This is a genomic window from Deltaproteobacteria bacterium HGW-Deltaproteobacteria-18 (genome assembly GCA_002841885.1).
Classification (GTDB): Bacteria; Desulfobacterota; Desulfovibrionia; order Desulfovibrionales; family Desulfomicrobiaceae; genus Desulfomicrobium.
In genome coordinates, this window is the sequence record PHBE01000005.1 from 115,343 (window position 1) to 166,511 (window position 51,169).

42 protein-coding genes and 2 pseudogenes (1 of these 44 only partly in view) are annotated in these 51,169 nt (G+C 58.1%); 21 read left to right on the top strand and 23 right to left on the bottom strand.

Annotated features, from left to right (window positions below):
• The 3 genes in view from CVU60_06045 to CVU60_06055 are tightly spaced (at most 10 nt apart) and all read left to right on the top strand, a layout consistent with a single transcriptional unit that may run on beyond the window.
• Positions 1-502: the 3' portion of a branched-chain amino acid ABC transporter permease gene (locus tag CVU60_06045; GenBank protein PKN42548.1), read on the top strand. Its footprint begins 458 nt before the window's first position; only the last 502 of its 960 coding nucleotides appear in the window; its start codon lies off the left edge, out of view; the stop codon is at positions 500-502.
• Positions 499-1,266 carry an ABC transporter ATP-binding protein gene (locus tag CVU60_06050; protein ID PKN42549.1) on the top strand — a complete coding sequence of 256 codons (768 nt, stop codon included), beginning with the start codon at positions 499-501 and terminating at the stop codon, positions 1,264-1,266. The genes CVU60_06045 and CVU60_06050 overlap by 4 nt, the downstream gene beginning before the upstream one ends.
• 10 nt (positions 1,267-1,276) lie before the next feature.
• On the top strand, positions 1,277-1,990 hold the full coding sequence (locus tag CVU60_06055; protein ID PKN42550.1) for an ABC transporter ATP-binding protein: 714 nt from the start codon (positions 1,277-1,279) through the stop codon (positions 1,988-1,990).
• Positions 1,991-2,120: 130 nt separating this feature from the next.
• Here CVU60_06055 and CVU60_06060 read toward each other — a convergent pair whose 3' ends face one another.
• Positions 2,121-2,582, bottom strand: a complete 462-nt coding sequence (locus CVU60_06060) for an EVE domain-containing protein (protein PKN42551.1) — start codon at positions 2,580-2,582, stop codon at positions 2,121-2,123.
• Positions 2,583-2,795: 213 nt separating this feature from the next.
• On the opposite strand from CVU60_06060, the pseudogene CVU60_06065 reads away from it, so the two are divergent.
• Together CVU60_06065 and CVU60_06070 are read left to right on the top strand one after the other, a co-directional pair.
• Positions 2,796-2,882 (top strand): annotated as a pseudogene (locus CVU60_06065) (hypothetical protein).
• A 347-nt stretch (positions 2,883-3,229) separates the two neighbouring features.
• On the top strand, positions 3,230-3,415 hold the full coding sequence (locus tag CVU60_06070; GenBank protein ID PKN42552.1) for a hypothetical protein: 186 nt from the start codon (positions 3,230-3,232) through the stop codon (positions 3,413-3,415).
• Here CVU60_06070 and CVU60_06075 read toward each other — a convergent pair whose 3' ends face one another.
• The 6 genes from CVU60_06075 to sat all read right to left on the bottom strand — a co-directional run bounded on the left by CVU60_06075 (position 3,416) and on the right by sat (position 12,350).
• Positions 3,416-4,642: a heterodisulfide reductase subunit E gene (locus tag CVU60_06075; protein ID PKN42553.1), complete on the bottom strand. Its 1,227-nt coding sequence runs from the start codon at positions 4,640-4,642 to the stop codon at positions 3,416-3,418.
• Positions 4,643-4,653: 11 nt separating this feature from the next.
• The gene (locus CVU60_06080; GenBank protein ID PKN42554.1) at positions 4,654-6,945 is read right to left on the bottom strand and encodes a heterodisulfide reductase subunit A; all 2,292 of its coding nucleotides are present in this window, start codon (positions 6,943-6,945) and stop codon (positions 4,654-4,656) included.
• 3 nt (positions 6,946-6,948) lie between these two features.
• Positions 6,949-8,190, bottom strand: coding sequence for a heterodisulfide reductase subunit A (locus CVU60_06085; GenBank protein ID PKN42555.1), 1,242 nt, complete (start codon positions 8,188-8,190; stop codon positions 6,949-6,951).
• Between the two features lie 162 nt (positions 8,191-8,352).
• A complete protein-coding gene (gene aprA / locus CVU60_06090) occupies positions 8,353-10,344 on the bottom strand; it encodes an adenylyl-sulfate reductase subunit alpha (GenBank protein PKN42556.1) in 1,992 nt (663 codons plus the stop codon).
• Between the two features lie 38 nt (positions 10,345-10,382).
• The gene (aprB, locus tag CVU60_06095) at positions 10,383-10,871 is read right to left on the bottom strand and encodes an adenylyl-sulfate reductase subunit beta (protein ID PKN42557.1); all 489 of its coding nucleotides are present in this window, start codon (positions 10,869-10,871) and stop codon (positions 10,383-10,385) included.
• A 210-nt stretch (positions 10,872-11,081) separates the two neighbouring features.
• Positions 11,082-12,350, bottom strand: a complete 1,269-nt coding sequence (sat, locus tag CVU60_06100) for a sulfate adenylyltransferase (protein PKN42558.1) — start codon at positions 12,348-12,350, stop codon at positions 11,082-11,084.
• 350 nt (positions 12,351-12,700) lie between these two features.
• On the opposite strand from sat, the gene CVU60_06105 reads away from it, so the two are divergent.
• From CVU60_06105 to CVU60_06120, 4 genes are all read left to right on the top strand, one after another.
• Positions 12,701-14,341: a hypothetical protein gene (locus CVU60_06105; GenBank protein ID PKN42559.1), complete on the top strand. Its 1,641-nt coding sequence runs from the start codon at positions 12,701-12,703 to the stop codon at positions 14,339-14,341.
• Positions 14,298-14,546, top strand: coding sequence for a hypothetical protein (locus tag CVU60_06110; protein PKN42560.1), 249 nt, complete (start codon positions 14,298-14,300; stop codon positions 14,544-14,546). The genes CVU60_06105 and CVU60_06110 overlap by 44 nt, the downstream gene beginning before the upstream one ends.
• A 78-nt stretch (positions 14,547-14,624) precedes the next feature.
• Positions 14,625-16,547 (top strand): aconitate hydratase, encoded by a 1,923-nt coding sequence (locus tag CVU60_06115; protein ID PKN42561.1) that lies wholly within the window; start codon positions 14,625-14,627, stop codon positions 16,545-16,547.
• 57 nt (positions 16,548-16,604) lie between these two features.
• A complete protein-coding gene (locus tag CVU60_06120; GenBank protein ID PKN42562.1) occupies positions 16,605-18,503 on the top strand; it encodes a hypothetical protein in 1,899 nt (632 codons plus the stop codon).
• A gap of 82 nt (positions 18,504-18,585) precedes the next feature.
• Here the strand turns inward: CVU60_06120 and CVU60_06125 are convergent, their stop codons facing one another.
• The 5 genes from CVU60_06125 to CVU60_06145 all read right to left on the bottom strand — a co-directional run bounded on the left by CVU60_06125 (position 18,586) and on the right by CVU60_06145 (position 21,976).
• Positions 18,586-19,071 (bottom strand): hypothetical protein, encoded by a 486-nt coding sequence (locus tag CVU60_06125; protein PKN42563.1) that lies wholly within the window; start codon positions 19,069-19,071, stop codon positions 18,586-18,588.
• Positions 19,068-19,607 (bottom strand): hypothetical protein, encoded by a 540-nt coding sequence (locus tag CVU60_06130; protein PKN42564.1) that lies wholly within the window; start codon positions 19,605-19,607, stop codon positions 19,068-19,070. The genes CVU60_06125 and CVU60_06130 overlap by 4 nt, the downstream gene beginning before the upstream one ends.
• 48 nt (positions 19,608-19,655) lie before the next feature.
• Positions 19,656-20,285, bottom strand: coding sequence for a phosphohydrolase (locus tag CVU60_06135; protein ID PKN42565.1), 630 nt, complete (start codon positions 20,283-20,285; stop codon positions 19,656-19,658).
• Positions 20,266-21,441: a bifunctional ornithine acetyltransferase/N-acetylglutamate synthase gene (locus CVU60_06140; GenBank protein PKN42566.1), complete on the bottom strand. Its 1,176-nt coding sequence runs from the start codon at positions 21,439-21,441 to the stop codon at positions 20,266-20,268. The genes CVU60_06135 and CVU60_06140 overlap by 20 nt, the downstream gene beginning before the upstream one ends.
• Positions 21,442-21,526: 85 nt before the next feature.
• Positions 21,527-21,976 carry a hypothetical protein gene (locus CVU60_06145; protein ID PKN42567.1) on the bottom strand — a complete coding sequence of 150 codons (450 nt, stop codon included), beginning with the start codon at positions 21,974-21,976 and terminating at the stop codon, positions 21,527-21,529.
• A 196-nt stretch (positions 21,977-22,172) separates the two neighbouring features.
• Here CVU60_06145 and CVU60_06150 point away from each other — a divergent pair, with 196 nt between their 5' ends.
• Together CVU60_06150 and CVU60_06155 are read left to right on the top strand one after the other, a co-directional pair.
• The gene (locus CVU60_06150) at positions 22,173-23,045 is read left to right on the top strand and encodes a UDP-N-acetylenolpyruvoylglucosamine reductase (protein ID PKN42568.1); all 873 of its coding nucleotides are present in this window, start codon (positions 22,173-22,175) and stop codon (positions 23,043-23,045) included.
• Positions 23,046-23,071: 26 nt separating this feature from the next.
• Positions 23,072-24,742 (top strand): formate--tetrahydrofolate ligase, encoded by a 1,671-nt coding sequence (locus CVU60_06155; GenBank protein ID PKN42592.1) that lies wholly within the window; start codon positions 23,072-23,074, stop codon positions 24,740-24,742.
• A gap of 102 nt (positions 24,743-24,844) precedes the next feature.
• On the opposite strand, the gene CVU60_06160 is transcribed toward CVU60_06155, so the two are convergent.
• Both CVU60_06160 and CVU60_06165 read right to left on the bottom strand, forming a co-directional pair.
• Complete coding sequence (locus tag CVU60_06160) at positions 24,845-26,791, bottom strand: methionine--tRNA ligase (protein ID PKN42569.1); 1,947 nt, start codon at positions 26,789-26,791, stop codon at positions 24,845-24,847.
• A gap of 24 nt (positions 26,792-26,815) precedes the next feature.
• Positions 26,816-28,081: a hypothetical protein gene (locus CVU60_06165; GenBank protein ID PKN42570.1), complete on the bottom strand. Its 1,266-nt coding sequence runs from the start codon at positions 28,079-28,081 to the stop codon at positions 26,816-26,818.
• Between the two features lie 408 nt (positions 28,082-28,489).
• On the opposite strand from CVU60_06165, the gene CVU60_06170 reads away from it, so the two are divergent.
• Complete coding sequence (locus CVU60_06170; protein ID PKN42571.1) at positions 28,490-28,855, top strand: hypothetical protein; 366 nt, start codon at positions 28,490-28,492, stop codon at positions 28,853-28,855.
• 134 nt (positions 28,856-28,989) lie between these two features.
• Here CVU60_06170 and CVU60_06175 read toward each other — a convergent pair whose 3' ends face one another.
• Both CVU60_06175 and recA read right to left on the bottom strand, forming a co-directional pair.
• Positions 28,990-31,629 (bottom strand): alanine--tRNA ligase, encoded by a 2,640-nt coding sequence (locus tag CVU60_06175; GenBank protein PKN42572.1) that lies wholly within the window; start codon positions 31,627-31,629, stop codon positions 28,990-28,992.
• A gap of 176 nt (positions 31,630-31,805) precedes the next feature.
• Positions 31,806-32,867 carry a recombinase RecA gene (recA, locus tag CVU60_06180; protein ID PKN42573.1) on the bottom strand — a complete coding sequence of 354 codons (1,062 nt, stop codon included), beginning with the start codon at positions 32,865-32,867 and terminating at the stop codon, positions 31,806-31,808.
• A gap of 190 nt (positions 32,868-33,057) precedes the next feature.
• Between recA and CVU60_06185 the strand changes: the two genes are divergently transcribed.
• Both CVU60_06185 and CVU60_06190 read left to right on the top strand, forming a co-directional pair.
• A complete protein-coding gene (locus CVU60_06185; GenBank protein PKN42593.1) occupies positions 33,058-34,131 on the top strand; it encodes a tRNA(5-methylaminomethyl-2-thiouridylate) methyltransferase in 1,074 nt (357 codons plus the stop codon).
• Between the two features lie 238 nt (positions 34,132-34,369).
• Positions 34,370-34,981: an NAD(P)H:quinone oxidoreductase gene (locus tag CVU60_06190; protein PKN42574.1), complete on the top strand. Its 612-nt coding sequence runs from the start codon at positions 34,370-34,372 to the stop codon at positions 34,979-34,981.
• A gap of 145 nt (positions 34,982-35,126) precedes the next feature.
• On the opposite strand, the gene CVU60_06195 is transcribed toward CVU60_06190, so the two are convergent.
• From CVU60_06195 to CVU60_06210, 4 genes are all read right to left on the bottom strand, one after another.
• Positions 35,127-35,663 carry a DUF3750 domain-containing protein gene (locus CVU60_06195; protein ID PKN42575.1) on the bottom strand — a complete coding sequence of 179 codons (537 nt, stop codon included), beginning with the start codon at positions 35,661-35,663 and terminating at the stop codon, positions 35,127-35,129.
• On the bottom strand, positions 35,660-36,433 hold the full coding sequence (locus CVU60_06200) for a tRNA threonylcarbamoyladenosine dehydratase (protein PKN42576.1): 774 nt from the start codon (positions 36,431-36,433) through the stop codon (positions 35,660-35,662). Before CVU60_06200 ends, CVU60_06195 begins: the two co-directional genes overlap by 4 nt.
• Before the next feature lie 310 nt (positions 36,434-36,743).
• Positions 36,744-37,556 (bottom strand): hypothetical protein, encoded by an 813-nt coding sequence (locus CVU60_06205; GenBank protein PKN42577.1) that lies wholly within the window; start codon positions 37,554-37,556, stop codon positions 36,744-36,746.
• Between the two features lie 222 nt (positions 37,557-37,778).
• Positions 37,779-38,192, bottom strand: a complete 414-nt coding sequence (locus CVU60_06210; GenBank protein PKN42578.1) for a hypothetical protein — start codon at positions 38,190-38,192, stop codon at positions 37,779-37,781.
• Positions 38,193-38,237: 45 nt separating this feature from the next.
• On the opposite strand from CVU60_06210, the gene CVU60_06215 reads away from it, so the two are divergent.
• A complete protein-coding gene (locus CVU60_06215) occupies positions 38,238-38,723 on the top strand; it encodes an L-2-amino-thiazoline-4-carboxylic acid hydrolase (protein ID PKN42579.1) in 486 nt (161 codons plus the stop codon).
• Positions 38,724-39,284: 561 nt separating this feature from the next.
• Here the strand turns inward: CVU60_06215 and CVU60_06220 are convergent.
• Positions 39,285-41,639 carry a hypothetical protein gene (locus tag CVU60_06220; GenBank protein ID PKN42580.1) on the bottom strand — a complete coding sequence of 785 codons (2,355 nt, stop codon included), beginning with the start codon at positions 41,637-41,639 and terminating at the stop codon, positions 39,285-39,287.
• 63 nt (positions 41,640-41,702) lie between these two features.
• Positions 41,703-43,040 carry a peptidase M48 Ste24p gene (locus tag CVU60_06225; protein PKN42581.1) on the bottom strand — a complete coding sequence of 446 codons (1,338 nt, stop codon included), beginning with the start codon at positions 43,038-43,040 and terminating at the stop codon, positions 41,703-41,705.
• 230 nt (positions 43,041-43,270) lie between these two features.
• On the opposite strand from CVU60_06225, the gene CVU60_06230 reads away from it, so the two are divergent.
• The 4 genes from CVU60_06230 to CVU60_06245 are packed head-to-tail and all read left to right on the top strand — an operon-like array spanning position 43,271 to position 47,454.
• Entirely contained in the window at positions 43,271-44,446 is a 1,176-nt protein-coding gene (locus tag CVU60_06230; GenBank protein ID PKN42582.1) for a DUF1611 domain-containing protein, read from the top strand.
• A 5-nt stretch (positions 44,447-44,451) separates the two neighbouring features.
• Complete coding sequence (locus tag CVU60_06235) at positions 44,452-46,164, top strand: ABC transporter ATP-binding protein (GenBank protein ID PKN42583.1); 1,713 nt, start codon at positions 44,452-44,454, stop codon at positions 46,162-46,164.
• Between the two features lie 18 nt (positions 46,165-46,182).
• Positions 46,183-46,989, top strand: coding sequence for a hypothetical protein (locus CVU60_06240; protein PKN42584.1), 807 nt, complete (start codon positions 46,183-46,185; stop codon positions 46,987-46,989).
• A 33-nt stretch (positions 46,990-47,022) separates the two neighbouring features.
• Positions 47,023-47,454 (top strand): hypothetical protein, encoded by a 432-nt coding sequence (locus CVU60_06245; protein PKN42585.1) that lies wholly within the window; start codon positions 47,023-47,025, stop codon positions 47,452-47,454.
• Between the two features lie 27 nt (positions 47,455-47,481).
• On the opposite strand, the pseudogene CVU60_06250 reads toward CVU60_06245, so the two are convergent.
• Positions 47,482-48,372 (bottom strand): annotated as a pseudogene (locus CVU60_06250) (magnesium chelatase).
• A gap of 29 nt (positions 48,373-48,401) precedes the next feature.
• Between CVU60_06250 and CVU60_06255 the strand changes: the two are divergent.
• Complete coding sequence (locus CVU60_06255) at positions 48,402-50,336, top strand: site-specific recombinase (protein ID PKN42586.1); 1,935 nt, start codon at positions 48,402-48,404, stop codon at positions 50,334-50,336.
• Positions 50,337-50,608: 272 nt separating this feature from the next.
• Complete coding sequence (locus tag CVU60_06260; protein ID PKN42587.1) at positions 50,609-51,034, top strand: hypothetical protein; 426 nt, start codon at positions 50,609-50,611, stop codon at positions 51,032-51,034.
• Positions 51,035-51,169 lie beyond the last annotated feature (135 nt).

Consider the following 51,169-nt stretch of genomic DNA (forward strand, 5'->3'; position numbering starts at 1 on the left):
CAAACCCGACCAGTTTTTTTACCTGATCTGGGGATTTGCGGCCATTACCATTTTTCTCCTCTTGCGACTTGAACATTCCCGTTTCGGACGGGCGCTCATGTACATCAAGGAAGATGAAGTGGCTGCCGGAGGAAGCGGCATCAACGTCGCCCATCACAAGCTTGTGGCCTTCATCATCGGCGCGGTGTGGGCCGGCATGTGCGGGACCATCTACGCATCGAAGATGACCATCATCGCTCCGGAATCATTTTCCTTCGCGGAGTCCGTCGTACTCTTCACCATCGTCATCCTGGGCGGTGCGGGGAGCATTCCCGGCGTTATCCTGGGAGCGTTCCTGCTGGTCGGACTGCCCGAACTGTTTCGCGGTCTGGCCGAATACCGCATGCTGGTCTTTGGCGCGGCCATGGTGCTCATGATGATCTTCAGGAACCAGGGCCTGCTTCCGCCCGGACCCAAGAATTATGACGTCGCCAGCCTTCTGCCCGCCGGAGGTCGAAAATGACGCTGCTCTCCATAGAAAACCTGAGCAAGAACTTTGGCGGCCTCATGGCTGTCAACGAGGTTTCCTTTGATGTCGAGGCGGGCAGCATCGTCGGTCTCATCGGGCCCAACGGTGCCGGGAAAACCACCGTATTCAATCTCATCACCGGCAACTACCAGCCCAACACGGGCACGGTCCTCTTCGACGGTCAGAACCTTGTAGGCCTGCCCACCCACACCATAGTTGAGCGGGGCATCGCCCGCACCTTCCAGACCATTCGCCTGTTCCAGAACATGAGCGTCCTTGAAAACGTGCTCGCGGGCGGACATTGCCGCATGCAGTCGGGCTCGCTGGCGGCCATGTTCCGCACTCCGGCCCAGCGACGCGAGGAACACGAGTCCATGCGTCAGGCCATGGCCGAACTGGAATTCGTGGGCCTGGCCCACGAATGGAAGAACAAGGCCAAGAACTTGTCCTACGGCAACCAAAGACTCCTTGAAATCGCCCGCGCCCTGGCCACCCAGCCCAAGCTCATTGTGCTTGACGAACCGGCTGGCGGCATGAACGACCAGGAAACCCATGATCTCATTCGCCTGATCCGCGCCATCCAGGATCGAGGCATCACGGTCCTCCTGATCGAACACGACATGGGCCTGGTCATGCGTGTCTGCTCATCCCTGGTCGTGCTTGAGCACGGTGCAAAAATTGCGTCCGGCACGCCCGCCGAGATCCAGGCAAACCCGCGTGTCATCGAAGCCTACCTCGGTGTCGACTCCGACGAATAAAGGACCCCACATGCTGCTCAAAATTGAAAACCTGCGCGTGAACTATGGCAACGTCGAAGCCCTGCACGGGATCAACCTCGAAGTTGAAGAAGGGGAAATCGTAACCATACTCGGTGCCAACGGTGCCGGGAAATCGACCACGCTCAATGCCATCAGCGGACTGGTCAACATTACCGGGGGAACGATCTTCTTCCGCGACACGGCCCTGCACAAGATGCCTGCGCATGAAATCGTGAAACACAAGATCACCCAGAGTCCCGAAGGACGCCGCGTCTTCACGACCCTGACCGTGCAGGAGAACCTCATTCTGGGCGCGTTCACGTCCACCAACACCGAGCGAATCCAGAATAGCCTGAAGTGGATATATCAGCTTTTTCCGCGCCTCCATGAACGACGCAAGCAGATGGCGGGAACCTTGAGCGGGGGCGAACAGCAGATGCTGGCCATAGGCCGGGCGCTGATGGCCAACCCCAAGATCCTGCTTCTCGACGAACCAAGTCTTGGCCTGGCCCCGATCCTGGTCAAATCCATCTTTGACACCGTCAAGGAAATCAACAAGACCGGGGTGACCGTCATCCTGGTCGAACAGAATGCCAAGGCCGCCCTCAAACTGGCCCACAGGGGCTACGTCATGGAAGTAGGCAACATCGTGCTGGCTGATTCGGCAGCCAACCTGCTCAAGAACGAACAGGTGCAGCAGGCATATCTGGGCGGAGGGCATTAGCCTCTCGCCACTTGTTTTGGACAGACAAAGCCACGTCGTGAAAAACGGCGTGGCTTTTTTGCTCACAGCCTAGCCTTCCGCGATCACATCACAGCCAGGTCAATGAACTCGTCACACCAGCCCAACTAAATCACTGCCGCCCAAGACGGGCGACTATCCCGAATTCTTCTTCCGTCACGGGCATGACTGACAGACGTGAACCTTTTTTTAAAAGTTCCATCCCTTCAAGTCCTTTCACACCGCGCAACGAACCAAGCGGGACCGGATGCAAAAATTTCTCAACGAACTGCACATCGACCATGAACCACAACGGGTTTTCGGGCGTAGAACGGGGATCAAAGTGCTGATCCTCAGGATTAAAAGCCGTATGGTCGGGGTAACTTTCGCGCACCACCCTGGCGATGCCCACCACTCCAGGATTTTTTACGCTGTGATAAAAAAGGATCAGATCGCCCAGGCTCATCTGGTCGCGCATGAAATTGCGCGCCTGGAAATTGCGCACGCCATCCCAGCTCGACGTCTGTCCGGATGCGGCCGCCAGATCATCGATGGAAAAACATCCCGGCTCGGTCTTCATCAACCAGTATTTCATCAGCCCCTCCTGTTCTCGTAATCGATCCGGCAACTTCCCAAAATCGAGCTCTTCTTGCAATGTTTTCAGCCCGCGCTTCAGGCTGAAAATAAAAAGGCTCCCCCCGGAGGAGGAGCCTTTGAGGCAGTGATGCGAATGCGCTTCTACCAGTTGGAGTCGGCGAAGGGGTCCTGCGATCCACCGGCGAAACCGAAATCGGTACCAGCGGCAGTTTCGGCCGGGGCGCCTGCGGCTTCGGCAGCGGCGGGAGCTGCTGCACCGGCGGCAGCGGCAACACCGGCAACGCCGGCAACAACCACACCGGTCTTCTTCACTTCTTCAACTTCCTTCAGCAGGGCTTCGAGCTTGCCGGTGAACTCGACAATACGGGCTTCAGTGGTCACGAACAGAGCTTCGGCTTCGCCCTTCTTCTGTCCTTCGAATTCCTTGACCTTGGCGCTCAGGGCCGCAATCTCGGCATCCTTGGCAGCCAGGGCCTTGGTCAGTTCTTCGACCTTGGCGCTCTTGGCGTTGATCTGGCCTTTGTAGTCGGCCAGTTTGGCGAAGACTTCGTCCACTTCGGCCTTGGCCTTGACAGGCATGGGCGCGACGGAGACGGACTGGCCCAACTCGACCATCTGCCCCTTGGACATCTTGGTCAATTCAGGATGCTGCTCATAAATCCATGCCTTGGCAAGAGCCGCGGCAAAAGGAGTGGAATCGCCATCCAGGTCTTTCTGGGTCAGATAGCCCAGCATTTCGGCAACGGAAGCGTTGCCATCACCCTTCAGGTAGGCCACAAAAGTATCCATGGGAAAAATCTTGCGAGCTTCAGACATGGTGTCCTCCTTTAATTAAATAACAAAGATTTTGTCATCTTCGATGAGTTTTTCGTCAATGGGCAAACGACCGATATACCGTGCATAAATGAGCGCTGTGGTGCGATACACCAAATGCCCAAGTTTGGACCAAGGCAGATACGCAATCAGCATGAAGATGCTGACCAGATGCAGATAGTACGTGAAGAAGGCCAGAGGCGCGACGCCTGCCAGACGGAAGATCTGGGAGCCGATGCCGGTCAGGGTCACAACCCAGATCACACCGAGCAGATACCAGTCATAGTAGTTGGAAACGGACTTTCTGGTGTCCGAATTCAAGCGCCGACGGGTCAGCAGAGTGAGACCGGTCACCAGCAGCACCGCGCCCACGTTGGCCAGGATCTTGACCGGGTGCCAGAGAGGCATGGGCGTATGACCGACTGGTGCCAGCAGGGGAATGACCTTGCCGCCCCAGTGAGCCACGGCCACGATGGACGTGACGATGGCGCAGGCCACGAATCCGTAAAACAGGATCTGATGACCCTTGACCCTTTCTTCGTCAGCGGGGCTGTCCACGCAGTTCTTGAAACGGGAATGCTGGAGGACATCGTACTTGATCGTCGCGATGATCGCGTCTTTCAAGGTCGGCTTTTTGTATCCGATGACGAACGTCTCGGTCACGTTGGCCTTGAACCCGTCGATCATGTTCTTGATCCCAAGCCCGAAGCAGATGGCCACGAAGATGGCAACCAGTCCGAACAGGGGGTCAATGGTGAAATCGCCGGGGAAGAGGTTGCCATAAACGATCTTGCCGTTTTCAGTGAGCGGGAAAAAAGAGCCCACAAGGGCGGCACGGATCATCCAGATAAAGGCGAAAATGGCCATCGGAATACCTGCCAGGATGGGCAGGTGCTTGGGCGAACTCATCCACTCGCCGATAATGGCAGGCTTCACCAGCTTGCGGTAGGTCATGTTGCGCAGGGCGCCCAGCAGGTCTCCAGGTTTTGCTCCGCGAGGACACAGTTCGGAACAGGTTCCGCAATTGTGACACAACCAGATGTCGATATCGTTGACCAGCTTGTCTTTGAGACCCCACTGGGCCCAGACCATTTCCTTGCGCGGATAGGGATTGTCCGCAGGAGACATGGGGCATGCGACAGAGCAGGTAGCGCACTGGTAGCACTTCTTGAGATCCGCACCACCCACCTCCTGCAGTTCCTTGACGAACTGCAGATTAGGCTCAATCTTAATTGTTTTGGACATACATGCTCCTCCTAGTATCCCTTGAACGGGTTGGGACCAAGCTTGGTGATCGCATCAACAAACTCGTCAATCATGCCGGGAACCTTGTCGTATTCGTCAATGGCGACCTGCATCTGCTGTACCCGTTCGGTTTCAATGCCAAGCTTGCCCAGGGTTTCACCAATGTTGGCCATACGGCGACTGCACAGGTCCGATCCCTTGACGAAGTGGCACTGGTAATCTTCACCGTACTTGCAGCCCAGGAGCAGGCAGCCGTCAGTGCCCTTGGACATGGCATCGGCGATCCAGATGGTATTGACCGAACCAAGGCAACGCACCGGAACGATGCGCACGTAGGGGCTCCACTTCTTGCCGCGCAGGGCGGCCATGTCGAGGGCCGGATAGGCGTCGTTCTCACAGGCAAGAATGAGCATGCGCGGGCCGCCCACTTCCATGTCATCGGGAACCTCGACCTGCTTGATCATGGATCCGATCTGATCGACGTTGTAGTTGTCGAAGAAGATGACGCGTTCAGGGCAGGCACCCATGCACGTTCCACAACGACGGCAACGCGAGGTATTGGGCATCGGGTTGCCCTTTTCGTCCTCGTCCAGAGCTCCGAAAGGACATTCTTCCGTGCAGCGCTTGCACTGTGTGCAACGCACCAGGTTGAACTTCGGGAAGGACAGATCGCCCGAACGCGGATGAACCGCCATGCCTCTGTTAGATGATTCAAGACACTGAACCGCTTTCAGGGCCGCGCCTGCAGCATCGACTTCGGCCGTGGCCATGGTCATGGGCTGGCGCACGCTCCCGGCGGCATAAATGCCGGTGCGGCGAGTTTCATAGGGGAAGCAGATATAGTTGGAATCGGCGTATCCGCTGAACAGCTCAAGGTCAGGCATGGCAGGGCCCTGACGGTATTTGAGCTTGAGGATCGGATCAAGTGCGGTAGTGGGCACCATGGCCGTGGGCAGCACCAGCATGTCCACCTCGATCTCGACCTTTGCTCCAAGGAGGGTGTCCTCAAGAACCACCACGATGTCGCCATCGCCACCGTCGCGGACTTCACTGATCACGCCCTTGGTCATCATGACGCTCGGATCGTTCTGCGCAGCCTTGTAATAAAGCTCGTTCAAGCCGGGGACCATCATGTGCTCGTAGACCACCATGGCCACGCCGCCGGGAATGAATTCGCGGACGTAGTTCGCCTGCTTCAGGGCAGTCAGCGACGTCAGCTCGGAACTGTAGGACAAATGCTTGTAGGTATCCTGCTTGACGAAGTTGGTTTTGGGCGTGTCGTCAGCTTCCTTCACCTCCGCAGCGGCCAGCGCTGCGGCGCGGGCCTCCTGTTCCTTGACCTCGAAGGGAGCGAGCTTGTCGCCGAATCCGAGCAGGAACATGACCTTTGCAGGCTTGGCGCCATCACTCTTGCGCACAACGGAACCAGCCTTGGCCATCATCTCGAACTCACGGGAAGTAACCACATTCTGAAGCTTCCCGTAGCCGAACGGCTTCAGGAAGGCGGTATCCTGTGGGACCCAGCCGGTGGCGATAACCACTGAACCGACGGCCACGACACGTTCTTCCTTGCCGACCTTCACGGTCACTTCGTAATTGCCTGGAGCTCCGGCAATGCCGGCGATTTCGGACTCAAGAAGCACTTCGATTTTGTCCGAAGCCTGCACCTGGGCGATCTTCTTTTCCACACCCGTGGCATGAGCCGCGTCATAGGGAAAGGAAAAGGGAATGGTCTTGTACATGCCGGCGGCTGCGCCACCAAGCATTTCTTTCTTTTCAACCAATGTCACGTCGTATCCGACGGCAGCAACATCAAGAGCGGCGCTCATGCCTGCCCAGCCGCCACCGATGACCAGCACCCGGTTGACGACTTCGATTCCGCCATCTTCGGGAACCGCGGCTTTCTGCAATTTTACGACGCCCATGTTCACATAGTCGTTGGCCATCTTGAAAAGCAACTCAGGAGTCGTTCCAGGAGCGACCTTTTCCTTGCTTGGATCCTCGTAGCAAAGCACGCAGAGTTCGCGCAGATTGACCCGGTCAACCAGGATGTCCTGCCCAAACTTGTAAAATTCCCAATCCACGCGAGGCGAAGTACCGCAGACGCAGACAGCATTGATCAGGCCGGCATCGATGTCTGCCTGGATCATTGCCCTTCCTTCGGCAGTAGCCAGCCTCGGATGCACCTTGACAACGGGGCAGCAACCGCTCCATTTTTTCTGTACGCCATCGCACAGTTTCTGGATGTCGAGAACCCCGCCAAGGCTTGATTCGTCAAAATATACACCAATCTTGTCGGCCATGACCTACCTCCCTCTCACCGTCTGGATCGCTTTCATCGCTGCCCCGGTGGCAGACTGGGCCGACTTCATAACGTCCAGAGGTTGTTTGGCACAGCCCGCGGCAAAAATACCTTTTTCCTCCCCTCCAACGATGAACCCTTCGGCATCAACCGGGACATCTACAGGCAGGGAAGCGCCGGCCAGGCTGGGCTGCATTCCTGTGGCCAGAACCACGAGATCGAAACGTTCGACAGACTTGGAGCACGTCACCGCATCTTCCACGGTAACCCACACGTCATCGCCTGCTTTGTCCTGTTCGACAGCAGCGACCTTGCCTTTGACGGCAAAGATCTTTTCATCTGCCAGAATCTTCTTGGCGAAATTGTCGTAGCGGCCAGGAGTCCGCAGATCAATGTAATAGATTGTCACTTCAGCGTCAGGATACTGTTCACGAACATATTGTGCCTGCTTCAAGGAAGCCATGCAGCAAATATAGGAACAATAATGGAGATGGTTCTCGTCGCGAGAGCCAGCGCACTGCACGAAAGCGATCTTTGTGGGCACACGGCCGTCGGAAGGCCGAAGAATCTTGCCGTTCGTCGGACCGTAAGGTGATGCAAGGCGTTCCATCTGCATGTTGGAAATGCAGTTTTTGACCGCGCCCGCGCCCAGATTTGACAGATTCGTCACATCATAAGGCTTCCATCCTGTAGCGATAATGATGGAGCCAACGCTCAAGGTGATGCTCTTTTCTTCCTCTGTCAGATCAAGATAGTCGCATTTCTGGACTTTGCTCTTGTCAGAGTCGCTCAAGCTGGCCTTGTCCACAACATAACGCTGCGGGAAGGCAAAAGGCGCATCCATGTAAACGGGTTTGCGCGTAGCCAAACCGAACTCGTAGTCGTTGACAACTTCCGTGGAAAGATCGTCGCACAAATCGGAAAGATCAGGGCTGCTGGGGCCAGCGTAGCGCGGTTTGATCTGTACCGTAACCTCGTAATTTCCAACGGTGCCGTCTACCTTGGTCACTTCGGCCAGGGTAAAAAACTTCACATTGGGGTTGTTCTTGATCCGCTGATACTGAATTTCCAAACCGCATGAAGGTGGACACAGCTTCGGGAAATATTTGTTCAGCTGCATAACACGTCCACCCAGAAATGGGGTCTTCTCGATGATGAAGACCTCATGACCGATCTCAGCGGCCTCGAGGGCGGCGGTGAGTCCTGCGAAGCCACCACCGATGACAAGTATGCTGTTGCTAGCCATTCGATTCCTCCCAGAGCACATAAGTTGAAGGCCGTAAAAATGAATAGAATGGCCCAAGCATAATCTATAACTACCAGAGGTTACAGATCATGCATAGACCATTCTATTTCCTGATAGAGAAAAAAGGCTGCGGGATGGTCCCGCAGCCTTTTGGCCCATAAACTAGACAGGGATGATCTGGTAGTAATGTTTCTTGAAGATCTCGGTTTCGCCAGTGGCCGGGTCGAACTTGGAGTTAACAAAGCACTTCCACTTGGCATCGTCCAGACCCATGAAGTCTGCGCGATAGTAGAAACCGGGGTAACGGCTTTCCTGACGGAAACGAATGTGCTGCATGTGCAGACGAACGGTCCACAGTCTGTGATACTGCTCCCAGCAACGAAGCAATTCGTGCAGGTCGCGAGCCGCCAGTTTCTTGGAGTCTTCTTCCAGCATGTCGAGCAGAGCAAAGCCTGTGTCGAGCAGTCTGTCGGAAGTGGTATACAGGGTAGCGCAACCTCCGCCGTATTCATCGGTGCACTTGATGAGGCGCATCATGAAGTTGTTGGGGGAGATGTAGTTCGGGTTGACTACCGGGTCAGTGGAAGCGCCCTTGAACTGCTCGTAGGTGTACCAAGGCTCGTAGATTTCCTTCTTCAGATCTGCAGCGGAAACAGCCAGCGTGGGCTTGAAATCCTTGTGATCCACAACCCAACGGACCATCTGCTTACCAACGATGCGGCCTTCAGCGTGAGAACCGGAGGAGAACTTATGGCCGGAAGCGCCAACGCCGTCAGCACAAGTCCACAGACCGTTTACGGTGGTCATGCGGTTGTACACCTTGCCGTTGTCAGCCTTGACCTTGTACTCTTCGGGAACCCAAGGCTCGTTCGGACCGGAAACCCAGATACCGCAGCAACCGGAATGCGAACCGAGCAGGTAAGGCTCAGTGGGCATGATTTCGGAACCGCGCTCTTCGGGCTTGATGTTCATGGCGGCCCAGAGGTTGGCCTGACCAACGCACATATCCAGGAAGTCTTCCCAAGCTTCGGACTCAAGATGCTTCTGCTCGGCCTTGGACAGATCCTTGAAGGTGGTCTGCAGGGCGGTGGCGGTGTCCATGTAGATGGGGCCGCGACCTTCGCGCATTTCGCGAAGCATCATGTGGTTGCGCAGACAGGTCGGAATGATGTGACCCTTGGCGTAACCGCGATCTTCGTAAGGCTTCAGCATGGCGCGGTTGGTGACACAGTAGTCTTCACCCTTGGCGTTGGTGGCTTTGGCCTTGAAAAGCAGGAACCATGCGCCGACCGGACCGTAACCGTCTTTGAAACGGGCAGGTACGAAGCGGTTTTCCATCATGGTCATTTCAGCGCCAACCTGAGCACACATGGTGTAGGTGGAACCAGCATTCCATACGGGGTACCATGCGCGACCAAGGCCTTCACCAGTGGAGCGGGGACGGTAAACGTTGACAGCGCCGCCGCATGCAACGGACATGGCGTTGGCTTTGATGACGTACACTTTGTTTTCGCGAACCGAGAAACCGACAGCACCGGCGATACGGTTGGGCGTATTGGCGTCAAGCAGCAGCTTAACGATGAAAATACGCTCCAAGTAACGATCGGAACCAAGGGCGTTCTTTGCGGCTTCAGCAACGATGACCTTGTAGGACTCACCGTTGATCATGATCTGCCAACGGCCGGAACGGACAGGGGCCGCGCCGGTGCGCAGGGACATGCCCTCTTTCTTGGCCTGAGCGCCGTCCAGGTTCTTGCCGTCTTTCTTGACCCAGCAAGGCAGGCCCCATTCTTCGAACAGATGAACGGAGTCATCCACGTGGCGGCCAAGATCGTAGATCAAGTCTTCGCGAACAATACCCATGAGGTCGGTGCGGACCATGCGGACATAGTCGTCGACATCATTTTCGCCGATATAAGTGTTGATGGCGGAAAGACCCTGAGCAACCGCGCCGCCGCGATCGACAGCAGCCTTGTCAACCATGAGAATCTTGATGTCGCCGCCAACTTTGTCGGCCCAGCGCACTGCCTCAAAGGCAGTTCCGCAGTTACCCATACCACCACCGACCATAAGAATGTCGGTATCAATCTCAACGAGTTCGGGCTCTGCGCAGGCAAGGCCCTTGATCACGTCTTTAACAGGAATCTGAGGCATATGTTCCTCCTGAAATTTCTTTCGTTTAAAGCGCCGAATTAGGCGACGGCCGACTTGAAGGTGACCTTCAGGTCTGCTTCACCGATTTCAATCTTCTGGCCAAGAGCTTCTTTGGGTGTGGCCAAAGCGGTCTCAGTGAACAGAAGTTCATCTTCCAGGTTCCCGGCCTCAGGCTTGCCTTCGAAGGGCTTGATGGAACCTTCCACAGTGGTGCGGATGGGGAACTTGAAGCGCTTTACTTCGCCATTGCGGAACTGAACGGTCCACATGATGTCTTCTGCACCGCGCAGCGGGATGCAGGTACCGCCCATGGGGGCGAAGTCAGCATACGGACGAGCGGTGATCGCGCCCTGGGGACAAATCTTGATACAGGAGTAACATTCCCAGCAAGCGGCCGGCTCCTGATTGTAAGCCTTCATCTCTACAGGGTCCAGGATCATCAGGTCGTTAGGACAGATGTACATACAGGCAGTCTTTTCACCGCCCTTGCATCCATCACACTTTGCTGGATCAACAAAGGTTGGCATAATTCCTCCGAATAAAGAGTTTAAAACAACTTAGCCACAGGCCCGAAACAAACAAAAATTGTACACAAGCTTTTCGCTTGTGAATCTTTTATCAAAGCCCTTTTGCCGTGTCAAGCCGCATATTGACAATCATAGGCCATGCCGGACTTCAAGTCGCAAGGCCAAATCAACAGAGCGGACAAAAGTCCGCCCTGTTGGTTGAAATCAAAACTACATGGCTGCGCCGGAAGCGGCACCCTGCATCTTCACTTCGACCTTCTCGGTCAAAGTGGAGTAGTACTCGCGCAGGATGACGAGGACTTCGTCACGACCGAAGTGATCAACAACCTCGGCGCCTTCGGACAGAGCCTTGCGCAGCTTGGTGCCGGACAGAACGACGCGGTCATCCTTGCTGTGCGGGCAGGTGCGCAGGGAAGCCATACCGTCGCACTTGTAGCAGTAGAAGGTCCAGTCGATCTTCATGGGCTGGGTGATCAGATCCTTGCCAACGCCCAGGTTCTTGGGAACGCGGTCAAAGATTTCCTGGGCTTCGAACAGGCCGTAGAAGTCACCAACGCCTGCATGGTCGCGGCCGATCAGCATGTCGGAAACGCCGTAGTTCTGGCGGAAGGTGGCGTGCAGCAGGCCTTCACGGGGTCCGGCATAACGCATGTCGAGAGGGTAGCCGCCCTGAACGACGTTGGCCTTGACAAAGTACTTGTCAATGAGGGTGTCGATGCACTTGATGCGAACTTCGGCCGGGATGTCGCCGGGCTTCAAGTTGCCGACCAGGGAGTGAATGAAAACGCCGTCACATACTTCGACAGCGATCTTGGCCAGATATTCGTGAGAGCGGTGCATGGGGTTACGCAGCTGCAGGGCGGCAACCTTGCTCCAGCCCTTTTCTTCGAAGGTGGCGCGGGCTTCGGCAGGGGACATGTAGCAACCGGGGAATCTGTCGCGATAGTCGCCTTCGGAGAGAACTTTGACAGGGCCGGCAACGTTGTATTTCTTCTGGGCCAAAACCATCTGCACGCCGGGGTGATCCTTGGGTGCGATGTCCCAGAACTTGTCATCGGCGGACTCTTCGCCCTGACCCTTGTAGACCTTCTCGCATTCCCACTTCTTGTCGGCGTCAGTCATTTCGTAAACTTCGGTGACCTTCATGGTGGCCATGAAGACGCCCTTCTTGGGGTCGAACAGAGCGATCTCTTCGCCAACCTTCACTTCTTCATCCACATCCAGGGTCACGGGCACGGGCCAGAAGGTGCCGTCAGCCAAGGTGAAATTTTCACACACGGACTTCCAGTCAGCCTTGGTCATGAAGCCGCTCAGCGGGCTGAAGCCGCCGATGCCCATCATGATCAGGTCGCCTTTGGCGCGGGGGCTGATGTCGATCTTCTTCAGTCCTTCGGCCTTTTTCTGCTCGGCAGCCAATTCGGCACCCTGAAGCAGACAGCAAACCAAACCTTTTCCACCATGCGGGGGTACGAGAGCCATAACGTGGATCCTCCTAAATATAGTTTGTTTTTATTTTCACAAATAAAAAAACGGAGACCCCTTTTTGCTTCCCAACGAGCTTCTTGTCAACCGTTTTGTGATTTTTTTATCAACCGCGCAATTATCCGTCAAACGTTGCCTGACAGGATCCGCGCAATCGAGCGGATCCAGCTGCCTATTTCCAGCACTTCTTTCAATTTATTATATTATTTCAGCATATTGTAATTATATTGAACAATAACCGCTTGCAATCCGTAAAGTCTTATTGTTAAAGAACACTTTTGATAGCATCTTTCATCATGCGTCCATGCACCCATGGACAACAACCTCCCTAGCCTGAAAGAATTCGCATGGCCGAAAAACATAATACTCTATCTCTGACGCAGGAACTGGCGCAACTCGACGAAAGACTCGTGTCCCTTCTCATGACCCGGACCAACCTTTTGTCCCGAGCGGCCTCAACCAGACGCTCCAAAAATCTCGGCATCACTGATCCCAACCAGGAAAAAGTGCTGTGGCAGGTTTGGCGCGACGCATCCAAGGCCGACAATCTGGAGCCCCAGATTCTCAAAAAAATCTTCCACCTCTCAAACAACCTCTCCTACGCCAGGGTCGAGCGTAATTCCTCCAATGAAAAGCCTCTGTGCCTCTTCCCCCGGCGCAAGCCTGTGGAAATAGATCTCGACGCTCCCCGAGACCAGATCCTGCGCAGCATGATGTTTTTTCTCGGAGCCACGAACTCCTCGCCGCTGACCATCGCTCCATTCCAGGGAAACGACATTTCCCTCGAATTGATCAATGCCCTGAACCTCTGCGGGTTCAAGCTCACGTTCCAGAACCGGCAATGCGAAGCCCAGCCCGTCGAATCCTGGTCCATGGACAACAAGATCATCTATGCCGGGCAGAGCAAATTCCATTTCTACCTCCTGCTGTGCCTTGCCCTCGGACAGGTGACCCGGGCCAAGTTTACCGGTTCCACGAAACTCAAGATTCATGACGTCAGGCCGGTGCAGGATCTCCTGCCGCAGCTTGGCGCCCGGCTTACGGTCGTGGAACCGCACAGCTACGGTTTGCCCGTCCGGATCGAAAGCAGCGGTCAACTCCCGGAGACTATCTCCATACCCAAGGGCGTCTCCAAAAAATTCGTACTGGCGCTTGTTGTCGCAGCCACGACCTACAAGTCCGGCCTTTCGATCCTGCTCCATGAATCCTTTTCAAGCAGCAAGCTGCTACGCAAAGGGATCGGTTTTCTGCAGGAGCATATTCCGGAGCTTCAGTTCGAGGGGCTGAGCATCATCGTCCCTCCCGCGCCCATCAGTCTTGACATCTCGGCGGTGGACATCCCCGTCGATCCTCTGATGAGCCTCCATCTGCTGGTCCTGCCGTTCTTTACCGACGGGCAGGTCGTACTGCATGGCAAATGGCCCCATTACGCGCCCCACCTCCAGGACATCATGGACATCCTGCACGAGTTCGGACTTCGGGTCAGCGTCCAGGGCGGTCAGATCACCTCGAGCATGGGCCACAGGCCCCAGAAACTATCCATAGACATAACCTCCTGCCAGGAATACCTGCCTTTGGTGCTGGCCATGTCCATGGGACTGCGCGGCCAGTGCGCCATCACCCTGGACACAACGCGAGAGGATGTCGACTACGCTCAGGACCTGCTTGAGAATCTTGGTGCCGGATATGCCATTGAGCCGGGACTGCTGCAGCTCGGACTGGCCAACGCCAAGAAAGTCAGCGAATCGCCTTGGCAAAGCCCGGGTCCCTACTGGACTCTGGCCGGATCGCTCATTTCCTTTACCCATCCGGGGGTCTGCATGACCAATGCGGACAACATCTCATCGGCCTGGCCCTGGTTCTGGAAAATTTTCATGAACCTTCCATGTCCTCAAAACTTCATAAATTCCGCACGGATCGAAGAACAGGTAGACGAAACTCACGATGACAAGCCAAAGCGTAAAAGAATCAGAATCACAACAGATTGAGACCATTGAAAAGGAAATCGGCAGGTTCAGAGCCGAGCAGGCCGAAGCCCAGGCTAAGGTCAAGGAATTGCTGCAACGCGAAGACCCCGCGAGCGGCATTACTTTTCACGAGGACATTTTCCGGCTGCAGCAGGACAAACTGCGCCTGGACACTGAAATTCAGATTCTGCAAGTCAAGCTCAGACGGCTTGCATCCACTTGGTAAGCCCAACGATTCAGGCTCCCAGCTTCGGCTGGGAGCCTTTTTTCAAAAATATTCAACGGCTAAATTGAAGGAGCGCGCATGAACCAAAACCTTACTCAGAAGATCATCGCGGCGCACCTCGTTGAAGGCGATATGCAGCCCGGAAACGAAGTGGCCATCAAGATAGACCAAACCCTGACCCAGGATGCCACCGGGACCATGGCGTACCTGCAGTGGGAGGCCATTGGCCTGCCACGGGTGAAGACGGAGCTTTCCGTCAGCTATGTCGATCACAACACCCTGCAGATGGGCTTTCGCAATCCCGACGACCACCGTTACCTGCGTAGCGTGGCTGCCAAGTACGGAATCGTCTTCTCCCCTCCCGGCACCGGCATCTGCCACCAACTGCATCTGGAAAATTTCGCGATTCCAGGCAAAACCCTCATCGGATCCGACTCCCACACGCCGACAGCCGGCGGCATCGGCAGCCTGTCCATGGGCGCCGGCGGCCTCTCGGTTGCGCTGGCCATGGCCGGAGAGCCTTACACCATCACCATGCCCAAGGTCTTCAAGATCCGGCTTGAAGGACAGCTGACCGGTCATGCCTCGGCCAAGGACGTCATCCTGCACCTGCTCGGCATCCTGACCGTTAAGGGCGGCGTGGGCGCGGTCATGGAATACCATGGCCCGGGCGTGGCCACCCTGAGCGTACCGGAACGCGCGACCATCACCAATATGGGCGCGGAACTGGGCGCAACGGCTTCCATCTTCCCAAGCGACGAGCAGACTCGCGCATTTCTTGCGCTCATGGGCAGGGAAAGCGACTTCACGCCCCTGGCCGCCGACGAAGGCGCGACGTATGATCGGGAAATCGTCATCGACCTCAGCACCCTCGTTCCCCTGGCCGCCCGGCCGCACATGCCCGACAGGGTCGTCCCCGTGGCCGAACTGGACGGAATGAATGTCGATCAGGTGGCCATCGGTTCCTGCACCAACTCCTCCTACTCGGACCTGCAGAGCGTGGCCCAGATCCTCAAGGGCGAACACATCGCCCCGAATACCGACCTGCTTCTGTCTCCGGGCTCCAAGCAGGTGCTCAAGATGCTCATGAGCGAAGGCCTGCTCGATCTCATCCTCGATGCCGGCGGACGACTCATGGAATGCTCCTGCGGCCCGTGCATAGGCATGGGCGGCTCACCTTCGAGCGGCGGCGTCAGCGCCCGGACCTTCAACCGTAACTTCGAGGGTCGCAGCGGAACCCAGGACGGACAGGTTTATCTCGTGAGCCCCATCACTGCCGCTTTTTGCGCCCTGAACGGCAAGTTCACCGATCCTGCGACCTGGACCAAGACTGTTTCCAAGCCTTCCCTGCCGGCCTTGGCACCGTCCATCCGCCACCTTTTCGCCTTCCCGCCCAAGGATGGGGGCGAGGTTGAAATCATGCGCGGACCCAACATCGTGCCCCTGTCGCCCTTCGACAGGTTGCCGAAGGTCCTGGATCTGCCCGTGCTGATCAAGGTCGCGGACAACATCACCACCGACCACATCATGCCCGCCGGTGCGGCCATCACCGCCCTGCGCTCCAACATTCCGGCCATCAGCAGGCATGTCTTCGAACGCGTGGACAAGGACTTCGTGGCCCGGGCTGAAGCCGCCGGCCAAGGGCTCATCCTTGGCGGCGAGAACTACGGACAGGGATCCAGCCGTGAGCATGCGGCGCTGGCACCCCGTCATCTGGGAGTCCGGGTGGTTCTGACAAAATCCTTTGCCCGCATTCACAAGGCAAACCTGATCAATTTCGGCATCCTCCCCCTGATGCTCGCCAACGAGGCCGACTACGACGCGCTGGCCCAGGGCGATGTGCTCCGTATAGGGCTCGACGCTCTCGCACCCGGAGCGGCTCTTTCGGCCTCGACTTCGGACGGCAGGCAGCTCACGCTGACCCACGATTTGACGGGTAATGAAATAGCCATTATCAAGGCTGGCGGTTTGCTAAATTACGTCAACGACAGGCAAAAATAAAAGTCTCTCGGGACAGTTCCCATTATTTTTAACTTCAGACTCTTTGTCGGAGATTCCATGCTTGATATCCTGCGCCAGGGCGCCCAAAGTTGGGGTATAAAAATCCTCTTCGGCATCATCATCGCCGTGTTTGTCTTGGCCTTTGGCATGAACCGCACGCAGAATGACAACACCACGGTCATCGCGACGGTCAATGATTCCCCCATTCATTTCCAGCCTTTTCAGGAGCGTTTGCAGCGCAGCCTCGAACTCGCCCGTAGCCAGAATCCCGGCCTGACGGCGGAAGTCCTGGCCCAGATGGGTTTCAAACGGCAGATCCTCGAACAAATGATCATCGAGGAGCTGATGCTGCAGCAAGCGGCCAAGCTCGGCCTGACCGTTTCCAAGGAAGAGCTGGCCAAGGAAATTCATCTCATCCCCGCCTTCCAGAACGAAAGCAAAGTCTTTGACCCGGGCGCCTACCAGAACGTGCTGCGTGCCAACAACCTCACTCCCGGCAAATTCGAGTCCGAATACATGCGCGGAATGACCATGGACAAGCTGCGTTCCTACGTCGGCCTGCCCGGACGTCTCGGCGAGGACCAGGCCCGCGACTTCTACACATACGGGCGCAGCACGGCGGTGATTTCCTATCTGATGTACCCATGGGAGCGTTACCAGGACCAGGTCAACGCCACGGAAGAGCGCATCAGCGAATACTACGAAGCGCGCAAGGCCAACTATGCCGTGCCCGCCAGAGCCAAAATCGACTACCTGCTGCTCAATCCCGCGACCTTGGCCGACCTTTCGCTCGTCTCCCCCGAGGAGACCGAAAAGTACTACGCCGAACACAAGGAGCAGTTCAAGGTAGAAGAGCAGGTCAAGGCCCGCCACCTTCTCGTGCGTGTTGACGAAGGCGCCGATGAAGCGGGTGTGGAAAAGGCCATGCAGACCATCAAGGCCGCCCAGAAAGACCTGGCTGCAGGCAAATCCTTTGCCGAGGTCGCCGCAAAATACACCGAGGATCCCTCCGGCACACAGACCGGCGGAGAGCTTGGCTGGTTCGGACGCGGCAGGATGGTCAAGCCCTTCGAGGACGCAGCCTTCGCCCTTGAAAAAGGCGCGGTCAGTGAACCGGTCCGCACCCAGTTCGGTTTCCACCTGATTTACGTTGAAGACGTCAAAAGCGCGGGATACGAGGATTTCGAGTCTGTCGCAACCGACATCGCCAGCATCATCGCCGAGGATCGCGCGGCGGAAACACTTCAGGATCGTCTCGACCAGGCCCTGGAAATGGTGCTCGTTGGTGAGCCTCTCGATGCCGTGGCCAAGGCCATTGGCCTGAAGCTTGAAGTCCGCGGAACGGGCTATTTCACCAAGAATCAGGGACCAAGAGAACTGCCCGGTCTTTCTCCGGAAAATGTGCAGACGCTCTTCGACCTGCCCCTGGACATAACAACACAGTCCCCGTTGCCCATTGCGAACGGATACCTGCTCGCCACCAAGCGCGAACAGGTGGCTGAAAGCGTGCAGCCGCTGGAAGCGGTCAGAACGGAGATCGTTGCGGCTATCACCCGCGAAGAAGCCCTGAAAATGGCCAAAGCCGCCGGAGACAAGGATCTGGAGTTGTTGCTAAAGGGTGAGTCCCTGGCCGACGCCTCCCCTAAGGAGACGGAACCTTTCGGACGCCAAGGCTCCATAAACGGCTTGGGCATGAACCAGCTCTTGTCCGCAAAGGCCTTTGAAACCGAATCCGGTTCCTGGCTCCCCGAATCCTATGCCTTCCCCGAAGGATACGTTCTGGCCAAGGCCGTCAAGGTGACTCCGCCGGCCGACGAGGAATGGGCCGCAGAGAAGGACCTGTGGCTGACCTCCCTCAATGAACGGGCCGAGGAGCAGACCGTGCAGGCCTTTGTCGCGGATCTGCGCGCCAAGGCGGATGTTCGCATCACCAACCCCGCACTGCTCGATAATTAACGCCGCCATTGGCGTCCCACAAAAAGCGAAAAGCCCGTCTCGATTGAGGCGGGCTTTTTTCATGCGCGGCAGCAAGGCTCCGTCAGATGGTTATCCACTCCACCTCAGGTTCCTGATCGGCTCGCAGATAAAGCCTGGCCATGCCGCCGTCACCGGATCTTGGCCAAAACAGGGAGCCTGGGTTGAGCAAGCGCACACCGCCAGGCGACAGCCTCCAGTCACGAATGTGCGTGTGCCCGTAGCAGACTATATCCACGCCCTGAAATCGTTCCGCAACGACATCCCCCACCCGGGAACGCGGCCCCCATCCATGGCCCATGCCCAAGCGGAACCCTTCCAACTCCAGTTCGCGCAGCACGGGCAGGGTTCCGTTCAAAGGAGACAGATCGCAGTTACCCTGCACGGAATAAAATCTGGGATGGGAATTGAGAAATGACCATGTCTCTTCACTCACGCAGTCCCCGCAATGCAGAAGCACGTCGGCATCACGGCAATGACGCTCGAAAATCGCGGCCAGCAGGTTGTCCGGTTGATCCAGATGCGTATCGGACATGACCGCGACAATCATGAGGCCCCCTTGCGCGCCAATGGTTGAATCACGAATTCACACTCAATCCACAATGATTCTCCGGGTCCGGCTGAATTGCCGTAAGTGGATTTGAGCGTGGACAGAAAAGAAAGCAGAAAAGCCTGGAATTGCTGGTCGCCGGAAACATTGTTGACCACAAACTCGCCGATTCTGCCGTCTTCGAGAATGCTGAGGCTGACCAGAGCATAGCCGGTGCTGTCGGGTGACATGTTTTCCCACAGGGACCGGATGGCTCGCTGCACGGCTCGCGCACGCTTCAGATCCGCTTCGCTGCGAGGCTTCGAGACGCGCTTGCGTGTATCGGGACGCGCCTGCACATCAACGGAGATATGCAACGGCATCGTGTCCGGCCGGGAAACGTCCTGTGCTTGCTGCTCGCGAAAAATTCGTTCGCGGTACATGTTGATGGTGTCGAGGTTGAGTTCGAGGACGCTTGGCAAGCCGTAAAGAGGCCCGAAAAAGACAAACCAGGCAGGAATCACATGCAGACAAAGCGCCAGAAAAAAACTGAACACTGCCCTCCCGAGACGAGATCTGCTTGCTTCTGGCGCTGCCATGGTCCGCTAGGGGCGGGGCTTGCCGTTCCCCTTGCGCCACCAGGACTCGTCCGGCCGAACAAACCACCAGTCCGACTGGTCCGTGGCCTGTATGGCCCGGGCAAGCTCCAGGGCCGGGTCCGTTTTGAGCCGCAAAACCGCATGATCAAGCCATTTGGACGCATAAGGATTGCCCAGGTCCTGCTCCTCTTTCAGGTTGGCGATGAAATCGAGCTGGTCCGCATCCTGAGCCAGCCTGGATTCAAGGGTCTCGCCAGCCTCAAGTTCGTGCCAAAGCTCGAGAACCTCTTCCCGAAAACCCGTGCCCTCCAGGGCGTGCGTGAAGGCCAGGACCGGATTGCTCGTGTTGTAGATGCGATTCACATAGTTGAAATCGCCGATGCGGGCCTCGTGCACATCATGGAAGAGGCACAGGAAAACGGTCCTGGCCACATCCGCTCCGGCTTTGCGCGCCAGCATGTACCCGATCATGGCCGTGCGGAAAGAATGCTCGGCCACGTTTTCAGCGCCCGAACCAAGAAACTGGTATCCGGTGCGCGGAGTCTTACGCAACATGCCAAGCTCAAAAACAAAATCGGCCAGGCGTTTCCAGGTTTGATCCGTCATTGCCTTGGCTTCAGGTTCGGTATTCAGCATTGATCTTGATGTACTCCTCGGTGAAATCGGAAGCCATTAGCATAAGCTCAGCCTCTCCGGCATGAAGCTCCAGGTCGATATCGACAATGTCCCGGCGCAGAGCCGAGGCCAGGAGGCTGTCCCAGTCTGCCTTGACCGGGGTACCCTGACGGAAAATTGTCATGCCCGCGATGCGCACGACCACGTCCTCGGGCGTAAACGCTGCACCGCTGCGACCCAAAGCGGCCACGATGCGGCCCCAGTTGGGATCGCGGCCATACAGGGCGGTCTTGACCAGCGGAGAATTGCCCACCGCCCGCCCGGCAAGCTGCGCGTCGGCCATGCTGGCCGCGCCGCGAACATTGATGCGCATGACCTTGGTTCCGCCTTCGGCGTCCTGCACGATCATGTAGGCCAGATCCTGACAGATTTCGAGCAACGCCTCCTCCAGAAGATCAAGGTCCGCGCCCTGCGCGCTGGCTGCGGTGCCGTTGGCCAATGCCAGAACACAATCGTTGGTGCTGGTGTCGCCGTCAACGGTGATGGCGTTGAAGCTTTTGTCCGCGCAGCGGGCCAGAGCGCCCTGCCACCATTCCGGCTCCACACCGGCATCGCACAGGATGAAGCCGAGCATGGTGGCCATGTTCGGACAGATCATGCCTGCGCCCTTGCAAAAACCGGCCAGCCGGACCGTGCCGGAAGAAAGCCGAACCTCGCGCGCGGCGAGCTTGGGAAAAGTGTCCGTGGTCATGATCGCCCGGGCCATGTCCACCAGCCCCACCCGGCCAAGATTGTCTCGCAGGGCGGGAACCCCCTTCTCCCATAGCTCCATCTTGAGCTGGTCGCCGATAACTCCCGTGGAAGCGGGCAGAATCGCGGAAGCATCAAGACCGAGGGCGGACAGCATCTCGAGGGTGCCCCGGCAGTTCGCAATGCCTTCCTGACCGGTACATGCGTTGGCCTGCCCGGAATTCACCACGATGGCACGAATGCCCGAGGGATTTTCTTCAAGGATGTCCCGGGCCACAAGAACGGAAGCGGCCTGAAAACGGTTGGTGGTGAAGACTCCGGCTGCAACAGCCGGGACAGTGCTGACCACCAGCCCCAGATCCGAGCGCCCCGGTCGTTTGAAACCGCACTGCGCAGTGGAAAATTGAAAACCGGAAGGAATGCTCATGATGCCTCCAGATGCAGAAAGTTTCGCACCAAATATGCGCAGCCGCGATTTCTGACAGGGGAAAAAATCTTTGTCAAACAGGGAACTAGCTGTCGCGCTCGAAATAGTCGTCGCTTAGCTGGCAACAATTGGGGGCGCCCTGGGCCAATTCGGCCAGACTGATGGTGTCCAGCTCGCGCAGCATGGCGTCCGTAGCCCGCTGCCAGGCCGCCCGGGTGAGACAGACGTCCGTCTTTTCACACAGCTCCGGCGTGCTCAGGCAGGCCGAAAGCTCCACCGAGCCTTCCATGATGCGCACGATGTCTCCAAGCGTGATACTCTCCGGCGAACGACTCAACTGGTGTCCGCCGGATGCCCCACGCTTGCTCGTGACCATTCCCGCATGCTTCAGAGGCTTGATGATTTGTTCGATGAACGGCACGGTGATTCCAGTGCGCTCGGAAATGTCGTTCACGCGATGAGGAACGCCCTCGTTGTGCAGCGCCAGGTCAAGCAGGATTCGGGACGCATATCTGGATTTCGCGGAAAGCTTCATAATGATCTCGAATGATTGAAATTTTATTTTAAATCGACGGCAGCTCAGGAATACGTCAAAAAAACGTGCCGGTTCCTGCTCACGAAAACAGCGCTCATTCCGATTTGGCCGGCAAGGTTTACTATTCCCTACATGGTCAAAGGCCGCACCGCAATATTGCACCCTTCAGGCAGCGGGAGTACCAAGGCTAAAAAGCATGAAGCACTTAAAAAACGTCCCCCTCAAGAACTACTGCACCTTCCGCATCGGAGGCGTGGCAAAAAATATATTTTTCCCGGAAAATCCGCAGGAGCTGGCTGAAATCGTGCGTCGATACCGCGCCGAAAACACTGCGTTCTGGATTCACGGCGGCGGAGCCAACACGCTTTTCCCGGACAGCGAAATCCTGCTGCCCATCATCTCCACCAGCGAAATGACGGCCTCAGTCCGTGACGGCGGCACAGTGCGCGCACAGGCCGGAAAAACCATGGACGCCTGGGTTCTGGAATGCGTGCGCGAGGGCCTGGGCGGAATCGAATGTCTCTCGGGCATCCCCGGGACCCTCGGCGGGGCGCTGTACATGAACGCCGGAGCCTACGGCCACGAAATCTCGGACCACCTCGTCAGCGTCACGGTTCTGACCCGGGACGGGCGCGTGATCGACATTCCCAAACTTGAATGCGGATTCGGCTACCGCCAGGCCCTGGCCCTGCGCGAGGCGGTCGTGCTGTCCGGAACCTGGGAGCTGCCGCAATCCGACCCTAAGCCCCTCCTCGCCAGACGCAAGGAAATACTGGCCAGGCGCAAGGATAAGCAGCCGCTCGAATTTCCGTCCGCAGGCAGCGTCTTCAAGCGCCCCGAGGGAGCCTACGCATCCCAGCTCATTGACCAGGCTGGCCTCAAGGGTCTGCGCGTGGGCGGTGCGCAGGTATCGGAAAAACACGCCGGATTCATCATCAACGTGGACAACGCCACATGCCGGGACGTGCTCGAGCTGGTAGAGATTTGCCGCAAAACCGTGCTGGAGCGTTTCGGTTACGAACTCGAACTCGAACAGTGCCTCTGCCCCTTCTGCCCCGATCACAAATAAGCCAGGAGAGCCTCATGCCCAAGGCCGTGCAGTCCGACATCGCCATCGCCCAAAAATCCAAGATGCATCACATCCGCGACATCGCGGCAAAACTCGGCCTAGGGGACGACCAGCTCGAACCCTATGGCAAGTACAAAGCCAAGCTCCCGCTGGCGCTGGCTGAAAAAGACCAGTGCAAGTACGGTAAGCTCATCCTCGTCTCCGCCATCACCCCGACCCCGGCCGGCGAAGGCAAGACCACCGTGTCCATCGGGTTGAACGACGGGCTGAACCGCATCGGAAAGAAGTCCATGGTCGTGCTGCGCGAACCTTCGCTCGGCCCGGTGTTCGGCATCAAGGGCGGCGCCACCGGCGGCGGCTACTCGCAGCTTTTGCCCATGGAGGACATCAACCTCCACTTCACCGGCGATTTTGCCGCCATTGAGAAGGCCAACAACCTGCTGGCCGCACTCATAGACAACAACCTGCAGAGCAAAAGCCGCTCGCTCAATCTCGATGGCCGCACCGTAGCCTGGAAGCGGGTCATGGACATGAACGACCGCTCGCTTAGGCGCCTGGTCTGCGGCCTGGGCGGTCTTGCGCACGGCGTGCCCCGCGAGACCGGATTTGACATCACGGCGGCCTCGGAGATCATGGCCATTCTCTGCCTGGCCGATGATCTTCCGGACCTGAAACGCCGCTTGGGAGACATCTTTCTCGGATTCACCTTTGCTCGCGAGCCCATCCATGCCCGTGACCTGAACGCCCAGGGAGCCATGGCAGCCCTGCTCAAGGAAGCCGTCAAGCCCAATCTCATCCAGTCCCTGGAAGGCAATCCGGCCATCATGCACGGCGGTCCCTTCGCCAACATCGCCCAAGGCACCAACACGGTCATCGCCACCCGCACAGGTCTTTGCCTGGCCGACTACGTGGTCACGGAGGCGGGTTTCGGCTTTGACCTCGGTGGGGAGAAATTCCTGGACATCAAGTGCCAGTCCGCCGGATTCGACCCCTGCGCCGTGGTCCTGGTGGCCACTGTGCGGGCGCTCAAATACCATGGCGGGGTCGAGCTTGCGCACCTGTCCGTGCCCAATGCCAAGGCCCTCAGCCGGGGGCTTGAGAACCTTACCAAGCAGATCGAGAACGTGCGTCTTTTCCATCTTACGCCCATCGTGGCCATCAACCGTTTCGCCACAGACACGGATGAGGAGCATCAGGTCATCCTCGACCACTGCCAGTTCATGGGTGTGCAGGCGGCTGTCATGGAAGCTTGGGAAAAAGGCGGCGAAGGGGCCGAGGAGCTGGCGGAACTTGTGGCGGCCACGGCCGACCAGTGCACCGCGCACTACAAGCCGCTGTACGACTGGAACCAGAGCGTGCGCGAAAAGATCGAGATCATTGCCACCCGCGTTTACGGAGCGGCCTCGGTGGAATATGCGCCCGGCGCGCTCAAAGATCTGGAAAAGGTCCGGCAGCTGGGCCTTGAAGGATTGCCCGTTTGCATCGCCAAGACCCAAAGCTCCCTCTCGGACCAGCCAGGATTGCGCGGCCGCCCTCGTGATTTCGTAGCCACAGTGCGCGAGGTCGAAATCGCCTCCGGAGCGGGATTTCTGGTGCCCATCACCGGCAACATGATGCGCATGCCCGGTCTGCCGGAGGTCCCCTCGGCGGAAAAAATCGACATCGACGAGCAGGGCGTCATCAGCGGACTTTTCTAGGCTGCAAGCAAAAAAGAGCCCGCGCCATGTGATGGCGCGGGCTCGTCGGATAAATCGGGGAGATGAATTCCCGCCTTTCAGCTCACAAATCCAGCCCTAAAATCAGGAGACCTTGCCTCCGTTGGCCACTTCCGAACTCGGCCCAAGCAAAGCGAGGCCCCCTTCCTTCTTCACCGCCAGCACCATGCCCTGGGAAACCAGGCCACGCAGCTTGCGCGGTTTGAGATTGGCGACCACGACCACCTGACGACCCACCAGTTCCTCGGGCTTGAAGAACTCGGCGATACCGGCCACGACCTGCCGGGGCGTTTCTTCGGCGGTATCGATCTTCAGCACCAGCAGGCGGTCCGCTTCTGGGTGCGGGGTCGCTTCGAGCACCGTGCCGACGCGAAGGTCGACCTTGGCGAAATCCTCGAACTCGATGCAGTCCGGGCAGGCCATCTCGATCTTGGCCTCGGGCTTTGGCGCCTTGGCGGGCTTGGCCTTTTTGGGCTCGGCGGCCGTCTCATCACGCTGCTCCAGGTCCTGGCGGGGGAAGAGGTTGGAGCGCTCCGCAACGGGCGTGCCCGGAGCCAGGCCGAACCAGGAGGAGATCTCGGATTCGAGATCCGAGCCCTCGACGCTGAACTTCACTCCGAGCTGGGCCAGCATGGTCTCGCTGGTGCTCGGCATGACGGGCCACAGATGCACGGCCACCTTTCGCATGCCTTCGAGGATGACGTACAGGACCGTACCCAGACGATTCATGTCCTTGTTCTTGTAAAGGGTCCAGGGGGCCGAAGAGTCGATGTATTTGTTCAAGTGACGGACCAGTTCCCACAGGGATTTGAGCGCCCTTGAAAACTGGAAGTGTTCAAACTGGCTCTGATAATTGGCCATGGCATTGTGTCCGAGGTCGAGCACTTCCCGGTCAAGATCGAGAAGCTCTCCGCATTCAGGGACCACCCCTCCAAAATACTTGTGGGTCATGGACAGGCTGCGCGAAAAGAGATTGCCCAGATCATTGGCCAAGTCGGCGTTGAAACGTCCCACCAGTGCGTCCTCGCTGAACGAGGAATCCTGTCCGAAACTCATCTCCGACAGCAGAAAATAGCGGAAGGCGCTGAGCCCGTATTTCTGGGCCATGTCCAGGGGAGCGACCACGTTGCCAATGCTCTTGGACATCTTGGTCTCGTTCACGGTCCAGTAGCCGTGCACGCGCAGCCCCTTGTAGAGCGGAATCCCCGCCGACATGAGCATGGTCGGCCAGAATACGGCGTGCGGCTTCAGGATGTCCTTGGCCACCAGGTGGTGCGCCCCGGGCCAGTATTTGCGGAAATCCTCGCCGTCGGGATAACCGAGCGCCGAAATATAATTTATGAGCGCGTCGAACCATACATAAGTCACGAAATCGGAATCAAAGGGCAGCTCGATGCCCCAGGTCAGCCGCGTTTTCGGCCGGGAAATGCACAGATCGCCCAGGTCCTCCTTGAGCATGGACAGGACCTCGTTGCGGTAGCGCTCGGGCTGGATGAAGTCCGGATTGGCCTCGATATGCTCGCGCAGCGGCTCCAGATATTTGCTCATGCGGAAGAAGTAGTTCTTTTCCTTGATGAACGTAGGCACGGTCTGATGGTCTGGACACTTGCCGTCCACCAACTCCTTGTCCGTGTAGAAACGCTCGCACCCGAAGCAGTAATGCCCCCCGTATTCGTCGAAGTAGATGTCCCCCTTGTCGAACACGGTCTGCAATACGCTCCGCACGCAGGCCTTGTGCTTCAGGTCCGTGGTCCGGATGAACTGATCGTTGGTCACCTCCAGCACGGGCCAAAGGTCCTTGAAGAGCTGACTGATGGTGTCGGAATAGGTCTTGGGATCCTGGCCGGCCGCCTCGGCGGCCTGCACAATCTTGTCGCCGTGCTCGTCCGTACCGGTCAGAAAAAATGTCGCGTCACCCTTGAGACGATGAAAGCGGTTCACGCTGTCGGCGACAATGGTCGTATATCCGTGCCCCAGATGGGGCCGGGCGTTCACATAATATATGGGTGTGGATATGAAAAACGGTTTCAAGCGGTTCTCCTTGTCTGCCGGAATTTATTGCTGCCCGGAGGGCTTTTGTGAATGATTCTTGCGCCCGGGACTTGGCTTGCGCCGCTTGTCCCTGGGCCGATACTCCTTGCGTTCGCGCTGCTGGTCGGAACCCTCCGACCGGCTTTCCGGCCGGCTCTCAGGGCGATCGGCGACTGCCGCAGGCGCGTCATCGTTTTTGGAACGGGACGGACCACGATCAGGACGGTCGGAACGAGGGGGACGGTCGGGACGTTCTGTTCGTTCGGTGCGATCAGCCCGTTCGGGACGCTCCGAGCGATCAGGGCGATCCGTTTTGGGTCCGGGAGGACGCTCTCCACCAGGACGGGGACGCTGATCCCTGCGCGGGGGTTTGGGTCTGCGGTCCGGACGAGTGGTCTTGTCTCTGAGCTCCGGATCCATGAGCGCGGCCAGTTCGGCCGGCACTTCTTCGGGGGCATCATCACGAGCGGTCATGCGCGGCTGGTCCGGCAGGACCATGGCCGCCCAGTCGGACAGGGAAAAATCCAACTCATCACCGACTTCGTTCAGAACGCTGACGGAATCTCGAAACATGTTGGCCCGCAAGGTTTTCATGGGGCCTTCAGTGGTCATGTAGCGGCGGCCCAGCTTGGGAGCGCGGCGCTGAAAATCCGCATAGTTTTCTTTCTCGTAGGCCAGACAGCACAGCAGGCGGCCGCAAACCCCGGAAATTTTGGCCGGATTCAAAAAGAGATTCTGATCCTTGGCCATCTTGATTGTCACCGGCTCGAAACGCCGCAGGTAACGGCGACAGCAGCACATCTGCCCGCAGTTGCCGAGCGCACCGATCATCTGCGTCTCATGGCGCACTCCGATCTGGCGCAGTTCGATGCGGGTGCGGTAATTACGCACCAGATCCTTGACCAGTTCCCGGAAATCGACCCGGCCCGGAGCCGTGAAGTAAAAGATCATCTTGCTCTTGTCGAAGTAGATCTCGACGTCCACAAGTTTCATGTCCAGGTTCATGCGCGCCATGGACTTCTGGCAGTATTTGCGGGCGTCCCTGGCCAGTTCATCGTTCTCGCGGCCAATCTCCACATCTTCGGCCGTGGCAGGACGGTAGATCGGCTTGATCGACTCCAGATCCAGGCCTTCGGGAAGAATGTCGCGCAAGGCCACAATCTCTCCGAAACCGATCCCTTCCTCCGTCTTGACCAGAACCCAGTCGTGCAGGGAGAGGACGAAAGGCGTGGCCAAAAAATAATATATCTGTCCCTGGCGTCTGAAAGAAACACCAACGTATTGAGCCATAACATATCCTAAAATTTGCCCGTCGGGGGCAACGGAAAAACGGTAACGATTCACAAAGCGCCAAAGCGCAAACAACCGGTTCCGGGCGAATACCCGGAACCGGTTGTGTATCGGGAGAATACGAAAGTGACAAGCTGGAGAAGTCCAGGCGTTCCCGCGATTTCCGGAGTTCATTGAGCCCGGGTCCCATGGCGTAGGGCGCTTGCATATTTGCGACGACACTACCCGATGAAACGTCTTCAGGGATGACGCTTGCGGCCCCGGGCAACGAGCGCCTCAAGCAGCGCACGCTCCGAACCCGCCAGGTTGCAATGTAAGTTACCGGGAAGGCCGCGTTTTTCTCGTGCTTGTCAAAATACCTCGGCAAACATAAGGATAAACGAAACCCCGTGCAGGAAGGATTTTTACATGACCGTCGATCCCTTAAGTTCATATTCCAGTCAGAGCCTTGGCTCCGACGTGAAATTGAATGGCGGACCGTCGCGGGAAATGCTCCTGGCCAGGGTATCCACACGCACCGTCGCGGTGCAACTCGGCAAGCTCGGCGTCAGCCTGAGCACCCAGAACATCTCCCTGGACGAACCCGCCCCGAAAATCCTCAAGGATTTCGCGCAAGAGCTGGAACTTCAGTACCTGACTCAGCACGTTTCTCCATACAGACCCGCCGGGAACTATTCCCAAAACGCAAATCTGCAACGTCTGGGCGCCGGAGCCTACAGCCAGCAAGCCTTTCAGACCCGCACCATCAATCCCATGATCAGCGTGACGGTGTAGTCCTACGGACCGCATCGGGCAACGCACTGCAAAACACGGCAAAGGCCGCGCGGAGCGGATCGACGCGTTCGCAAGGGCAACTTGCGCCACGAGCTCTCCAAAAAAAGAGCCGCCATTTCCGGCGGCTCCTGCTCCTATTTGGACAAAAAGGCTTCCAGCTTTGCCAGCGCCCGGTCGATGCCTTCCGGCTCCGAGCCTCCAGCCTGAGCCAGATCGGGCCGTCCGCCGCCGCCACCCTTGATCTCGTCCGAGACCTCCTTGATGAGCGCCGGAGCCGTGTAACGTCCGTGCAGATCCTTGCTGACCGCGAGCACGAGCATAGCCTTGCCGTCGATCTCGGCCGCCAGGGCGATGATGCCGCTTGAAAGCTTGGAGCGCAGGTCATCCATGAGATTCCTGAGTGCGTTCATGTCCGGAGCGTCAACCTTTCTGGCCAGGACCTTCATTCCGGCGATGTCTTTGGCTTCCGAAGCCAGATCCTTGCCGCTCTCGGACATGACCTTGGCCTGCAAGGCCTGCAGCTCCCGCGAGAGCGCCTTGGACTGATCCTGCAGGGCCGCGATCTTCTTGCCCAGTTCATGAGGAGAAGCCTTGAGCGCTGCGGCTGCCGCGCGCACTTCCTCGCGCTGCGCCTGCCAGTGGCGAAGCGCATCCCAACCGGTCAGGGCTTCGATGCGCCGCACTCCGGCGGCGATGCCCGCCTCGGACAGGATGGCAAACGATCCGGCCTGACCCGTGGAAGACAGGTGGGTTCCACCGCAGAGTTCCACGGATTCCCCCGCCATCTCGACCACTCGCACATCGGCCTCGTATTTTTCCCCGAAAAGGGCCATGGCCTGCTTCTCATGCACAGCGGCATCGTAGGACATGACCTGGGTGACGATGGGCGCGTCGGCCAGAATGGCCCGGTTGACCTCATTTTCGACCTGCTGCAGCTCTTCCGCCGAAAGGCCGCTAATATGCGTGAAGTCAAAGCGCAGCCGTGACGGGCCGACCAGGGATCCGGCCTGCTTGACATGTTCGCCCAGCACCCGGCGCAGGGCCGCGTGCAGCAGATGGGTGGCGGAGTGGTTGCGCGCGGTGGCAATGCGCTCTCCCTCCTCGACAAAAAGTTCCACTTCCTGATCGGCCAGGATCTCGCCGCTGCCGACCTCTATCTTGTGCACAATAAGTCCGGCAGCGGGCTTCAGGGTGTCCAGGACCCTGGCGCTGCCCGTAGGCGCCTGTACACGGCCCGTGTCTCCCATCTGTCCGCCCGACTCGCCGTAGAAAGGCGTCTTCAAGGTGACCATGAAGCCCGTGCCGGAGTTCAGGCGCTCGACCGGCTGTCCTTCGGCGTCCAGCAAGGCGACAATGCGGCCGGTCGCGGCCAGGCAGTCGTAGCCGATGAACTCCGACTCCAGCCCGGCGCCCGTGAGGGCCGCGAACTGTCCGGCCAGGCCCTTGTCGCCGGAGCCCGCCCAGGCCTGCTTGGATTTCTTCTTCTGCACGGACATGTGCTCGCGAAAACCGGCCTCATCAACACTGAAGCCCTGCTTTTCGGCGATGTCGTTAACGATATCGAGGGGGAAGCCGTAGGTGTCATAGAGCTTGAAAGCCGTCTCGCCGCTGATGGTCGCAAGGCCACCCGCCTTGAGGCTGGCCATCTCGTCCTCCAGAATGCGCAGGCCCTTGTCCAGGGTTTCTCCGAAACGCTCTTCTTCCTGACGGACGACACGGACCATGAACTCCCTGCTTGCGACGAGCTCCGGAAAAGTGCCACCCATCTCGTTCACGACCTGATCCGCAGTGTAGCACAGGAAGGGTTCGTCAAAACCGAGGAGCTTGCCGAAGCGATAGGCGCGACGGATCAGCCGGCGCAGCACGTAACCGCGGCCTTCGTTGGAGGGCAGCATGCCATCGGCCAGAAGAAAGGCGATGGAACGGCTGTGATCGGCGATGACGCGCAGCGCCGTATCCGATTCCTCGCCCTGATGGTAGGCCACGCCTGCCTTTTTGGCCATGGTCTGAATGAGCCCCTGAAAGAGATCTGTATCGAAATTGGAGCGCTTGCCCTGGCAAACGGCCGTGACACGCTCAAGACCCATGCCCGTGTCGATGCTGGGCTTGGGCAGGGGAGTCAGGGTTCCGTCCTCGGAGCGATTGAACTGCATGAAGACCAGGTTCCAGATTTCAAGGTATCTGTCGCAGTCGCACTTGCCGATGCCGCAGTCCGGGCCGCAGGCCATGTCCGCGCCCTGGTCCACATAGATTTCGGAGCACGGACCGCAGGGACCTGTGTCGCCCATGGCCCAGAAATTGTCTTTCTCACCCAGGCGGAAGATGCGCTCCGCAGGCACTCCGGCCACCTTGCGCCAAAGTTCTCCCGCCTCATCGTCGTCGCGGAAGATGGACACAAAGAGTTTTTCCTTGTCCAGGCCAAGTTCCACGGTCACAAAATTCCAGGCCAGACGGATGGCGTCTTCCTTGAAATAATCGCCAAAAGAAAAATTGCCGAGCATCTCGAAGAAGGTGTGATGACGGGCCGTGCGTCCCACGTTTTCAAGATCGTTGTGCTTGCCGCCAACGCGCAGACATTTCTGGGACGTGGCCGCCCTTGTGTAGTCGCGCTTCTCCTGACCCAGGAAGATTTTCTTGAACTGGACCATGCCCGCGTTGGTGAACAGAAGAGTCGGGTCGTCCTGGGGCACCAAGGATGAGCTGGGCTGCACGCTATGTCCGTGCTCCCGGAAATATTCCAAAAACCGTTTGCGAATTTCGCCAGCACTGATCACGTTATCCACCTCGTTGCGGCCCTTTATGCGATGGGCCTGTATAGTATGAAAAAGGCATGGATTCTCGTCTTCCCGGGAATGACATCAGTCTCGTGCGACAGAGCTTTCGTCATTCCCGCGAAGGCGGGCGCGTGCCCGGCAGGGTAAATCCATGCCTTTGATGTTTCAAAAAAAAACTACTCGTCAGATTCCATTGCGGCCACGGCAGGCACATCATCCGGTACCGGCATGCCCAAGTGCTCAAGCAGGGCCCGTTCGATCTGCATGCGCAAATCGTCGTTGTCCTGCAAAAAGGCGCGCACATTCTCCTTGCCCTGGCCCAGACGCTCCGAACCAAAGGCGTACCAGGCACCGCTCTTGTCCACGATGCCCTGCTCAACGCCAAGGTCGAGCAATTCTCCGACACGCGAGATGCCGGTGCCGAACAGCACGTCGTACTCGGCCTCACGGAACGGTGGAGCCATCTTGTTCTTGACGACCTTGACCCTCACCCGATTGCCGTAGGACTCTTCCTTGTCTTTGAGGGTCTGGATGCGACGCAGATCCAGACGCACGGAAGCGTAGAACTTCAGCGCGTTGCCGCCGGTGGTGGTTTCGGGGCTACCGTAACCGGTCATGCCGATCTTCATGCGCAGCTGGTTGATGAAGATGATGGACGTGCGCGACTTGTGGATCGTGCCGGTCAGCTTGCGCATGGCATGAGACATGAGCCGGGCCTGCCCGCCGACCTGGGTCTCGCCCATGCTTCCTTCCAGTTCGGCCTGGGGGATGAGGGCGGCCACGGAGTCGACCACGACCACGTCCACTGCGCTGGAGCGGACCAGCATGTCCGCGATCTCCAGAGCCTGTTCGCCGTAATCGGGCTGCGAAATGAGCAGATCCTCGGTCTTGACCCCGAGCCTGCGGGCATAGTTGATATCAAGGGCATGCTCGGCGTCAATGAAGGCCGCCACACCACCGCGCTTCTGGGCCTCGGCGATGATATGCAGGGCCTGTGTGGTTTTACCGGATGATTCCGGCCCGAAAATTTCGGTGACCCTGCCGCGCGGAATGCCGCCCACGCCAAGAGCCAGATCAAGACCGATGGAGCCCGTGGGAATGACCGGGACCACCTGATGGGATGTATCGGAAAGACGCATGACCGAGCCCAGGCCGTAACGGCGCTCGATTGTTGCGAGCGCGGTTTCCAGCGCTTCGCGGCGGGCATCTTCGGGAGAAACGTTTTTTGGTCGGGCCATGAGCAGCTCCATGAAAGTTGGGGTTTCCGAAAAACGGACAAGCAGTGATTCGTAGCAAATATGGTTTTGGAAGACAATTCTTCAGGCGGCCGGGAAATTCGTACAATTCCCGCGCTGTGCGTGAAAATGGGGGGCTCACATGTATTTTTCATCCTTGCGCCGCTCCGAGGCTTTGGCTAGCAGCACGAGCATGAACACCTTTGACGCTCTCTCACTTTTCTCCGGCGGCCTGGACAGCATCCTGGCCAGCAAGCTGATGCAAAGCCTAGGACACAGGGTTCTGGGGCTGCACTTCGTCAGTCCTTTTTTCGGCAAGCCCGAGCAGATTTCCGCATGGGAACGTGAATACGGCATCCCCATTACAGCCATTGACGTGGGACAGGAGTTCGTGGACCTCATGACCGCGTTTCCCCCCCATGGCTTCGGCAAGGTCCTGAACCCCTGTGTCGACTGCAAGATCCTCATGCTGCGCCGGGCCAAGGAACTGCTGCCGGTCCATGGCGCATCGTACATAATCTCCGGCGAGGTTCTCGGGCAGCGGCCCATGTCGCAACGCGCCGACACCCTGAACATCATCCGCAACGAAGCCGATGTGCGCGAGGTGCTGCTGAGGCCCTTGAGCGCCGGAGTGCTCCCCGTGACCCCCATGGAAGAATCCGGGCTGGTGGACCGCTCCCGCTTGCCCTCCCTGGTCGGACGGGGACGCAAGGGCCAATACGCCCTGGCCAAGGAACTGGGCGTGACCAAGATCCCGACCCAGGCTGGCGGATGTCGTCTGGGAGAACGGGAATCCGCCCGGCGCTACTGGCCAATCATGCGCACCTTCCCCAAACCCCTTGCCTCATATTTCGATCTGGCCAATGTCGGTCGCCAGCTTTGGCGCAAGGAAGCGGACACGGCCACCGGTCACTGGATGGTCATGGGGCGGGATCACAAGGATAACCAGAAGCTCCTGAAGCTGGTCAGCCCCGACCTGTACGTCTTCGAACTCAAAAGCTTCCCCGGCCCCAGCGCCGTTGGCGTCCCGATTCCCGGACTTAACTGGACGGAGGAGATCCTGGCCGAGGCGGCGGCCTGCCTGGCATCCTTCTCCCCCAAGGCCAGAAAGCACGACGATGTCGTGGAGGTTTCCATCGAACGGCACGGCGAGGAACGCACCATTTCAGTCCGCCCCGACAGGCCCCACGGCTTCGAGGACAATCTGACCTGGCCCCAGACCAGGGCGCAGCAGAAGGTTTGGGAGCGAACACTGGCCGAAATCTGAAAATTTCCGAGTTATCCGGGTCAGACTGCCCACTTTACGCGGCGAATCCTCATTTTCTGTATCCTGCCGTCTCAAAATCATATACGTGGGCCTGTAAGTGCATGGCTTTTCAAACTAGGGCCCTTCGAATCGTTTCGCCCATCGGCCTTGACTCATGTCGTCACGATTACCAATAGTAATGCCTACCAAGATCATCAACTTTTAGCACGATCTTGGTCACAACACATGGAGAGTACTCATGAAAATGCTGATAATTTATTATTCGACCTACGGACATATCCGTACCATGGCAGAGGCAGCTGCGGCTGCGGCCCTTGAAATTCCCGGAGTTGAGGTTGCCCTGCGCCGCGTGAGCGAGACGTTGAGCGACGACATCCTGGGCAAGATGGGAGCGCTGGAAGCGAGCAAGGCCCAGGCCGATGTACCGGTGGTCACGGCCGAGGAATTGGCCGAAGCCGATGCCGTGCTGTTCGGAACCCCGACCCGCTTTGGCAACATGACCGCCCAGATGAGGCAATTTCTGGATTCGACCGGCGGGCTGTGGATGAAGGGAGCCCTGGTCGGAAAACCCGGCGGCGTGTTCGTGTCCACCGCGACTCAGCACGGCGGCCAGGAATCGACGATCCTGTCCTTCCACACCTACCTTCTGCACCAAGGCATGGTGGTGGTCGGTCTGCCCTATGCCTTCCAGGGCCAGATGCGCATCGATGAGATCACCGGCGGTTCGCCCTACGGGGCAAGCACCATCGCCGGCGGCGACGGCTCCCGCCAGCCTTCGGAAAATGATCTTGAAGGCGTTCGCTTCCAGGCCAGGCATTTGGCCAAAATCGGATTGAAGCTCAAAGCCTGAAACATTCCGCCAGCATTAACCGACCCCGCGCGTCTCTGGATCGCGGGGTCTTTTTTTACTGTCAGCCTGACGTATTGACGAAATTTCCACACAAAGATGAATATTTGAAGAACGATCTTTGGCAGCACCAGGCGCCAGCCATTGCTCATCTTGAACCCGCGTATCCGCTGCCGATGGCCGAGAAGGGCAGGTCCAGGCCCAGCTGGGGCACCTGCCGGCCGATCCAGGCCACAAAGGTGTTGCTGTTGGGACCCGGGAATGCCTTGTATTCCTTTGGCCACGGGTAATTTCTGGCGGCGCGGTCCACGGCGTCGATCATCTCGTCCACGCCCGGCCCACGGTGCTCCTTGATCAGGCGCGGTTTCGCCCCATACCAGTGCCGATCCGGAGCATCCTTGACGATGCGCACGACCGGGTTGCCTCTGTAAGCCCGCCAGCCGACCACGTCGTATACCGTATAGAAATCCTCCCCGGTGCGCTTGGCCGCGACCCAGGTATGGATGGCGAACCAGCCTCTCCAACCCCAGGCGTCGGCCCCGTATACAAGCAGCACGGCCTCGGGGGTTTGGGCCGGATCGGGTGCGATCCCTGCAGGTTCGCGGCTGGCCGTGCGCCAATCCTGGTTGGAGGAGCAGGAGACCAGCAGCATCGCAATGCACAGCAAGACCAGACGAGTTCTCATTCTTCCCCCTTCGCGCCTTCGACAGCGTTGACGGGCTCCAGCCCGCCAAGCAGGACGCGCACAACTTCACTGGCCACGTAGAGCCCGAAGATCCCCGTCAGGTACGAAATGGAGCCGATAGGTGCGCGCGGACGGCCGCTGACGCCCTGTTCAAGGCCCTCGTCGATGACGGGAGCGTTCTTGTTCTGCGCCGCCTCGGTAGAGAAAACGCAGCGCACCCCAGTGGTCACACCCCGTCGGCGCAGGCGCTTGCGGATGATCTGGGCCAGGGGGCACATGAACGACTTTGAAATATCAGCAGCCAGGATCTTCGAGGGGTCCAGCTTGGCCGCCGCGCCCATGCTTGCCACCACGGGCAGGCCGGCCTCGCGTGCCGCCACGATGAGATTGACCTTGGAGTTGACCCCGTCGATGGCGTCCACGACCACGTCGAAGCGCGGCTCCATGAGCCCGGCCACGTTGTCGCCATCCACGAACTGGATGCGCTCCTCCACGCGGCAAGCGGGATTTATGTCCAGCACCCGCTCCCGCGCCACATCCGCCTTGTACCTGCCAACGGTCGAGTGCAGGGCAAAGAGTTGCCGGTTGATATTGGACAGGCCCACGGTGTCGTGATCGAAAAGCACAAGATTCCCCACCCCTGCCCGGGCCAGGGCCTCGACCACGTAAGACCCCACGGCCCCCAGACCGAACACGGCCACTGTCCCCCCCTGCAGCCGGGCCAGACCGTCCTCGCCGATGAGCTGCATGGTCCGGGCGAATTGCATCATTGTTCATCCTCCATAACGGATTGTATTCCTGTTCTTCACCCTCAGGATCGAAACGAAGATGGATCGCCACGCTGCGCTCGCGATGACGGATTGGTAATGCACTCCAAGGCCTGCCGTTCGGGTTCGGCCGCGGCGGATCGACTGTCTGACTGAGCCAGGCATCGTTTGACGGATCATCGCCCCCCGCCCGAAGTGCAGAATTCTGTTCGAAGCAGCGATGATCCGTCTCTACGAGGCCCGCGAAGGAGTTTCGAGCCGACGCGGCCGAACCCGACCGGCAGGCCGACGCGCTGCCACGAACCCCTCTTTCTCATTTATTCCCGCAACACCGAAAGAATTTCCTCGCATTGGCCGCCGTCCGCGCCGCAACCTCCTCCGGCCTCTCCCCGCGCAATTCCGCCAGCGCCTCCACCACCATGGGCAAATACGCCGGTTCATTGCGTTCGAAGTCCACCCCGACCGGAGCGATGGCCGGGCTGTCGGACTCGACCAGCAGTCTTTCGGGAGAGACCCTCACGCAGGCCGTGCGCGCCTTGCGGTTGGCGGTCCTGGTGATGGATGCGCAGATGGAGATATGGAACCCCAGCTTCTCGAACACCGGGACCATCTCATGGGATCCGGCATAGGCGTGCAGCATCATGAAAGGTGGGCGCTCTTTCATGGCTCCGACCAAATCCGCCAGCCGCCCGAAGGCCTTGCGGCAATGCACCGTCACAGGCCGCTCATAACGTACGGCCAGTTCCATCTGGGCCAGAAAAACCTCTTCCTGTTCATCGTCGTTGCGCCTCTCCAGGGCATTGTCCAGCCCTATCTCGCCGATGCCGACGGGCTCGCCCGCCACCAGCTCCTCAAGGCGCGCCAGCCAGGCCGACCCGCGCTCGCTCACATACCAAGGGTGCAGCCCAAGCGAAACGCAGATATCCGCATGGCTGCGGCCAAGACCCAGCACGTAATCCCAATCCCCCTCATGGGTGCCGTTGCAGCACATCATGCGGATCCCGGCGGCGCGGGCCCGTATCAGGGCCGGTTCCAGAGCGTGACGCAAAAAACCGTCCTGCAGGTGGCAGTGCGCGTCGACCAGTCCGGACGAATCCGAAACATGAAATGGATTTGCCATGCTCATGCCGTGATTTTAATCACACGAGTTGACGCCAACCTCTGGCGTGCGCATGAAGTGAGTTCGGAGCGCAATCTCAAGGAGGATGATATGGAAAGTATTTTGTATCTGCTGCTTCTGGTCGGCATATGGGTGGTTTTGATCAAGGTCGTGTTCCCCAAAATCGGCATTCACGGCTGAGGACCGGCATCGAAGAGCTGCAGTTGGCAGCCCAAGGACAAAGACAAGTCATGAACCGGACTCGCGCAGTTCGGCCATGATCAGGCCCGCAAACCCGTCCCCCGCACCGAGATATTCCCAGCCGAGATGGACGGCGCACCGGCGGCACATGGCAAAGCGCCATGCATAACCCGCAAACCAGCTGAAATCATGCGTGAATGAACCTTCGAATCGGCATCCAGGCGCAGTGGCGAAGCAGCCAACTTCAAAGAGGATGCCCGAAGGGTTGAACAGGGCGTGAACATGCTTGCCTCCCACTGCAATCCGGTCCCGAACGCGGGTTACAGGCTGGCCGCAGGTCCGGCAGAGCAGGGCCCTGCGGCCGGACTCGTCCAGCTCGGGGTCGTCAAGATCCCCCAACACCGGGACCTGGACGGGGAAATCGCGCTCCCGAAAACACGTGGGAATATCCATTGCGAACATGCCCCGCCCAGTACCTTAAGAGTCCACTGAAAGCAAAGAGGCCCCATGAGCATGATCTCCGCCCGCACGGCCCAGGCCGGGCTTGCCGCCCGAATATTCAATTCCCTGAAAGAAAATGTCGACTCCGCGCTGGCCGGAAAAGTTCTGACCGAAGCCATCCAGGCCGACGCCATGGCCGCCGGGCAGGCATTTGCCCGCAAGGCTCCCGGCGGTCCGAATCTGAAACATTTTGCCACGGTTCTTGAGCGGTGGCAGGAGGACAACGCTCTTGTCATCGAAGATGTAAAATTGAGCGGCGACACTCTGGACTTTGTCGTCAAAGGCTGCGCCTACGCCCGCGTCTATGCGGAAATGAACCTTGAGCCGAAGCTGGGATTCCTGCTGTCCTGCGCCCGGGACGAGCCCTTTGCGAAGGGTTACAGCCCCTGCCTGCACATGCATCGCTCCCAAACCATAATGCAAGGAAACTCCTGCTGCCGCTTCACTTTCACGTGGCGAAATGACGAGACTGTTCATAAAATAGCCACATAATTTCTTACAGTTATCGCCAATAAGAACAAATCTACACACCCTTTCACCCAGACCACCCCACAAGCATCTCTGTCGAACCCCACGCCCCGCCATCTCGGGGATGTCCACAACTACTTCTTTTATTTCAAGCAATTGCTCTACTTGCGAACAGCGTGCACAATGAGAATCTCTCCTGGCGACTCATTGTGCTCCACGCTGTTCCCTTGATGTTCATAACTTCCAAATCAGCTTGGAACGACACTCGCGGAAATATTTTTGAACATTCATGCAGCGCACGTAGATTACAAAAAAAAATATATTCTTAAATTAATGTTATAATTAATCATGTTATCTTAATTATAAACAAACCTACACCCTCTTCGTACCAAGAATTGTTCTGTCACTAAATTTGTTCGTATCCTGTTCAAAGGCTGTCTATCATTGGCCGCTTTGTTCTAAAAATGCTCTTTTACGATCAGACGCTTTTATGAACAGAAATCGCCAGTCGCTGAAAAGCGGACAAAACAAAGGGCCGCTCTTCGGGAGGAAGAACGGCCCTTTGTTTTGGTTGTCAGGGGCGGGTCATGCCTTGGATTTGACCTCGATGGTCCCGTCACCGGGACGCATATGCACGTCCATCTGCGGGAAGGGAATCTCCACGCCGTGTTCACGAAACTTGATATCGATGGCCTCGCGAATCTCCGAACTTGAGGAGAGCGCAAAGTCAACGTGCCGCACCCAGAAGCGCAGAATGAAGTCCAGGGAACTGGCTCCGAAGTCGTTAAAGATGACCCACGGCTCGGGACTTGTCAGAATTGCAGGATTCTCATCGGCAGCCTCCAGCAGGAGCTTTTTGACCAGCTGCACATCAGACCCGTAGGCCACACCCACAAGCACATCCCGACGGATGCGCACATCGTTGCGATGCGTCCAGTTGGTGACCTGGTTGGCGATGAGGCTCGAATTGGGCAGGAAGATCTTGGCATTGTCGAAGGTCTGGACCTCGGTGTTGCGGATGTTGACGCTCATGACCCTGGCCCAGATCCCGTTCACCTCGATGATGTCGCCGGGCTGGATGGCGCGGTCAAAGAGAAGAATAAGGCCGCTTATGAAGTTGCTGATGATAGTCTGCATGCCGAAACCGATGCCCACCGAAAGACCACCGGCGATGACCGCGAAGTTGGTCAGGCTGATGCCGAGCAGGTTCACGCTGAACAGGCCAAAGAGCAACCACAGGCAATAGATGCCGATGCGCTGGAGCGACGCCGCCGCACCGTGATCGATATTTTTCCAGCGCAGATTTTCGCTGTCCAGGACCGTTTTCCAGGCCAGGGCCAGGGAGCGGACGACCTGAAACAGCAGGAGGACAACACCAAGACGCAGGAAGTTGAAGGAGAAATCACCCCAGTTCAATTCCAGTGTCGACAGCTTTTCATAAACCACGTTGGTGCCGAGGTTGATCGAGACCCAGGTCAGGATCCCGAGCACCACGACCAGCCAGACCAGAAGCGTCAGGAAGGTCACGGCCAAATCCGCCACGAGAGCCCTGAAACCGCTCTTGTCGAGTTTTTCGAACACCACCCGCACCACGCTCGACGCTCCGATCCCCAATTGTAAGGCCAAGGCCAGAACGCCCCACAATGAGCTGGCCAGCACGGCCAGATTCCCCCAACCGAGCACGGCCGCGGCCACCAGGAGGGCCATCGCAAAGGGATGCAGCCTGCGGATGAGACGCTCGTAACGCAGAGCGGGCTGGATCATGCCAAAGAAAAGACTGCTCAGAACCACAAGTCCCACCCAGGCGAGGTGTTCCATCCATTGCGGCAGGCGTAACAGATCCAGGACCGCCACACTGATGGACAAAAAGACCAGCGGCAGCAACGGCTGCAAACTCTTATGTTCCAACCTTCCGCGCACGTTGCGGAAAACCCAGGCCAAGGCCTGCACGCCCATCAGCATGAGCACGTGCGTGGCGGCCAGAAGCAGGGATGTCTGCTTGACCTGACCGGACAGGAACGCAGCGAGCAGCGACAGCGCAAGAGACAGGCAGAGGATACCGAAAGCCGAAGTCAAGCGTCCGCCGGCGTACGCATTCTGAAATACGCGCTCCAAAAATCTGTAGGCGGCAAAACCGATGAAAATGAAGGGCAACCAGAACAGCACAAGCATCCCGATCCAGTCTCCGCGCTCCTGGGCCACGTTGGAATACTGGCTGACGAACAAAATTTTCAAGTTTGAAAACCAGTCCCCGAGATCCTTGCGGACGTCCATCCCTGTTGCAGGCAACAAACGAAATTCCTTGGCGTCCAGAAATTCCGCTTTCCAAATAAGTGGAAGCTGCGTCTGAAAATTGCTAACCCACTCGCCAGCGCGGGCCTGGATTTCAACCATCTGGGTCTGCAGCTTCTCCGCACGGTCCTGTACATCCGTCACTTTTCGGCCCACGGCAGTGACATTCTTGCGCATGGCCTGCACATCATCCCGCACGACCTTGTCAAGACCGGTCGCCCATTTACGATCCAGATCCTCCTGCAGGGTCGCGACCGTGACCGCTTTTGCCCGCACCTCTTTGACCAGCGCCTCCAAGGGCTGCGACTCCTTGGCCAGGGTCAATTGCAGATATGTGGCCTCGGCCAGGGCCACGCGCATGTCGTAAGGGTTCGTCTTGACCATGCGCGCCATGACCTCAATGGTCTGCAAGCGCGTTTGAGCGGTTTCGATGGCGGCCTTGAATCCCGCCTCCTGCCTGTCCAGTTCCGCCTGCAGCAGATCCACGTCCCGTTGCAGACTGTCAATTTCCTTGGCCTTGGTTTGAAAAAAAGAGGAGAGCACCGTCACGCTCTCGGAAACAGGCTGCGCCTCCTCGGCTCTGCCCGGATTTCCCGTACAGAAAAGGCTCGCAAACAGAACCGCCAAAACCAATATCTTCATTTTCATAAATTCCTCGAACAAAGAGGCCACCCGTTCCCGAATGGCCTCTTTCGCAGTGTGCCGTCAGATTTACAGGTATCCCCAGGTCTTGAGCCTGGAATAGGCGTGCTGGGCCATTTCGCCCTGGGTCACTACCTTCAGGTAGCGATGGTATTCCTGGGCGGCACTTTGTTTGTTCTTCATGCCCTCGTAAGAAAATCCCTTCATGAAAACCGTCGTCGGATTGCCGGGCAGGAGCCGCTCATAGGATGAAAAATCCGCCAGGGCGCTTGCGTAATCCTTGTCCAAGATTGAGGCCACACCATGCAGGTGCTGGGCTTGAGCCTCGGTGGGATAGACCCGTCTCGCCCTGTCCGCATAATCCGCCGCGGCTTTTCCCTTTTTTTGGGCAATCAGGCACTTGGACATCATGACAAGGCCCGCGTAGTCATTTGGAGAAAGCTTGAGCCCGTCGCTGTACAACCCTTGTGCGACGGCATATTCCCTGGCGCCCATGGCCTTGTCGCCTTCCTGAAAGCGCTTGAACATGGGGGCGAGCTTGCGCAGCCGGGCCGTGGAATCCATGTAACGCTCCCTGTAGACCGGAAGATTCTGGCTCCCCCCGAAACGGGTGCGCGCGCGGGCCACGGCGGTGTCGTAGCGCTCGGTGCTCATGGGGTGCGACGAGAACATGGCTTCTATGGCGCTGGGCTGGCTCCTGCCCATGGAGCGCAGCACGTCCATGAGCCCGACCATGCCCTGGGGAGAATACCCGGCCCCGACCATGTATTCCATGCCCAGATCGTCGGCCTGCCGCTCATCCTCGCGGCTGTACTTGGCCAGAAAAAGACTTGCGCCGAGGCCGCCCACGGTCCCGGCCAGATTGCCAAGACTCTGGCTGGCCGACCCCGCGATGAGCGAAGCGCCACCGACCAACGCGCCGAGAATCTTGCTCTTGGACATGCGTGCCGCCGTATGCCTTGCGTTGACGTGCCCGAGTTCATGGCCGATCAGACCGGCCAGCTCGGCTTCGTTGTCCAGTTCGGCCAGGATGCCACGCGTAATGGCGATGCTTCCTCCGGGAAAGGCATAGGCGTTGACGTAGGTCGCGTTCACCACGTTGAACCTGTAGGGCATGTGCGAGCGATGCGTGACCCGAGCCAGACGGGCCCCCACGCCGCCGACATAACCGTTCAGGGCTGCATCCTGACTCACGCCGTAGTCGGCTGAAAACTGGTGAGGCGCGTTGACCTTGTCGATCTGGATTTCCTCGCCCTCTCCCATGAGCATGAGCTGGCTTTGCCCGGTCACGGGGTTTGCCGCGCAGCCCGCCACGGCCGTGGACACGGTGGCCAGGGCGGCAAGCTTGATGAAATCCCTGCGGTTCAGGGTGCCGCGATAGGCTCGATCGTCAAAAATTGAAGTCATGGTTAGCTCCTGCTGAAGTTCCCTGTAAGCCTACAACGTCCTCCTACGTAGTGACAACCCGGAAGAACGCCATTTTCTGAAACGGGAAGCGTGCGCCTGAATCAATCTGACTGTCAAAAAAGCCAATGCGCTTTTTTCTGGCTTTAGATAATCTCAAGGGTTATATAATTATCGGACCGCCAGCTAAACGCAACCATTGCCGCAGAAGTCCCGATCTGTTGCCTAAGAATATGGGCTTCTGCATTTCCGACAAATCGACGACAGATGAGGTGTTCATGAATTGCCAACCTCTCGAAGACGCTCGCAAAAAGCGTATCAAGTGGGCGTATACGACCCGAAACGTCGAATCAGCCATAGTGCAGACCCTGGTTTCGGGAATCGTCCAGCCAACGGCTGGTGACCTCCTGCTGGCACAAGTCGAGAGAATCGGACAGCATCCACGACTTGAACTCACGACAAGCCGAAGGGCCGAAATGTTTGAGGGCGACGAGATCGCGGTGGTTTTCGGCAACCGCTATGCTCCCGATCAATTCGAAGCCATGGTTCCCGACAAGCTCTCCACCTGCCATCTGGTGGCCGCAGGAGGGGTCGCCGCAAGAATGCTCAACCAGCATACAAAAATGAAGCGGCCAACTCGGATCAAACCTCTAGGACTGTTGGCAGATGCGAATGGCAACCCGATCAACCTTTCCGGTTTCTGTCTGCCAAAACCTGCGGCAATCAGCCGGACTCCTCTGGTGGTGGTCATCGCCGGCACCTCCATGAACTCCGGCAAGACAACTGCCTGCGCCAGCCTCGTCAAGGGGTTCGCGCGGCGCGGCCTGCGCGTGGCCGCAGCCAAGATCACCGGCACAGGGGCGGGCTCGGACTATCGCGCCCTGGTGGATGCCGGGGCCGACCCGGTCTACGACTTCCTCGATGCCGGATATGTATCGACATACCGGCTTGAGCGTCATGATCTGGTCAACATCGTCATGACTATCGGAGGGCACCTGGCCGCAGCAAATCCAAAAGTCATCGTCCTGGAAGTCGCCGACGGACTCCTGCAGCGCGAAACATCGCGCCTTTTCCAGATTCCCGAATTCATGAACTGGATAGACGGAGTGATCTTCACCGCAAACGACGCTCTCGGAGCCCAAGCCGGTGTTACATGGCTGGCCGCAAGGCAGCTACCAGTTATCGCCACCACCGGCGTGCTGACGTCCTCACCGCTGGCTATCCGGGAAGCGGCCTGCGCCACGGGCCTGCCGGTCTTCAAGACCTTGAGCCTGGCCAAACCTGCCGTGGCTTCACTTATTCATGATTGCCTCCGCCACCGCCGCCGGGAGCGGCTACGCTGCTCTGAACTCCAGGCGTGCTCGGGCGCAGACCTGCTTCCATACGGATTCTTCCCGAACGGAGGCTGAACAGGATGCGAACCCTGCCCCCTATCTTCGATCGCAACGGGAGCCTGATTTTACTGCGCCTTGTCCTCAACGGCATCCTGCAAGCGGCCATGGTCATCGGCACCATGTTCCTGGTGCGTGATGCCTTCAACAACCTGCTCGCATCGGGTTCCGGCGGCTCCCTCTTCGGACTGGAGGGGACCGCGGCCATTGGACTCTTCGCCGCCGGCCTTTTGTTCTGCACCGTCCTCGGAGCGCTTCTGCGTATGGTCGAACTCATCGACGCCGAACGTCTGGGTCAGCACTATATTCACCGGGTTCGCATGACGCTCTTCAACCAAATGAGCAAATTCCCCCCCCGCACCGTGAGCAAACGCAGCTCCGGGGGCATTCTGCTACGCTTTGTCGGAGACCTGTCGGCCCTGCGGATCTGGGTCAGCCGAGGCCTTGCCCGTATCGCGGTCGCATCCATCGTCGTGGCACTTGCTACCGGCGTTCTCGCCTATATCGACGTATCCCTGGCCGTCGCGTCCCTGTCCATCCTGCTGCTCGGCCTGGGGGGCAACCTCCTGCTCGGGCCCCGTATGCAGCGCGCCATCAACGCGTCCCGTCGACAGAGGGGCTTGCTGGCCAGAAACATCAACGAAAAGATCCGAACCCTCAGCGTCATCCAGGTTTTCAATCAGACCGGCCGGGAACGAAGGAAATTCCAGCGCCACAGCGTGCTCCTCAAGAACGCGATGATCTCCCGGGCACGGATCACCAGCCTGATGCGCATCGTAACCGACGGGTCTACCGCGGTCTCCATGGGCCTTCTTCTCTCCCTGGGCGCGCTGGAAGCATCTTTGGGCATGACCACCCCCGGCAATGTCGTCGGGGCTATGGCCGTGGTTGGCATGATCTCCAATGCGTTCCGAGATTTTGGCCGTGTGCATGAGTATCTTCAAAGCGCACGTGTGTCCGAAGAAAAAATAGTGGTATTCTTGAAAACCAAAACCATGCGCGGACGCGCTTCCTCCTTGCCGGACCTGGTCGTCAAAGATGGAACGGTCGTCTTTGAAGAAGCCTCCCTGCAAGGGATTTTGGATAACATCTCGGTTACGGCCAAAGGCGGCTCACGGGTTGCGCTGATTGGTCCCAACGGGTCAGGCAAATCTACTCTGCTGCAGGCAGCCGCCCGCCTGATCGACCTCACAAAGGGAAGAATCCTGATCGACGGCCAGGATATCAGCAAATGCAACCTGACCTCGGTCCGCAATGCCGTCGGTATCGTTAGCCCCGACCTCCCATTGCTGCGCGGCTCGGTGCGCTTCAACCTGCGCTACCGCCAACCAAGGTGCGACGAGTCCGAAGTCGCCAGAGTGCGAGCCCTCTGCTGCCTCGACGAAATCCTCGACTCCCTGCCAGGCGGAGAGGCGTACCGTCTGCAAGAGGGTGGATTGAACCTGTCGCTTGGCCAGCGCCATCGGCTCGCCCTGGCCAGGGCCATCCTCGGCCATCCGCCAGTGCTGATTCTTGACGAGGCCGATGCCAACCTCGACTCACAAGCCGAAAGGATCCTCTCCAGGATCGTGGATGAGTATCCCGGGACCATCATCATGACAACGTGGTCCCCAAAGCAGATTGCGCGCGCCGATTCCTGCTGGCACCTGGAAAAAGGGCGGCTGGTCCGGACGACCGAACGCACCGAAAGGGCAGAGCTGACCGGGTCTGACGAGACTCGCAACATTGCAAACTGAATTCATCGAAGGACAGACATGCAGCAACAGATCACACCCGGCATCATCCTGAAGCGGACGATTCATGACCCTTTCCCCGCAAAGTATTTTGCGTACGTTCCCAGGCAGGGACAGCGTCACGGCCGTGTCTTTGTCACCATTCACGGCATCTCGCGCAACGCCGAACAGCATCTTGCGGGTTTCGTCGCCCAAGCTGAACAATACGGGGCGATCATGCTCGCGCCTCTGTTTTCCGAAGAGACGCAGCCGTCGTACCAGCGCCTTGGAGTTTCAGCCTCGGAGGCACGGGCCGACGAAGCCCTGGATCTCATGCTCGAAAACGCTGCGTCCTGGCTTGAAATCAACCCCATCCCTCTGCATATCTTCGGCTTCTCGGGCGGGGGACAGTTCACACACCGCTACGCCATGCTCCATCCTGAACGCGTTGCCAGGATGGTACTGGCTGCACCAGGCTGGTACACATTCCCGGACCCCGAAAAGAGATATCCCCTGGGGCTTCGCTCCAGCCCCAAATGGCGAGGGCTCACATTTTCACCCGCGAAATTCCTAAAACTCGCGACCCTCGTCCTGGTTGGTGGAGAGGACGATGTCCGTGACGATGACCTGAACAAATCGCGCCGCATCGACGCATGCCAAGGGCTCAACCGCGTAGAACGCGGCGAACGATGGGTCGGAGCAATGCGTGCGCTGGCCAGATCCTTTCACATCCCGGCGGAGTTCCACTTAGAGTCGGTGCCGAATGCCAATCACGCCTTTGAAAGCTACCTCTCTCATCCTCCGTTCGCAGAAGACGTATTTCAGTATCTGTTCGGAAAGCTTTCTTGAAATGTGCCAGAACGCTTTAACCATGGAGATCATATGAAAATCCTCAAAGCTCTCATGACTTCACTGCTTTTCGTAGCCCTGATCGGAGGATGCGCTGGCAAAGGCATGCGCGGAGAAAAAGCCGCCCATCTGCCACCAGGCACATTGAATGCGACCGATGTCACCAAACTGTTTGCGGGAAAAACCGTGGAGTCAGTGCTCGACAAGTCCGGCCGCATCAGTCTGAGCTATTACAATCCGAACGGGGAACTGCGACAGTTGCAGAACGGCGAAAAAAGAACCGGCACATGGGAAGTCCGCAATGACGGAAGGATGTGCCTCGCTTTTCCAGGCGGTAAAAGGCAGTGCCGCATTATTGTCAAGGAAGGCGAAGTTTACAGGAAATACATCGTTAAACTTAACGGCGAGCACATACCGGTCTTGACGTACAAGTCATTCCGCGAAGGCAATTTGGTCGATAAATAACAGCGGGCCGGGAAAACCCCTCGGGGCTCACTCCCGGCTCTGGCGATCAAGGCCCCGGTAATTGATGGCTTCGGCCAGATGTGCGGTCGAGAGATCCTGATCTCCGGCCAGATCGGCGATGGTGCGGGAAATGCGCAGCACCCGTACAAAGGCCCGCGCCGACATGCCAAGACGCTGCACCGCGCCTTCCAGAAAATTGTGCTCGCTCTCGGTCAAGGGACAGAAGCGCTCCAGCCATTTGCCCGTAAGCTCCGAATTCGAGGAAAAGTGCAGGCCCGCGTAACGCTCCCGCTGCACCTGGCGGGCGACGTTGATGCGCTCCTGCATGACGGCGGAGCTGATGCTGCCCTGCTCCTGCTTCAGGTCGCGATACGGCACGGCCGGAACCTCGACATGCAGGTCGATGCGGTCCAAAAGCGGACCCGACAGGCGGGAGCGGTAGCGCTGGATCTGTATGGGCGTACACGAACAGTGATGTTTCTCATCGCCCAGATAACCGCAGGGGCACGGGTTCATGGCCGCAACGAGCATGACGTCGCCGGGATATTCAAGAGATACCGCAGCGCGTGAAATGGTCACGCGGCCCTCTTCCAGGGGCTGGCGCAGGACTTCAAGGACATGCTTCTTGAATTCCGGGAGTTCGTCCAGAAAAAGCACGCCCCGATGGGCCAGGGACAGCTCTCCGGGACGCGGATATTGTCCACCGCCGATAAGGCCCGCGTCGGAAATGGTGTGATGCGGAGATCTGAAGGGACGGGTCACCACCAGCGGCTGGTCCGGGGGCAGCTTGCCGGCCACGGAATAAACCTTGGTGACTTCCAGGGCCTCGTCAAAACCGAGCGGCGGCAGGACGGTCGGGATGCGGCTTGAGAGCATGGTCTTGCCACTGCCGGGAGGGCCGATGAAAAGCATGTTGTGTCTTGAATACCCCAGCTTTTTCTGACAAGATGACAGCCTACTCACTGACTGTTTTCTTGAAGGAGAAAGACCACAAGATGATGAACCAAACCACGGGAACACCCAGGGCCAAGGCTTACAGCTACGTCCGCTTTTCAACTCCGGACCAGATGAAGGGTGACAGCTTCCGGAGACAGGCAGAGGCCAGCCGCCGATATGCTGATGAGAACGGGCTTGAACTTGATGAGTCACTTTCTTTCCATGATCTTGGAGTATCTGCCTTCCGTGGACGCAACGTAGAGGACGGAGCCTTGGGTTCATTCCTTGATGCCGTAGACCAAAACAGAGTGAAGCCGGGTTCATACCTGCTGGTTGAGAGCTTGGACCGCCTGTCCAGGCAGACCCCTTACAAGGCCTTTAAACGCTTCTCAGACATTCTTGATAGGGGTGTCAACATAATCACCCTTCACGATGGAAAAACCTATTCCGCAGGAGCTGGGGATCTTGTCTTCTCAGACCTCATGCTCTCCCTTGTATCCATGCAAAGGGCGCATGAGGAGTCCCTCACCAAGTCCAAAAGGCTGGCCGCTGCCTGGGACCAGAAGCGAAGAACGGCCACCCTGGAGGCTGAGAACACCGGAGGTAAGATCAGGCCTATTACTTCCCGGTGTCCGGAGTGGTTGACCGTGAACAAACAAGCGGGAGCCTTCGAAATCAACGAGGAACGAGCCGAGATCATCCGTAGAATATTTTCCATGACCATCGACGGCATGGGGAGGAGAGCCATAGCCAATGTCCTAAACTCCGAGGGAGTCCCTTCCTTCAGGTCTGACCGGGGTAAAGGTGTCGGGTGGCATGATTCATATGTGGCCAAGGTCCTGGACAGTGAAGCCGTGATTGGTCGGCATCAGCCCCACAAGATGGTTGAATCACCAGAGGATGGAAGGAGAAGACGACAGCCCATAGGGGAACCCCTGGACAACTACTTCCCCGCCATCGTTGACCCCGGCATCTTCGCCAAGGTTCAACACATCAGAAGGGGCCGGAAGATTCCCGCCGGGAAGGTTGCGACCAAGTATTCAAACCTGTTCAGTGGCCTTGCCCGGTGCGGCGTCTGTGGTGGCCCCATGCACTTTGAGGATAAAGGACCACGACCAAAGGGAGGAAGTTACCTCATATGCTCCCACGCCAAGAGGAGGCTGGGTTGTACCTCTCCCCGCTGGAAGTATCCGGAGGCTCAAGCACATATCCTGCTGAACCTACTGGAACTTGATTTTCGTGAGTTGTTCCCTTCCCTCTACGCCAAGGGCAAGGAGGAACTGAGCAGGCTTGAAGGCCTCCTGGCCACCAAGGAACAGGCCTTGACGGACGTAGGGGCAAAGCTCGAAAAGCTGGCTGACATCCTCCTTGAACGCCCCGACAGCGTCACCATGCTGGACCGCCTGGACACCTTGGAGCAACAGAAGGGCGAACTATCCAAGGACGTGGCGGACCTTCGGTTCAAGATCTCGGAGGAGCAGGAGAGGCTTACCGGGGCAGGGAAGGCTTACGGGGAAGCGTGGGACGCTCTCAAACAATTTATCGAGATTGAGAGGACAGCCCACGTCCTAGAGCAGGAACACCAACACAATGAAGCCATACCCAAGGAGCTACTGGCGGCCAGAGAGGAACGCCTGACGGCCCGTAGGCGGATCTTCCAGCTTCTCCAGAGGTCCGTGGAGAAGATCCTCTTCACACCAATCACGGCAGGTGAAAAGGAAGAGCATGGGGACATCAACGTCAGCTTCAATGGCCTTGAGGACACGGCCTCTTTGTCCATCATCGTCAGTGGTAAGGGGCAGAAGGACTCCCGTGGATATGTTGGACAGCCAACAGGTGAGCCAGACGTTGTATTGATCGGTGAATCCTGGCCACCTCAAGGCCGCATCCTCTCTGGTAAGGCACTGGGTCGAATGTTGTTTCACTGGAAGTCACCATCGGAATAAGGAAAAAGATGAGGAGCGTTTGCAGTCAGAGAAACCCCGAGGAAACCTAGAGCCAGCCAGGCCAAACACTGGCCAGGGGTGGAACGAACGCCGGACCTGCTGAATGGTAGACGCAGTAGTAATTTGATCCACCGGATGATCTGCCAGTATCGTGTCAGGACTTCTTGTTGACGAGATGAAGGAACATAGACATAGAGTAACCCTTTCTCTTTGTGTCTCATGTTCATCTTCATAACATCGCGCTACACGCACAACAAGGAGCCTCTAAATTCATGTACCAGATTGAAGACAAGACCATCAAAAGAACTGTCCCTGCCGCCGAAGCCATATGCCATCACCTCACAGAGTCCCTATCATCCATCTACGCAGTCACTCGCCTATCCACCATGCTGGGCCTCCCTGCTGACACTGTAGCCAAGCTCCTTGCACCTCTGGGCGTACTGAAGGGTCAAGAGATAGACCCCACCCGCCTGGACTCCCTCCTGCTTACAGCCAAGGCCCTGGAAGTTGTCGAGGAATACGCCATCACCCAAGAACCGCACTGCCTGGGCTTGCCCCTGACGGTTGAGGCTGTAGGCCCTGAAGGTCTGTCTGTCAGGGTTGAGTTACCATCCGGTTGGCTGGTTGAACTGGATCTTCCCGGCGCAGCCCTGGCCAGTGAAGAAAGGGTCAAGAGGAAGTGGACCAACGCCGCTTGAGTTGGGAGGGGACCTATGGTGGACGAGAGGTTGAGCCTGGAGTAGCCCCCAATTGGACCGGACACCCTGCCAACCTTAAGAGGTAGTGCAAGGGGTATGTCCAGACATAGTGCTAACGACTATTCAACCGTAGAA

Bases quoted from the DNA above. Each gene is read 5' to 3' on its own strand.
- CVU60_06205 (PKN42577.1), bottom strand. From the start codon at position 37,556: ATGAGCATGGCAAATCCATTTCATGTTTCGGATTCGTCCGGACTGGTC.
- CVU60_06240 (PKN42584.1), top strand. From the start codon at position 46,183: ATGCAGCAACAGATCACACCCGGCATCATCCTGAAGCGGACGATTCAT.
- aprA (PKN42556.1), bottom strand. From the start codon at position 10,344: ATGCCTCAGATTCCTGTTAAAGACGTGATCAAGGGCCTTGCCTGCGCA.
- CVU60_06070 (PKN42552.1), top strand. From the start codon at position 3,230: ATGCTGCTCATAAATCCATGCCTTGGCAAGAGCCGCGGCAAAAGGAGT.
- CVU60_06085 (PKN42555.1), bottom strand. From the start codon at position 8,190: ATGGCTAGCAACAGCATACTTGTCATCGGTGGTGGCTTCGCAGGACTC.
- CVU60_06255 (PKN42586.1), top strand. From the start codon at position 48,402: ATGACAGCCTACTCACTGACTGTTTTCTTGAAGGAGAAAGACCACAAG.
- CVU60_06185 (PKN42593.1), top strand. From the start codon at position 33,058: ATGAACACCTTTGACGCTCTCTCACTTTTCTCCGGCGGCCTGGACAGC.
- CVU60_06050 (PKN42549.1), top strand. From the start codon at position 499: ATGACGCTGCTCTCCATAGAAAACCTGAGCAAGAACTTTGGCGGCCTC.
- CVU60_06110 (PKN42560.1), top strand. From the start codon at position 14,298: ATGACAAGCCAAAGCGTAAAAGAATCAGAATCACAACAGATTGAGACC.
- CVU60_06105 (PKN42559.1), top strand. From the start codon at position 12,701: ATGGCCGAAAAACATAATACTCTATCTCTGACGCAGGAACTGGCGCAA.
- CVU60_06195 (PKN42575.1), bottom strand. From the start codon at position 35,663: ATGAGAACTCGTCTGGTCTTGCTGTGCATTGCGATGCTGCTGGTCTCC.
- CVU60_06190 (PKN42574.1), top strand. From the start codon at position 34,370: ATGAAAATGCTGATAATTTATTATTCGACCTACGGACATATCCGTACC.
- CVU60_06055 (PKN42550.1), top strand. From the start codon at position 1,277: ATGCTGCTCAAAATTGAAAACCTGCGCGTGAACTATGGCAACGTCGAA.
- CVU60_06245 (PKN42585.1), top strand. From the start codon at position 47,023: ATGAAAATCCTCAAAGCTCTCATGACTTCACTGCTTTTCGTAGCCCTG.
- CVU60_06075 (PKN42553.1), bottom strand. From the start codon at position 4,642: ATGTCCAAAACAATTAAGATTGAGCCTAATCTGCAGTTCGTCAAGGAA.
- CVU60_06235 (PKN42583.1), top strand. From the start codon at position 44,452: ATGCGAACCCTGCCCCCTATCTTCGATCGCAACGGGAGCCTGATTTTA.
- CVU60_06230 (PKN42582.1), top strand. From the start codon at position 43,271: ATGGGCTTCTGCATTTCCGACAAATCGACGACAGATGAGGTGTTCATG.
- CVU60_06215 (PKN42579.1), top strand. From the start codon at position 38,238: ATGAGCATGATCTCCGCCCGCACGGCCCAGGCCGGGCTTGCCGCCCGA.
- CVU60_06140 (PKN42566.1), bottom strand. From the start codon at position 21,441: ATGAGCATTCCTTCCGGTTTTCAATTTTCCACTGCGCAGTGCGGTTTC.
- sat (PKN42558.1), bottom strand. From the start codon at position 12,350: ATGGCTCTCGTACCCCCGCATGGTGGAAAAGGTTTGGTTTGCTGTCTG.
- CVU60_06260 (PKN42587.1), top strand. From the start codon at position 50,609: ATGTACCAGATTGAAGACAAGACCATCAAAAGAACTGTCCCTGCCGCC.
- CVU60_06135 (PKN42565.1), bottom strand. From the start codon at position 20,285: ATGCTGAATACCGAACCTGAAGCCAAGGCAATGACGGATCAAACCTGG.
- CVU60_06220 (PKN42580.1), bottom strand. From the start codon at position 41,639: ATGAAAATGAAGATATTGGTTTTGGCGGTTCTGTTTGCGAGCCTTTTC.
- CVU60_06060 (PKN42551.1), bottom strand. From the start codon at position 2,582: ATGAAATACTGGTTGATGAAGACCGAGCCGGGATGTTTTTCCATCGAT.
- CVU60_06210 (PKN42578.1), bottom strand. From the start codon at position 38,192: ATGTTCGCAATGGATATTCCCACGTGTTTTCGGGAGCGCGATTTCCCC.
- CVU60_06080 (PKN42554.1), bottom strand. From the start codon at position 6,945: ATGGCCGACAAGATTGGTGTATATTTTGACGAATCAAGCCTTGGCGGG.
- CVU60_06165 (PKN42570.1), bottom strand. From the start codon at position 28,081: ATGGCTCAATACGTTGGTGTTTCTTTCAGACGCCAGGGACAGATATAT.
- CVU60_06120 (PKN42562.1), top strand. From the start codon at position 16,605: ATGCTTGATATCCTGCGCCAGGGCGCCCAAAGTTGGGGTATAAAAATC.
- recA (PKN42573.1), bottom strand. From the start codon at position 32,867: ATGGCCCGACCAAAAAACGTTTCTCCCGAAGATGCCCGCCGCGAAGCG.
- CVU60_06115 (PKN42561.1), top strand. From the start codon at position 14,625: ATGAACCAAAACCTTACTCAGAAGATCATCGCGGCGCACCTCGTTGAA.
- CVU60_06170 (PKN42571.1), top strand. From the start codon at position 28,490: ATGACCGTCGATCCCTTAAGTTCATATTCCAGTCAGAGCCTTGGCTCC.
- CVU60_06200 (PKN42576.1), bottom strand. From the start codon at position 36,433: ATGATGCAATTCGCCCGGACCATGCAGCTCATCGGCGAGGACGGTCTG.
- CVU60_06150 (PKN42568.1), top strand. From the start codon at position 22,173: ATGAAGCACTTAAAAAACGTCCCCCTCAAGAACTACTGCACCTTCCGC.
- aprB (PKN42557.1), bottom strand. From the start codon at position 10,871: ATGCCAACCTTTGTTGATCCAGCAAAGTGTGATGGATGCAAGGGCGGT.
- CVU60_06145 (PKN42567.1), bottom strand. From the start codon at position 21,976: ATGAAGCTTTCCGCGAAATCCAGATATGCGTCCCGAATCCTGCTTGAC.
- CVU60_06225 (PKN42581.1), bottom strand. From the start codon at position 43,040: ATGACTTCAATTTTTGACGATCGAGCCTATCGCGGCACCCTGAACCGC.
- CVU60_06125 (PKN42563.1), bottom strand. From the start codon at position 19,071: ATGATTGTCGCGGTCATGTCCGATACGCATCTGGATCAACCGGACAAC.